At 44.5% G+C, this 57,671-nt stretch carries 44 protein-coding genes and 6 pseudogenes (2 of these 50 cut by a window edge); 16 read left to right on the top strand and 34 right to left on the bottom strand.

Going from position 1 to position 57,671, the window contains the following annotated elements:
* Positions 1-264: the 5' end (the start) of a fatty acid metabolism transcriptional regulator FadR gene (fadR, locus tag P7F88_RS16530; RefSeq protein WP_277826442.1), read on the bottom strand. 576 nt of this gene lie to the left of the window's left edge; 264 of the gene's 840 nt are visible here — the first part of the coding sequence; it begins with the start codon at positions 262-264; its stop codon lies beyond the left edge, outside the window.
* A 471-nt stretch (positions 265-735) separates the two neighbouring features.
* On the opposite strand from fadR, the pseudogene nhaB reads away from it, so the two are divergent.
* Positions 736-2,329 (top strand): annotated as a pseudogene (gene nhaB / locus P7F88_RS16525) (Na(+)/H(+) antiporter NhaB).
* Between the two features lie 101 nt (positions 2,330-2,430).
* A complete protein-coding gene (dsbB, locus tag P7F88_RS16520; protein WP_277826440.1) occupies positions 2,431-2,940 on the top strand; it encodes a disulfide bond formation protein DsbB in 510 nt (169 codons plus the stop codon).
* Between the two features lie 251 nt (positions 2,941-3,191).
* Here dsbB and P7F88_RS16515 read toward each other — a convergent pair whose 3' ends face one another.
* Positions 3,192-3,785, bottom strand: a complete 594-nt coding sequence (locus P7F88_RS16515) for an SEC-C metal-binding domain-containing protein (protein WP_277826437.1) — start codon at positions 3,783-3,785, stop codon at positions 3,192-3,194.
* Between the two features lie 142 nt (positions 3,786-3,927).
* On the opposite strand from P7F88_RS16515, the gene dusC reads away from it, so the two are divergent.
* Positions 3,928-4,878, top strand: a complete 951-nt coding sequence (dusC, locus tag P7F88_RS16510) for a tRNA dihydrouridine(16) synthase DusC (protein WP_277829206.1) — start codon at positions 3,928-3,930, stop codon at positions 4,876-4,878.
* Here the strand turns inward: dusC and P7F88_RS16505 are convergent, their stop codons facing one another.
* The 6 genes and pseudogenes from P7F88_RS16505 to yfbV all read right to left on the bottom strand — a co-directional run bounded on the left by P7F88_RS16505 (position 4,879) and on the right by yfbV (position 11,917).
* A complete protein-coding gene (locus P7F88_RS16505) occupies positions 4,879-6,393 on the bottom strand; it encodes a GGDEF domain-containing protein (RefSeq protein WP_277826435.1) in 1,515 nt (504 codons plus the stop codon). It lies immediately after the preceding gene.
* A 22-nt stretch (positions 6,394-6,415) separates the two neighbouring features.
* Positions 6,416-8,250, bottom strand: a pseudogene (gene malZ / locus P7F88_RS16500) (maltodextrin glucosidase).
* A 141-nt stretch (positions 8,251-8,391) separates the two neighbouring features.
* Complete coding sequence (locus P7F88_RS16495) at positions 8,392-9,186, bottom strand: ABC transporter ATP-binding protein (RefSeq protein ID WP_277826433.1); 795 nt, start codon at positions 9,184-9,186, stop codon at positions 8,392-8,394.
* Positions 9,183-10,099: pseudogene (locus P7F88_RS16490) on the bottom strand (ABC transporter permease). The gene P7F88_RS16495 and the pseudogene P7F88_RS16490 overlap by 4 nt, the downstream one beginning before the upstream one ends.
* A gap of 84 nt (positions 10,100-10,183) precedes the next feature.
* On the bottom strand, positions 10,184-11,149 hold the full coding sequence (locus P7F88_RS16485) for an ABC transporter substrate-binding protein (protein ID WP_277826431.1): 966 nt from the start codon (positions 11,147-11,149) through the stop codon (positions 10,184-10,186).
* A 315-nt stretch (positions 11,150-11,464) separates the two neighbouring features.
* Complete coding sequence (gene yfbV, locus P7F88_RS16480) at positions 11,465-11,917, bottom strand: terminus macrodomain insulation protein YfbV (protein WP_277826429.1); 453 nt, start codon at positions 11,915-11,917, stop codon at positions 11,465-11,467.
* Positions 11,918-12,249: 332 nt separating this feature from the next.
* On the opposite strand from yfbV, the gene P7F88_RS16475 reads away from it, so the two are divergent.
* The 3 genes from P7F88_RS16475 to P7F88_RS16465 all read left to right on the top strand — a co-directional run bounded on the left by P7F88_RS16475 (position 12,250) and on the right by P7F88_RS16465 (position 16,164).
* Positions 12,250-13,446: an acetate kinase gene (locus tag P7F88_RS16475; RefSeq protein ID WP_277826427.1), complete on the top strand. Its 1,197-nt coding sequence runs from the start codon at positions 12,250-12,252 to the stop codon at positions 13,444-13,446.
* A 106-nt stretch (positions 13,447-13,552) separates the two neighbouring features.
* On the top strand, positions 13,553-15,688 hold the full coding sequence (gene pta, locus P7F88_RS16470; protein WP_277826425.1) for a phosphate acetyltransferase: 2,136 nt from the start codon (positions 13,553-13,555) through the stop codon (positions 15,686-15,688).
* 125 nt (positions 15,689-15,813) lie between these two features.
* A complete protein-coding gene (locus tag P7F88_RS16465) occupies positions 15,814-16,164 on the top strand; it encodes a YfiM family lipoprotein (RefSeq protein WP_277826423.1) in 351 nt (116 codons plus the stop codon).
* Between the two features lie 56 nt (positions 16,165-16,220).
* Here P7F88_RS16465 and P7F88_RS16460 read toward each other — a convergent pair whose 3' ends face one another.
* Positions 16,221-17,099, bottom strand: a complete 879-nt coding sequence (locus P7F88_RS16460) for a Tim44 domain-containing protein (protein ID WP_277826421.1) — start codon at positions 17,097-17,099, stop codon at positions 16,221-16,223.
* A gap of 250 nt (positions 17,100-17,349) precedes the next feature.
* On the opposite strand from P7F88_RS16460, the gene P7F88_RS16455 reads away from it, so the two are divergent.
* From P7F88_RS16455 to P7F88_RS16445, 3 genes and pseudogenes are all read left to right on the top strand, one after another.
* Positions 17,350-17,952 carry a TetR/AcrR family transcriptional regulator gene (locus P7F88_RS16455; RefSeq protein WP_277826420.1) on the top strand — a complete coding sequence of 201 codons (603 nt, stop codon included), beginning with the start codon at positions 17,350-17,352 and terminating at the stop codon, positions 17,950-17,952.
* Positions 17,949-19,816, top strand: a pseudogene (locus P7F88_RS16450) (MFS transporter). Before P7F88_RS16455 ends, P7F88_RS16450 begins: the two are co-directional and overlap by 4 nt.
* A 30-nt stretch (positions 19,817-19,846) precedes the next feature.
* Positions 19,847-20,764, top strand: coding sequence for a YeiH family protein (locus P7F88_RS16445; RefSeq protein ID WP_277826419.1), 918 nt, complete (start codon positions 19,847-19,849; stop codon positions 20,762-20,764).
* A gap of 247 nt (positions 20,765-21,011) precedes the next feature.
* Here the strand turns inward: P7F88_RS16445 and P7F88_RS16440 are convergent, their stop codons facing one another.
* Positions 21,012-21,893, bottom strand: a complete 882-nt coding sequence (locus P7F88_RS16440; RefSeq protein WP_277826418.1) for a LysR substrate-binding domain-containing protein — start codon at positions 21,891-21,893, stop codon at positions 21,012-21,014.
* 166 nt (positions 21,894-22,059) lie between these two features.
* Here P7F88_RS16440 and nagE point away from each other — a divergent pair, with 166 nt between their 5' ends.
* Positions 22,060-23,514, top strand: a complete 1,455-nt coding sequence (gene nagE, locus P7F88_RS16435; protein ID WP_277826417.1) for an N-acetylglucosamine-specific PTS transporter subunit IIBC — start codon at positions 22,060-22,062, stop codon at positions 23,512-23,514.
* A 63-nt stretch (positions 23,515-23,577) separates the two neighbouring features.
* Here nagE and menE read toward each other — a convergent pair whose 3' ends face one another.
* The 6 genes and pseudogenes from menE to P7F88_RS16405 all read right to left on the bottom strand — a co-directional run bounded on the left by menE (position 23,578) and on the right by P7F88_RS16405 (position 30,770).
* Positions 23,578-24,972 (bottom strand): o-succinylbenzoate--CoA ligase, encoded by a 1,395-nt coding sequence (menE, locus tag P7F88_RS16430; RefSeq protein WP_277826416.1) that lies wholly within the window; start codon positions 24,970-24,972, stop codon positions 23,578-23,580.
* A 3-nt stretch (positions 24,973-24,975) separates the two neighbouring features.
* Positions 24,976-25,965: an o-succinylbenzoate synthase gene (gene menC / locus P7F88_RS16425; protein WP_277826415.1), complete on the bottom strand. Its 990-nt coding sequence runs from the start codon at positions 25,963-25,965 to the stop codon at positions 24,976-24,978.
* 93 nt (positions 25,966-26,058) lie between these two features.
* A pseudogene (gene menB, locus P7F88_RS16420) lies at positions 26,059-26,924 on the bottom strand (1,4-dihydroxy-2-naphthoyl-CoA synthase).
* 3 nt (positions 26,925-26,927) lie between these two features.
* Positions 26,928-27,758, bottom strand: coding sequence for a 2-succinyl-6-hydroxy-2,4-cyclohexadiene-1-carboxylate synthase (menH, locus tag P7F88_RS16415; RefSeq protein WP_277826414.1), 831 nt, complete (start codon positions 27,756-27,758; stop codon positions 26,928-26,930).
* Entirely contained in the window at positions 27,745-29,478 is a 1,734-nt protein-coding gene (gene menD, locus P7F88_RS16410; RefSeq protein WP_277826413.1) for a 2-succinyl-5-enolpyruvyl-6-hydroxy-3-cyclohexene-1-carboxylic-acid synthase, read from the bottom strand. Before menD ends, menH begins: the two co-directional genes overlap by 14 nt.
* Positions 29,475-30,770 (bottom strand): isochorismate synthase, encoded by a 1,296-nt coding sequence (locus tag P7F88_RS16405; protein ID WP_277826412.1) that lies wholly within the window; start codon positions 30,768-30,770, stop codon positions 29,475-29,477. The genes menD and P7F88_RS16405 overlap by 4 nt, the downstream gene beginning before the upstream one ends.
* Before the next feature lie 288 nt (positions 30,771-31,058).
* Between P7F88_RS16405 and P7F88_RS16400 the strand changes: the two genes are divergently transcribed.
* Together P7F88_RS16400 and yfbR are read left to right on the top strand one after the other, a co-directional pair.
* The gene (locus tag P7F88_RS16400) at positions 31,059-32,273 is read left to right on the top strand and encodes a pyridoxal phosphate-dependent aminotransferase (protein WP_277826411.1); all 1,215 of its coding nucleotides are present in this window, start codon (positions 31,059-31,061) and stop codon (positions 32,271-32,273) included.
* Between the two features lie 166 nt (positions 32,274-32,439).
* The gene (yfbR, locus tag P7F88_RS16395) at positions 32,440-33,036 is read left to right on the top strand and encodes a 5'-deoxynucleotidase (RefSeq protein ID WP_277826410.1); all 597 of its coding nucleotides are present in this window, start codon (positions 32,440-32,442) and stop codon (positions 33,034-33,036) included.
* Between the two features lie 81 nt (positions 33,037-33,117).
* On the opposite strand, the gene P7F88_RS16390 is transcribed toward yfbR, so the two are convergent.
* A complete protein-coding gene (locus tag P7F88_RS16390; RefSeq protein ID WP_277826409.1) occupies positions 33,118-34,584 on the bottom strand; it encodes an SLC5 family protein in 1,467 nt (488 codons plus the stop codon).
* 476 nt (positions 34,585-35,060) lie between these two features.
* Between P7F88_RS16390 and P7F88_RS16385 the strand changes: the two genes are divergently transcribed.
* Positions 35,061-36,395 (top strand): anti-phage deoxyguanosine triphosphatase, encoded by a 1,335-nt coding sequence (locus tag P7F88_RS16385; RefSeq protein ID WP_422128105.1) that lies wholly within the window; start codon positions 35,061-35,063, stop codon positions 36,393-36,395.
* A gap of 3 nt (positions 36,396-36,398) precedes the next feature.
* Here the strand turns inward: P7F88_RS16385 and P7F88_RS16380 are convergent, their stop codons facing one another.
* Complete coding sequence (locus tag P7F88_RS16380; protein ID WP_277826408.1) at positions 36,399-37,013, bottom strand: tRNA-uridine aminocarboxypropyltransferase; 615 nt, start codon at positions 37,011-37,013, stop codon at positions 36,399-36,401.
* A 3-nt stretch (positions 37,014-37,016) separates the two neighbouring features.
* Here P7F88_RS16380 and rrtA point away from each other — a divergent pair, with 3 nt between their 5' ends.
* Positions 37,017-37,577: a rhombosortase gene (gene rrtA, locus P7F88_RS16375; protein ID WP_277826407.1), complete on the top strand. Its 561-nt coding sequence runs from the start codon at positions 37,017-37,019 to the stop codon at positions 37,575-37,577.
* 90 nt (positions 37,578-37,667) lie between these two features.
* Here rrtA and P7F88_RS16370 read toward each other — a convergent pair whose 3' ends face one another.
* The 8 genes from P7F88_RS16370 to tig all read right to left on the bottom strand — a co-directional run bounded on the left by P7F88_RS16370 (position 37,668) and on the right by tig (position 46,595).
* Positions 37,668-37,991: a ComEA family DNA-binding protein gene (locus tag P7F88_RS16370; protein WP_422128102.1), complete on the bottom strand. Its 324-nt coding sequence runs from the start codon at positions 37,989-37,991 to the stop codon at positions 37,668-37,670.
* Between the two features lie 129 nt (positions 37,992-38,120).
* Entirely contained in the window at positions 38,121-39,986 is a 1,866-nt protein-coding gene (gene ppiD / locus P7F88_RS16365; RefSeq protein ID WP_277826406.1) for a peptidylprolyl isomerase, read from the bottom strand.
* Between the two features lie 6 nt (positions 39,987-39,992).
* Positions 39,993-40,115, bottom strand: coding sequence for a hypothetical protein (locus P7F88_RS16360; protein WP_277826405.1), 123 nt, complete (start codon positions 40,113-40,115; stop codon positions 39,993-39,995).
* A gap of 55 nt (positions 40,116-40,170) precedes the next feature.
* Positions 40,171-40,443 carry an HU family DNA-binding protein gene (locus P7F88_RS16355; RefSeq protein ID WP_277826404.1) on the bottom strand — a complete coding sequence of 91 codons (273 nt, stop codon included), beginning with the start codon at positions 40,441-40,443 and terminating at the stop codon, positions 40,171-40,173.
* A gap of 198 nt (positions 40,444-40,641) precedes the next feature.
* On the bottom strand, positions 40,642-42,987 hold the full coding sequence (lon, locus tag P7F88_RS16350) for an endopeptidase La (protein WP_277826403.1): 2,346 nt from the start codon (positions 42,985-42,987) through the stop codon (positions 40,642-40,644).
* 142 nt (positions 42,988-43,129) lie between these two features.
* Positions 43,130-44,410 carry an ATP-dependent protease ATP-binding subunit ClpX gene (gene clpX, locus P7F88_RS16345; RefSeq protein WP_277826402.1) on the bottom strand — a complete coding sequence of 427 codons (1,281 nt, stop codon included), beginning with the start codon at positions 44,408-44,410 and terminating at the stop codon, positions 43,130-43,132.
* 63 nt (positions 44,411-44,473) lie between these two features.
* Entirely contained in the window at positions 44,474-45,100 is a 627-nt protein-coding gene (clpP, locus tag P7F88_RS16340) for an ATP-dependent Clp endopeptidase proteolytic subunit ClpP (protein ID WP_277826401.1), read from the bottom strand.
* A gap of 190 nt (positions 45,101-45,290) precedes the next feature.
* Positions 45,291-46,595, bottom strand: a complete 1,305-nt coding sequence (tig, locus tag P7F88_RS16335) for a trigger factor (RefSeq protein WP_277826400.1) — start codon at positions 46,593-46,595, stop codon at positions 45,291-45,293.
* A 472-nt stretch (positions 46,596-47,067) separates the two neighbouring features.
* Here tig and P7F88_RS26470 point away from each other — a divergent pair.
* Together P7F88_RS26470 and P7F88_RS16325 are read left to right on the top strand one after the other, a co-directional pair.
* Positions 47,068-48,850 (top strand): annotated as a pseudogene (locus tag P7F88_RS26470) (ATP-binding protein).
* Positions 48,851-48,853: 3 nt separating this feature from the next.
* Positions 48,854-50,200 carry a sigma-54-dependent transcriptional regulator gene (locus P7F88_RS16325; RefSeq protein WP_277826399.1) on the top strand — a complete coding sequence of 449 codons (1,347 nt, stop codon included), beginning with the start codon at positions 48,854-48,856 and terminating at the stop codon, positions 50,198-50,200.
* A 253-nt stretch (positions 50,201-50,453) separates the two neighbouring features.
* Here the strand turns inward: P7F88_RS16325 and P7F88_RS16320 are convergent, their stop codons facing one another.
* The 8 genes in view from P7F88_RS16320 to P7F88_RS16285 are tightly spaced (at most 21 nt apart) and all read right to left on the bottom strand, a layout consistent with a single transcriptional unit that may run on beyond the window.
* Positions 50,454-51,683, bottom strand: a complete 1,230-nt coding sequence (locus tag P7F88_RS16320) for a beta-ketoacyl-ACP synthase (protein WP_277826398.1) — start codon at positions 51,681-51,683, stop codon at positions 50,454-50,456.
* On the bottom strand, positions 51,680-52,405 hold the full coding sequence (locus tag P7F88_RS16315; protein ID WP_277826397.1) for a 3-ketoacyl-ACP reductase FabG2: 726 nt from the start codon (positions 52,403-52,405) through the stop codon (positions 51,680-51,682). Before P7F88_RS16315 ends, P7F88_RS16320 begins: the two co-directional genes overlap by 4 nt.
* Positions 52,402-52,863 (bottom strand): hotdog family protein, encoded by a 462-nt coding sequence (locus P7F88_RS16310; protein ID WP_277826396.1) that lies wholly within the window; start codon positions 52,861-52,863, stop codon positions 52,402-52,404. Before P7F88_RS16310 ends, P7F88_RS16315 begins: the two co-directional genes overlap by 4 nt.
* Positions 52,856-54,052, bottom strand: a complete 1,197-nt coding sequence (locus P7F88_RS16305) for a beta-ketoacyl-[acyl-carrier-protein] synthase family protein (protein WP_277826395.1) — start codon at positions 54,050-54,052, stop codon at positions 52,856-52,858. The genes P7F88_RS16310 and P7F88_RS16305 overlap by 8 nt, the downstream gene beginning before the upstream one ends.
* A gap of 21 nt (positions 54,053-54,073) precedes the next feature.
* The gene (locus P7F88_RS16300; RefSeq protein ID WP_277826394.1) at positions 54,074-54,658 is read right to left on the bottom strand and encodes a DUF3261 domain-containing protein; all 585 of its coding nucleotides are present in this window, start codon (positions 54,656-54,658) and stop codon (positions 54,074-54,076) included.
* Positions 54,659-54,675: 17 nt separating this feature from the next.
* A complete protein-coding gene (locus P7F88_RS16295) occupies positions 54,676-56,997 on the bottom strand; it encodes an MMPL family transporter (protein WP_277826393.1) in 2,322 nt (773 codons plus the stop codon).
* A complete protein-coding gene (locus tag P7F88_RS16290) occupies positions 56,972-57,598 on the bottom strand; it encodes an outer membrane lipoprotein carrier protein LolA (RefSeq protein ID WP_277826392.1) in 627 nt (208 codons plus the stop codon). Before P7F88_RS16290 ends, P7F88_RS16295 begins: the two co-directional genes overlap by 26 nt.
* A protein-coding gene (locus P7F88_RS16285) for an acyl-CoA thioesterase (RefSeq protein WP_277826391.1) crosses the window boundary here: on the bottom strand, positions 57,579-57,671 show its 3' end. It continues 354 nt past the right edge of the window; only the last 93 of its 447 coding nucleotides appear in the window; its start codon lies off the right edge, out of view; the stop codon is at positions 57,579-57,581. The genes P7F88_RS16290 and P7F88_RS16285 overlap by 20 nt, the downstream gene beginning before the upstream one ends.

Here is a 57,671-nt window from a genome sequence, read left to right as displayed (position 1 = left end):
CGTCATCAAGGTATCGAGAATATGAAGACTGGAGGTCTCCATAAACTTATTTACCTTGGTTGGCTTACCATGCTGGATAGTTAGCCAACCATCCCTTGCAAGACGTTGTAGCACTTCACGTAGAGTTGTTCGGGTAACACCAATAAGTTCTGATAGTTCCCTTTCTGCAGGGAGGATTGAGCCAGGTGCGAAACGACCGTTCCAAATACTTTCAATAATATATTTTTCAGCGAAACCTGCTGGGCTCTTTGCCTTGATCACCATGTAGTGAGATATCCAGTTATGTTTTTAAGAGGTCTAATTAACTCATCATACCACTAGTTCCCATGAACGAAAACCAACCAAACACCATCCATCGCCGTTCAACTCTGATAAAAACGTTTACAATCGGTACAACATCTCTGAGCTGACAGCGATGTAAAAGCAATTCAAGGTCAGTTATCGATGAAATAAAAATGTAAACTAACGTTCCACCATCCTATCTCTTCCAATAAACCTATAAAACGCCTGATACACAACAAACCGATAGCGTGATGTAACAGGTAAAAACAAAGATTGAAGGGCATTTTTGTAAGCAATTATTTCAATACGTGCTATCCTAGCTCGGTTTTTGTGTGAGCTTTATACAAAATCTATAACCAATAGGATCTATGTTTCTTAAAAGCAACAAAATCAGTTATTTAGGATTTATAGAGCAACGGACTGTAAGTTTCATTAATACTAAGAGTAATAACAATGCCGATGACACTCGGAAACGCTTTTGTTAAGAACTTTCTTGGCAAAGCGCCAGACTGGTACAAAGTTGCCATTATCGCCTTTTTGATTATTAACCCAATCGTATTCTTTTTTGTAAACCCCTTCGTAGCTGGCTGGATGCTTGTTATCGAATTCATTTTCACCCTAGCTATGGCACTTAAGTGCTACCCTCTTCAGCCTGGTGGTTTACTAACAATACAAGCGGTCGCCATGGGAATGACATCGCCACATATGGTGATGCACGAATTGGAAAACAACCTAGAAGTATTACTACTGTTAGTATTCATGGTTGCTGGCATCTACTTTATGAAGCAGTTGCTTCTGTTTATCTTCACTAAGATACTGCTTGGCATCCGTTCTAAAATTATTCTGTCTGTCGCATTCTGCTTTACTGCTGCATTTTTATCAGCGTTCCTGGATGCGTTAACTGTAATCGCGGTTGTTATCAGCGTTGCTGTAGGTTTCTATTCCATCTATCACAAAGTGGCATCAGGGAAAGGTCATAACTCTTCCCATGACCACACAACCGATTCACACCTGTCGGAACTTACTCGTGAAGACCTTGAAAACTACCGTGCATTCCTACGTTCTCTGTTAATGCACGCTGGTGTAGGTACAGCACTTGGTGGGGTAACCACTGATGGTAGGTGAGCCTCAAAACCTGATTATTGCAGATCAGGCAGGGTGGCTATTCGGTGAGTTTATTATTCGTATGCTGCCTGTTACCTTACCAGTATTTATCTGTGGCCTTATCACTTGTGCGCTTGTAGAAAAGTTCAAGGTATTTGGTTATGGCGCAGAGCTGCCTGAGCATGTTCGAAACATTCTTGTAGATTACGATAACGAGCAGAAGAAACAGCGCACGAATCAAGACGTTGCTAAGCTTTACGTACAGGGAGCTATTGCTATCTGGCTTATCGTTGGTCTTGCTTTCCACCTTGCAGCCGTTGGTTTGATTGGTCTTTCAGTTATTATTCTGGCAACTGCATTTACTGGTGTAATCGAAGAGCACGCTCTGGGTAAAGCGTTTGAAGAAGCCTTACCATTTACAGCACTTCTTGCCGTTTTCTTTGGTGTTGTAGCAGTAATCATCGACCAGCATCTGTTTGCACCGATTATCAATGCAGTACTGGCCATGGAAGGTGGCCAACAGCTAAGCATGTTCTATGTTGCGAATGGCTTATTATCCATGGTATCCGATAACGTATTCGTTGGTACGGTATACATCCATGAAGTTAAAGCTGCACTACTTGATGGAGTTATCACTCGCGACCAATTCGACTTACTTGCTGTAGCTATTAATACAGGTACTAACCTGCCATCCGTTGCGACGCCAAACGGTCAGGCTGCATTCCTGTTCTTGTTGACCTCGGCACTTGCTCCACTTATCCGCCTTTCATACGGCACAATGGTTTATATGGCACTTCCGTACACCATCGTCCTTGCGGTAGTTGGTCTATTCGGTATTTCTTACCTTCTGGATCCTATGACTATGTGGATGTATGACATCGGTATGATCAGCCACCACGTAGCTGATGCCGCGGCTGGAGCAGTAAGCGCAGGACAACACTAAAGCTGATATCTATTTTTCAGATAAATAGTGTTGATTATTGAACGATATATGTATAAAAAGCTCTGAGTATTCAGAGCTTTTTTTATTCAGGACGAATTGCAGTGAACATTTTCTCTTCTATCAAAGCCTTTTCCCAATCACGTCTCTCTTGGGCACTTTTACTACTATTTGTAGTATTTTTTACTGGTTGTGCCGTAGTTTTCCAGCATGTGATGAATCTGGCACCCTGTGTAATGTGTGTTTATGAGCGCATTGCTATGCTGGGCATTGGCGCTTTTGCTATCGTTGGAGCCATTAACCCTAACTCAACAATTTTAAGATGGATTGGTTTAGTTGGATGGGCAGGATGTTCATATAAGGGGCTGATGCTGTCTCTGGAGCATGTTCATTATCAGACATCTATCTTTGCAACTTGTGAAGCTCTAACCCTGCCTTCCTGGGCTCCACTGAACGTCTGGTTCCCTCAATTCTTCGAAGCGCCGGGTGACTGTAGTGAAATCGCCTGGGAATTCCTGACACTTTCTATGCCTCAGTGGCTGGTTGTAATCTTTGCTGGTAACTTACTAGCAATTGGTGTGATTGCCCTATCTCAGTTTGCTAAAGGTAAATAAGGCAATTTGTCAGTGGATAGCAATATCAAATATACTTGCTTCCCTACATGAGCATGCTGTCAATCTCGTTCCCACGCTCTGCGTGGGAATACCTATCAGATTCAACTTTGTCAATTGGAGTATAAACTTTTACTGAACTTATTTACTTTGTTTTTAGTAGCTTATTTAGATTCCTTCAACTACTGTATACATTACCACGCAGAGCGTGGGAACGAGGGACATTAGAATCAGGTATTTGATTATCGGCAATGTTACTTCCCACAACACTGCTTAAACTTCTTCCCGCTCCCACATGGACAGGCATCATTTCTACCAACGTCTTTGAACGGATTAAGAGCCTGGGCTTTTGCACCAACCATTAACTCGTCGGCAGCATGAGCCACTTCGTTGATCATCACATCAAGCTGCGGTTTCAAATCTTCAAGATACGGCGGATTATCGATTCCGGCCAGAGACATCTGTTCTCGCGTTTGCTCCTCATCAACAGCCAGCATCAGAGCCGTTAAAAGCCCCTGCAGCATCCTTAACGCACCATCTCCTAACTCAGCATCCTGATATTGCTGCTCCACGACAGGCCACACTGTCATAAAGCCCTCTGCGAAATCTGCCAAATCTTCAGCGGGGAGTTCGGTCACTGAAGCGTATTCAGCTCTCTGGAGCAGGTTGTGCTGCTTATTAATATGCGGAACCAGCATCGCTTGAGCTTCCTGCGAATCCAACCCGATCAGCTCAACCCATGATTCAGGTTCCAACGGCTTTACAGCAAAATTTGACGCTAATACAGCACCCTCAAGAAACAGCGCAGACTCACCCTGCCACTCTTCCGGTAATACAATCAGTTCCATCAGGAATCTCTCTTAAACAATTTATCGGCATTATACCGACATGACCCTGCTATTTTACAGTGACTTTTAAGCAATCACACAATACAATCTCGCCTCCCAATCTCGGATGCTCCGAGTAAGATAAAACGGTGTGAGTAAGTCAATGCGAGTAATATTAGGCCCAATGGAGGGCGTTCTGGATCATTTAATGCGTGAACTCTTAACAGAGATAAACGACTACGATCAGTGCGTCACCGAGTTTGTCCGCGTAGTTGACCAACTTCTGCCCGAGAAATCCTTCTTCAAGCTGTGCCCTGAACTAAAGCAGGGTTCAAAAACTCGCTCTGGGACTCCAGTATATCTACAGCTTTTAGGTCAGGATCCCGATTGGATGGCTGAAAATGCCGTAAGAGCCGAGTCACTGGGCGCTGCAGGTATTGACCTTAACTTCGGCTGTCCAGCCAAAACCGTTAACCGCAACAAAGGCGGAGCCGCTCTGCTTCAGCACCCTGAACTTATCCATCAGGTTGTTGCATCTTGCCGAAAAGCGGTTGATAACTCTGTACCTGTTTCAGCAAAAATCAGACTTGGCTGGGAAAGCCCAGACGAATGCTTTGAGATTGTCGATGCTATAGAAAAAGCCGGTGCCGATGAAATTACTATTCATGCCAGAACCAAATTCGGAGGCTATAAAGCTGAAGAAATAAAATGGGAATATATCGGCAAGATTAAAGAAAGAACCTCGATACCAATTATCGCTAACGGAGAGATCTGGGGTTATCAGGATGGTCAGAACTGCATTGAAACTACAGGTATCGACTCGCTAATGGTATGCCGTGGTGCCTTTAACATTCCAAACCTGGGTAATATGGTGAAATACAACCACCAACGTATGCCCTGGAATGATGTTGTCGATCTACTTTTACGTTACTCAGAGCTTGAAATGGAAGGTGATAAAGGCCTTTATTACCCCAATCGAGTAAAACAGTGGTTAGTTTACTTACGAAAAGAGTATACCGGCGCAGACGAACTGTTTAGAGCCATACGTAAATTCAAAAAAGCTGCCCCAATCGTCGAACATATCGAAGAATATAAGGCAGCCTGCGCTAAATAGCTATACAACTACCTGGTTTTTGCCGGACGTTTTGGCAATATAGAGCCTCTCATCGGCTTCTTTAAACTGCTTTGAAAACGAGACCCTGTCTTTGGCTAGTGATACTGAGATACCACCCGAAATAGTAAAGCCATTCGACAGGGCTTGCGAGGCATTCTCAGTGACAATTAACCTGACGCGCTTTAGTACATCCGTCATCGCTGCACTGTCGTCGCCTCTTAAATAAACGACAAACTCTTCGCCACCAAACCGGGCAACAATATCCGACTCGCGAACACTTTCCTTAATCCGGTCAGCCACATAACAAAGCACTTCATCACCTTTATCATGCCCATAGGTATCATTTATTTTTTTGAAATCATCAATATCATATACCCCGACAGCAATGTATTTATGTCTTGTTGGCAGCTCACAATGCACCTCTAACCCCCGACGGTTCCATAAACCAGTCATAGGGTCTTTTTCTGCTAGCTCTTTAAAGTAGCGGTTTTCGATGCGTGATTGAAAATAAAACATCGCAATAATGGCGATAACTAACAGTGTTAAGACCGTTAGTAAGCTTTCCTGGAGATCAATAAATCCGCGGTATACCTCCCGCTTTAAATCAAAATCATAATAAAATGCGTGAGAAAAATTCACCCCACTGGCATTGATCTTATGAACATGCTGAGCATTCTTAGGCAGCGGTGTAGTGCTTAAGTTTATGATTCGATACTGATGGCTTCGCCAGGAACTAGTACGTAGTAGTTTCTCTATACTGACTTCGACAACGACAGCCCCATAATAGGTATCATCTGAGGCGATAGGGCTGGATAGCGAAATATAGCTCCCGGGCATAAAGTCCCAATGGTATGGCCCTAACACCGTAATCTTATCGGCATTGTTCGCCGTCTTACTCCAAAAAGGTAAATCCGTAACGCTTAAGATGGTCAGCTTATCAATTTTCTTAGCCAACGCTTCTGGCGATGTGATGGTGTATTTGCTAGCAGACACATAATGAACAGCATCGATATGAGTATCTAGGTCATGCAAAAAAGAGATGACAGGAGCTATAGACACTCTCTGCTTTGCTATACGAAAAAGTGGTGACCCTGTCTGACAAAGGCTCTGAGAGCCCAAAACCATATAATCTAAATCCACAGATAGAACAAAGGAAGAACTATCCCCTCGCTTTTTCTCCTCCATAACAGGCCAGGCTCTGCATACTCCGTCATCCATCTCTACTTGATGATGTAATACACCGGTTTCTTCTGGCTCCGCCTGATGAAATAACTGGCTGGATATATTGTAATCGAGGGATGAAACTATTTTTACAGAACGTGCTAAAGACGACTCGAGCTGCTCGAACTCACTTTGAATCTCTAACTGAGTCCGTTCTATGTAGTTATGGACCAGTAGCAACACAAAGGCCAATGCAAAAACCACCGGCACTGTTACAAACCATCTTTTATTGATTGTACGTTTTTCAAATAAGCCAAGCCTTGTACCTAAGTGTGATGCGCGAATACGATACAAAGCTGGCCTGCGATTTTGGTTATTAAGATGTAACCTTCAAGATGCGAGCTTGCAGAGGATCGAGTTGCAGTATTAGTTCACCATTATTGAAAGAATAGCGTTCATCGTCAATCAGTGAGCCTATTTGCCCTTGCTCCATACCAAGTTTCCAGAGAGGAATCTCAACTTCACGACTTTTTAACCCAAACACCACTATCGTTTTTTCATCGCCCAACACCCTAGCGAAAGCCATATACTCTTCTGTGGCGTCTAACAACATAAAAGCACCACGTTGAAGCTCAGGGCAAGTTGTCCTTATGCTTATTAACTGTTTAAAGAACGAAAGCCAATCACTGCTTTCGACTCGTTCCCATGGAAAACAACGACGACAGTCTGGATCGCCTCCGCCTTCTAGTCCTACTTCGGTACCATAGTAGAGACATGGTGTGCCAACATAAGTAAATAGAAGACTGGCAGCTAGCTTCATTTTCTTTTCATCGCCATCTAACAATGTAAGGAAACGAGAAGTATCATGGCTGTCGAGTTGGTTAAGCTGTGACAATTGGTTCTTCCAGGGCAGTTTTGCCTTGCTTTCAAGCAACCAGTTACTAAGTTCCGGAATCGACAATGAGATCGGGTCATAGGCAATATCACACTCAGCAAGAAACGCCCTTACCGGATGAGCAAAGCCATAATAGTTCATTGCGCCATCTTCCTGATCACCCTGAAGCCATTGCGTCGCCTCAAAAAAGTGCTCGCCAAGAACATAAGCAATGGGGTTTTCCTGCTTCACGGCTTTCCTGAACTCCGAGACATAGTGGGCATTGTTGACAGCACCCTCTCCTTCGCCAAGCATATGTATCACATCAAAACGCCAACCATCAATGTGATACGGGGCTTTAAGCCAATGACGGATAACAGAATCATCATCCTGATAGATTTTGTTTTTTAGCTGTGAATTGTTGAAGTTCAGCACTGGTAACGAGTCGATCCCCTTCCAACCGGAATAGTTACTTGATTCGCCATCGAACAGGTAGTAATCACGATATTCCGAGTCGGGGTGATGATAAGCTCCCTTACCGTTAGTATCGTTGATATCAAACCACTCGTTGCTTACCGAGGTATGGTTGACAACAGCGTCCAGAATAACGCGCATATCGCGTTGATGAATCTCTTTACTTAACTCAGCGAACTCCTCATTAGTACCAAAACCCGAATCAACCTTGTAGTAATCATTTGTGTCGTATTTGTGATTGGTGTGAGAAGCAAATATTGGGTTTAGGTAAAGTGCCGTTACCCCTAGCTCCTGAAGGTAATCCAGCTTGCTACGGATACCTGCCAAATCACCACCGAAAAACTCACGGCTGGCGGAACCGTCGTAGCTTCCCGGTAACTCTCCCCATTGCTTTGATACCTTCTCATACTCACGTTCACCAACTTTAATGGTCTCTGTTTTAGGAGAAATGGCCGGATTTCCATTACAGAAACGCTCAGGGAAGATCTGATAGAAGACTTGCTCAGAGACCCATTCTGGCGGCTCATTCACCGTATTCACCTTAAAATGGAATTCTCTACCAGGCATCCGTTTCTGAACACCTCGCGCATCCAGCCAGTACTGTTCTGACTCCTCTACCAGCTTAAACAGGTAATGGGTAACATCTCTGTCTTGATTTTTCTGAATCGGGCTTTCCAGACCTTAAGACGCCCCTCCATACCAACATAGTTCATGTCAGTCATGTACTCTTCGTTATCTGGTTCCGAGCGAAGTTGGACTTTAGAGTAAGAATTAGCTTCGGTCTTCAACACCACTTCAAAAAATTCACCATCGAATTTCAAACCATCATTGGTCTGAGAATGAAAAGCAAATGGTAGGGACATTGGCCGCTCCTGTTGGCATAAAAAAGAATCAGCTTAATTTTAGGCCACATTGCACAAATAAAAATCCCCCTGAAATTCAGGAGGGATCACAGTTGGTAGTATGAGCTTTGGGGCGTAGATTTTGATTTAAATGTCAGTTAATTAACCTAAAAGCAAACTATCATCTGCCAGCTCTTCACCACGCACTTTAGAGAACATCTCAAGCAGATCAGGAACTCCCATATTTGCACGCTGCTCGCCCTCTACATCCAGTACAATTTCGCCCTGATGAAGCATCACGGTACGGTCACCCACCGCAAGCGCATCTTTCATCGAGTGAGTTACCATCATTACCGTTAGATTAAATTCTTTGACGATGGTTTTGGTTAGGTCAATAACAAACGCAGCCATACGTGGGTCAAGTGCCGCTGTATGCTCATCCAATAATAAAAGCTTACTATCTGAAAGTGTTGCCATTACTAGGCTAACTGCCTGACGCTGACCACCTGAAAGCAGGCCAATATTATCTCCAAGGCGGTCTTCAAGGCCTAGGCCAAGAATGCTAATGCGCTCCTGGAAGATCTTTCGGCGCTTGGACGAAAGAGAATGATGCCAGCCACGTTTATGACCACGGCGATATGCCAGAGCCATATTCTCTTCAATCGTAAGATCGCCACATGTACCAGCCAAAGGATCCTGGAATACTCGTGCACACTGTGCAGCGCGTTGATGTACAGGCATTTTTGTTACGTCCATATCATCGATACGAACGTGACCACCTACCATTGGTGTTTCGCCGGTAACCGCACCGAGCAACGTCGACTTACCAGCACCGTTTGAACCAATTACCGTTAGAAACTGATGCTCAGGAACTTCAAGGTTGACACCTCTAAGTGCTCGGTTTTCTAGAATAGTGCCAGGGTTGAAAGTAACCTGAATGTCTTCTAAATAAATCATGCTACTTCTCCTGACTTCTGAGCCGCTTTACCGCCTTTTTTGGCCTGCATATTTCCTTTTAATTTTGGCGCAATAAGAGCCACCGCAACCAGTACTGCCGTTACAAGGTTTAGATCCGAAGCCTGAAGGCCGAACATACCTGTGCTTAGTGCAAACGCGACGGCAAGACGATACAGAACCGAGCCCACAATAACCGCAGTTACTGCAACCCAAATCTTTCTTCCCGGGATAAGCGTCTGACCAAGAATTACCGCAGCCAGGCCGACAACAATGGTACCTGTACCAGAAGTTACATCTGCGAAACTGTTCGTCTGTGCAAATAGAGCACCTGCGAAACCGACAAAACCGTTAGAAAGTGCCAGCGCGAAATACGTGTAAAAGCCCGTGTTTGCACCTTGTGCTTTTACCATACGGGCATTAACACCTGTAGCACGTAAGCCAAGACCAAAATCACTATTAAGGAGACGGACAACAAACCACGCAGAAACAAGAACCAATATGCCTACCACCAGCGGGCGAACATACATAGAGTCACCCATTGCTTCAAATGGCGTTAGGATGGTATCTGAACCCAACAACGCAATGTTTGGTCGTCCCATGATTCGGATATTGATAGAGAAAGCCGCGATCATGGTTAAGATAGAGGCCAATAGATGCAGGATACCGCACTTCACAGCAAGAAATGCTGTTACCCAACCGGTAGCTGCAGCAGCAATAATCGCCATAACTGTAGCAACCCAGGGTCGATTCCAGCGACAATCGCTGTTGCGGCAACGGCGGCTCCCATTGGGAAACTGCCATCTACCGTCAGATCCGGAAAGTCCAACACTCGGAAAGTCAGGTATACACCAAGTGCAACCAGACCATAAATTAACCCTATCTCAAGAGCACCAAAAAATGCGAAAGCAGACATATTTACTCCTCTTCTGCTTAAAAACCGACCTTAAAATAAGGTCGGCTTATTCCGGCGAACTAAATAGTTAGCCGAAGATGTTTCTTATTTTACTTCTGTTGCGCGGTCCATAACGGACTTAGGAATTGCAATACCTAACTTGTCTGCAGCAGTTTTGTTGATAATAAGGTCAGAACCTTTTGCAACTTTTACTGGGATATCACCAGGTGCCTGGCCTTCCAGAATAGCAGCTACGTAATCCGCAGTTTGAACACCAATCTGGTAGTAATCAAAGCCAAGAGCCGCAATTGAACCTGCATCGATATATGTAGTTGTCGCAGCAAATACTGGCGTCTTCGCTTGATTTGCAGCGATAGTCATACCTTCGATTGCACTCGCAACTGTGTTATCGATCATCGCATAGATGATGTCAGACTTAGCAGAGATAGCCTGAGTCGCGCTCTGTACGTCTGCACTTTTCAGTGCTGTAGATTCTACAAGCTCAATGCCTTTTGCCTGAGTTGCTTCTTTCAGTAGAGACAGCAGGCTCATTGAGTTTGCTTCACCCGGGTTGTAAACCACACCAATAGTTTTTAGTTCTGGCATGATCTCTTTCATTAGGTCAACGTGCTGGACGATAGGAGAAAGGTCAGAAAGACCAGTTACGTTCTTACCTGGCTTTTCAGCGTTAGAAACAAGTTTTGCACCTACAGGATCAGTAACGGCGGTAAATACAATTGGGATGTCCTTAGTAGCAGAAACCAGCGCCTGTGCTGTTGGCGTTGCGATACCAACCAATACGTCCGGACGCTCACCTACATACTGGCGAGCGATTTGTACTGCAATAGCAGGGTTACCCTGAGCAGTTTTAAAATCGAAGTCCAGGTTCTTACCTTCTTCATACCCTTTTGCTTTCAAACCATCTAACAGGCCCTGGCGAGTTGCGTCCAGTGCAGGGTGTTCAACGATTTGAGATACAGCCACTTTAGCTGTTTTTGCAATAACCCCAGTAGATGCCATAAGCGCTACGCCTGCTAATGCAGCAGTAGCAATAATTCTGCTTGCCTTCATCTTGACTCCTTGATTAGCAATTTATTCTAGTTTCAATATTGTGTTGCAAAATAATTATCTTTTAGTTTGTACGTATTTCTTTACGCATGCGTCAACATTATTACCATTATCTTTCAAGAATGGAAGATAGTTTTAAATATTATTCTGTAATTTGATGGGTAGGATAGATGGATATAGGGTGACGGGTGACGGGTGACGGGTGACGGGTGACGGGTGACGGGTGACGGGTGACGGCAGGTTCTTAAAACAAAAAAGCGCAAAGGTCAAACCTTCACGCCCTTATAACCCGTAACCTGTAACCTGTAACGACTCTAACTAAAACCACCTCTCTAATGCGTTCCTGTCTAACTGACGGAATGCCCTATTAAGAATGACCGCAAGCTCTTTATATCTTGGTCGGGGTTTCGCAGGTTCGAGGGCGTAGCCGCTTTCCAGTATTTTTTGGTGCAGTTCGTGATACCAGCCTGCCAAAGCCGGTGGTAATTTTGTGTTAGAACGGTTACCCAGCCACCACATCCCCTGCAAAGGAAGACTTATAGCAAACAGAGCAACAACAATTGCCTGTGGCATAGCATGATAGTTCTGGAATGACATCTGGATAAGAATGCTAATAGCTGCGACCGCTGGCATCACTTTCACACCAAAGCGGGTGGCTTTTATTATCCGGTTTTCAGGAAAGATAGGTGAGAGTTCCTTTCTTTGGGGCCAGATATCCATATATTTTTGCCCATCTCTAAAATAATGGACCAAACCAGTCTTGTTATTCATTCCGACCTCACATTCAAAAAAAGTTTAATCATTCAAAAAACTCAGCAAAAATTTGATGAATGTTATTATTTCTCAAATTTTTTTTGTTATAATGGCTCATTATCGTTATTCTTTGCGAGCCCACAATATCATTGTTGCTGTAACTTACAATATTGGCAAATTTATGATGGTTGATGCAAGGATTGCAAACATGAATGCGAGTGGCATTCACAGTTCTCAACATTAAGGATAATGAAGTATTATTGACATAGAGTAGCCTGGGGCTCCCCCGTTTGGGCTATTCTACTGACTAATTTTCACCCTTATACAGACGATCAAACAGGTATTTAACCATGTCTAAGCTAGTTTTAGTTTTAAACTGCGGTAGTTCTTCGCTTAAGTTCGCTATCGTTGACGCAACAAATGGCGACGAGCATCTAACAGGTCTTGCAGAGTGTCTGCACCTTCCTGAAGCACGCATCAAGTGGAAACTTGACGGTAAGCACGAAGCACAGCTTGGTGAAGGCGCTGCACACGATGAAGCTCTTTCTTTTATCGTAGAAACTATTCTTGCTTCTAAGCCTGAGCTTTCTGAGCAGCTTAAAGCTATCGGCCACCGTGTAGTTCACGGCGGTGAAAAATTCACACAATCTGTACTGATTGACGATGCAGTACTAAAAGGTATTGAAGACTGTGCAACTCTAGCTCCTCTTCACAACCCAGCTGCTATTGTTGGTATCAAGGCTGCACAAAAAGCATTCCCTGGTCTACCAATGTCTGCTGTATTTGACACAGCATTCCACCAGACTATGCCTGAAGAAGCGTTCCTATATGCACTTCCATACGATCTGTACAAAGAGCACGGTATCCGTCGTTACGGCATGCACGGTACTTCTCATCTATTTATCGCTCGTGAAGCAGCTGAGCGTCTAGGTAAGCCAGCAGAAGAATTAAACATCATCAACTGTCACCTTGGTAACGGCGCATCAGTTTGTGCAATCAAGAACGGTAAATCAGTAGATACTTCTATGGGTCTGACTCCACTAGAAGGCCTGGTAATGGGTACTCGTTGTGGTGACATCGATCCTGCGATCATCTTCCACCTACACGACGCGCTTGGTTACTCTGTTGAAAAAATCAACACAATGCTAACTAAAGAGTCTGGCCTTCAGGGTCTAACTCAGGTGACTTCTGATTGTCGTTTCGTTGAAGACAACTACGGTGAAAAAGAAGAAGCAACTCGTGCAATGGACGTGTTCTGTCACCGTCTTGCTAAGTACGTTGCTGGTTACAGTGCAACTCTTGAAGGTCGCCTTGACGCTATCGTATTTACTGGTGGTATCGGTGAGAACTCTGGCCCAATCCGTGAGATGGTTCTTAACCGTCTTGGCGTATTCGGTATCGAAGTAGATGGTGAAGCTAACCTTAAAGCTCGCTTCGGCGGCGAAGGTGTGATCACTACTGAAGAAAGCCGCATCCCTGCAATGGTTATCTCAACTAACGAAGAGTTGGTCATCGCTGAAGACACTGCAAAACTAGCAGGTCTGTAAGAATAAAAATTAACTGGCTAACGAAAGTTAGCCAGTTTTGTATTGGGGCTCGTCACTCGCCCTCACGTGATTAGAGCTGAATCTAATATCCAAAGGTACTCAACAAATGTCCCGTACTATTATGCTTGTGCCTATCAGCGCTGGTGTTGGTCTAACCAGTGTTAGTTTAGGTGTTATCCGTGCTATGGAACGTAAAGGTGTTAGCGTTTCATTCTTTAAACCAATTGCACAACCACGTCACGGTGGTAATACACCGGATCTGACTTCTACAATCATCGAAGCTAGCAGCGACATGAAAACAGCGGCTCCAACGCCGATGCATGATGCTGAATCTCTTATCGGTAACGAGAAGATGGATGTGCTGCTTGAGTCAATCGTTGAACGTTACAACCAGGTAAATGATGCTGACGTAACGCTAATCGAAGGTCTTGTACCAACTCGTAAGCACCCGTTTGCAAACCAGGTAAACCAGGAAGTTGCTAAAACTCTTGGTGCTGAAATTGTATTCGTCGCAACTCCAGGCACATACAACGCGTCTCAGCTTCGTGAGCGTATTGAACTGGCTGTATCAAACTTCGGTGGCGCTAAGAACAAGAACATCTCTGGCGTAATCATCAACAAGCTAAACGCACCTGTAGATGAAGCTGGCCGTACTCGTCCTGATCTTTCTGAGATCTTCGATGATGCAGACGCAGCAACACAAGCTGACGTTAAAGCGATGGAAATCATCAATACAAGTCCAATCCGCGTACTAGGTTGCGTGCCATGGCGTATTGATCTAATCGCTACTCGTGCTATCGATATGGCGAAGCACCTTGGTGCAAACATCATCAGCGAAGGTGAAATGTACAAGCGTCGTATTAAGAGCATCACTTTCTGTGCACGCTCTGTACCACACATGGTTGAACATTTCCGTCCTGGTTCTCTGCTGGTAACTTCTGCAGACCGTCCTGACGTAATCGTTGCTGCTGCACTTGCTGCAATGAATGGTGTTGAGATTGGTGCACTACTTCTTACAGGTGGTTACGACCTTCCTGAAGAGATCCAGAAACTATGTCAGCGCGCATTTGACACTGGTCTTCCAATCTTCCAGGTTGAAGGTAACACTTGGCAGACTTCTCTAAACCTACAGAGCTTCAGCCTTGAAGTACCAGCAGACGATAAAGAGCGTATCGAATTCGTTAACGATCACGTTGCTGGCCATATCGATGGTCCTTGGATTGACTCTCTGACTGAAGGCACTCAAGGCGTTCGTCGTCTAAGCCCACCAGCATTCCGTTACCAGCTAACTGAGTTTGCTCGTAAAGCAGGCAAGCGTATCGTACTTCCTGAAGGTGACGAACCACGTACAGTTAAAGCTGCGGCTATCTGTGCTGAACGCGGCATCGCGACTTGTGTGCTTCTGGGCAACCCAGATGAAATCAAACGCGTAGCAGAACAGCAAGGCGTAACTCTGGGTTCTGGTGTTGAAATCATCGACTCTGATGCAGTACGTGAAAACTACGTTGCTCGCCTGGTAGAACTTCGTGCTAAGAAAGGCATGACTGAAGTTGTTGCTCGCGAGAAACTAGAAGACTCAGTATTCCTTGGCACAATGATGCTAGAGAATGATGAAGTTGACGGCCTGGTATCAGGTGCGGTTCACACAACAGCGAACACTATCGTTCCTCCATTCCAGATCATCAAGACTGCACCAGATGCATCTATCGTATCTTCTGTATTCTTTATGCTTCTACCTGATCAGGTACTGGTATACGGTGACTGTGCGATCAACCCAGATCCAACAGCAGAACAACTTGCAGAGATCGCAATCCAGTCTGCTGAATCTGCAGCTGCATTCGGTATCGACCCTCGCGTTGCTATGATCTCATACTCTACTGGTGAATCTGGTAAGGGTGCAGACGTAGATAAAGTACGTGAAGCAACGAAACTTGCTAAAGAGAAGCGTCCTGATCTTGTAATCGACGGTCCTCTACAGTACGACGCTGCAATCATGGAAAACGTTGCTGCTTCTAAGGCACCAAACTCTCCTGTAGCTGGTAAAGCAACGGTATTCGTATTCCCAGATCTGAACACTGGTAACACAACTTACAAAGCGGTACAGCGTTCTGCTGACCTTGTGTCTATCGGCCCAATGCTTCAGGGTATGCGTAAGCCAGTTAACGACCTGTCTCGTGGTGCGCTAGTAGACGACATCGTATATACAATCGCGCTAACAGCTATTCAGGCTGATAACGCTTAATCTTTGAAAGATTAACAATCTATATTATGCCAGGCACATCGCCTGGCATTTTTTTTGCTTGAGTATAAGGAGTAACACTCTCATTGCCGCCGGCAACACAATTACTTTCCCCAATGGGCCATTAAATGAAGAAACTTATTACAGCAATACTATTGTCCGCTATACCTTGCTTTTCTATGGCAGAAATCGAGGAAGATAAAATTAAACATTTTGGGTATAGCACTGCAATTGGGTTTGCAACAAACACGGTAACTCAGCGATGGACTACAGCATTTGGAATTTGTGCTGCTGTAGGAGCATTTAAGGAAGTGTATGACGAAAAAGATTACGGTGGGGCTAGTGCTGAAGATTTCGCTTATGATCTGGCTGGGTGTGCGTTAGGGGTGGGGTTAAGTGAAGTAACAGGGCTAAAAATTGCCATCATACCCAATAGAGGTTTAGATGGTGCATCAATGGCAATTAACTTTGATTTCTAACTATGCTAACTAGCCTTTGGTTCAACACCAAAGGCTATATTGCTTTTATTCTGTACTTAGCCTTGAATACCAACAATCAACCATGGCGCGTTTGGTACCGTTAGATCTCGTTCAAGGTGCCAGATATCTTCGATATCTTCTTCAATGCCCTCAACCGCATCACGGTAACGACCACTAAACTGAAGGCTTAGCTGCGCTTTTTGTGAATCGTAGTCAGCTCTCACAATTTCAGCGTCGACATACATAACATCGGTATGCTGCTCACCTTGTAGCTTTGCTCGTTCACTTTTTAGCTCTTCAAACAGTGCTGGTGCCACGTACTCTTCAATGGTGTGAAGTTCGTTATGGTTCCAGGCGCCCTGCAAAATACGATAATGCTCACGAGAACCATTAATAAATGCAGCCTGATCAAATCCTGGCGGATAGTTATGTGGCACATCACTATGGCCATGGCTACCAAAACCGCCTGCCGCTCCCTGAGGTTGTTCAAAACTCTGGAAGTTCGATTGCTGCTGTTGCTTTTGCTCAAACGGGTTCTGGTTCATGCCTGAGTACGAATGCTGAGACTGATTCATACTTCCCTGCTTAGCCCCTAACATGCCACGCATAAACTTAAACGCGAAGTATGCGATCAAACCAATAATCAGGATATCCAGGAACTGAACACCATCAAAAGCGCCACCAAAGAATGCCGCAAGCAGGCCACCAGCTAATAAACCACCAAGCAAGCCGCCCATCAGGCCTCTTTTAGCACCTGCATTTTGGGTTTGATCCTTTTTGATTGAGTTGGTGTTCTGAGTCGTCTGTTTTGGTGCAGGCGCTGTCTTAAAGCTCTTGCCAAAAGATTTACCTCCGCCAAACTTTTTCGCCTCAACAATAGGTGATGTTGTAATGGTAAACATGAGTAATGCCACCATCGCAAAAATACGTTTCATAACCTTCCTTCACACTAGACTAGTAATTATCTTATTAGATTTATCTGACTATATAGTCATACGTTCCATAAATAAATTCGGCCTCTTATTTACATTGTTTCAGAATGTTAATAAGTGCTTTATCAATGACGGAACACATCCACTACCCTACCATAGATACTCTCTTATGTATAAGAGGTGATAGCGGTCTCTTGACGGTTAATATTGAGCCACATAGAATATTGAACACTGTTCTTAATAAATAAATATCATGGCAAGAAGAAACGATCATACCAGGGAAGAGCTGGTCGATTTGACCCTATCTAAAGTAAAAGAGTTCCTAATCAATAGCTCACACCATGAGCTTAGTTTACGTAAAGTCGCAACGATGATCGGATACGCTCCCAGCACTCTTGTAAACATCTTTGGAAACTACAACCTGCTTCTTTTACACGTAGTCGCTCAAACCGTAGATGAACTAAAAGAAGTCACAGCCCAATCGGTAAAGGATGCAGTATCTCCAGACGAAGCACTCTACTTACTGGCTTACTGCTATCACGATTTTGCTAAAGAGCATCCATATAGGTGGCAATTGATCTTTCAACATACAATGCAGGGAGAGCAATTACCCGAATGGCAGTCGGAAAAAATAGATAATATGACTGGTATGCTAGAACACCTAATTGAACAGGTATCTTCTAATAAATCACATGCGGAAATAGTCGAAGCCAGTCGGGTATTATGGGCTGGTGTTCATGGTATTACTTTACTTAGCGTCGACGACAAGTTTTTTGCCTCCGAACCAATCGATGGTAAAAAACTGATTGCCAACCTGTTAGATAATTACCTAGGACGCGAGAAGGATACCCAATGACCTCCAAAGGTTCACTACTTACGCAAAGGCGCTTCCTTCCCTATTTTCTTACTCAGTTTTTGGGAGCGTTTAATGACAATATCTTTAAGAACGTCTTTCTAATATTTGTCGCCTTCGCAGGAAGCAGCGCACTGCCGATATCTTCAAATCTGTTTATTAATCTGGCTGCCGGACTATTTATATTGCCCTTCTTCCTATTCTCGGCAACAGCCGGTGAGTTAGCGGATAAGTACGATAAAGACTGGTTTATCAGGAAGGTAAAGCTGGCTGAGATCGGTATCATGGCATTGGGAGCAATATGCTTTATAACCCATAGCTATGCCATTTTGTTGTTATTGCTGTTTCTTATGGGAACACAATCAGCATTTTTCGGCCCGGTAAAGTATGCTCTTCTTCCAAACCATTTGAAATGCAATGAGCTGATAACTGGCAACGCATTGGTTGAAACCGGGACTTTTTTGGCAATTCTGATAGGCACACTCGGAGCCGGCGTGATTGCCTCTCAAGAGGGTGCAGAGTTCGTAGCTGCAATCTCGGTCGTGGCATTTGCTGTTGCCGGATATGTCACCAGTACTTACATTCCTAAAACGCCAGCCGCAGCCCCCGAATCCAAAGTTCGCTGGCAGCCCCTTACTCAAACCCGAAAAACGATTGCTATCGGAAAATGCGACCCTGTTGTCTTCCAGGCTATTATTTCGATTAGCTGGTTCTGGTTTCTCGGTGCGGCTTACCTTACTCAGTTTCCCAACTTTACCAAGATACACCTAAACGGAAATGAAGCTGCCGTTTCCTTTTTGTTGGCTCTGTTCTCAGTCGGCATTGCTGCAGGCTCATTGCTCTGTGACAAGTTATCTAGTGGCCGAATTGAAATCGGTATCGTTCCTTTAGGTAGCCTGGGTATATCGATATTTGGCGCTTTGTTTGCTTTCTCTATCCCAAAGGACTTACCTAACTTTCAGGTTTTTTCTGAGTTTGTGAGTTATCAGGGCCTTTGGCCACTGTTCGCTTATCTAACACTTTTAGGTGCATCCGGTGGATTGTTTATTGTCCCCCTATACACCATCATGCAACACCGCGCTAAGCAAAAGCAGTGCTCTCAGGTTATTGCGGCTAACAATATTTTCAACTCACTGTTTATGGTTGGCAGTGCTGTTTTAGGCATCGTGTTTCTCGGTATTCTGGAACTGGAAATACCACACCTATTCCTGTTTCTTGCCATTTTAAATCTTTGTATGGCGTTATATCTGTTTGTACAAGCACCAATCTATGTCGTACGATTTTTGGTTTGGACTCTTACCCACTCCCTATATCGGGTAAAGCATGTTAATTTGCAGCATATTCCGGAGAAAGGCGGAGCGTTGATTGTCTGCAATCATGTCAGTTATGTAGATGCCCTACTTTTAAGCGCTGTTTGTCCTCGTTTGATTCGATTCGTGATGGAAGAAGATTACGCCAACTTTCCTCCCCTGAAAGGTTTCCTCAATCGGGCGGGAGTGATCCTATTGATGGCACTAAACGACGTTCGATTCGCAGAGCCTTTACAGAGGTAGAAGAAGCGTTATCTGAAGGACACATTGTCTGCATATTCCCTGAAGGAAGACTTACCAGCAATGGTGATATCCACGAATTTATGCGTGGCGTTGATATCATTCTTAAACGATCTCCTGTTCCGGTTATCCCAATGGCTCTTAAGGGCTTATGGGGAAGTTACTTTAGCCGCCATAAAGGCAGAGCGTGTAAGGGCCTTCCAACTCGATTCCGAGCCAAGCTCGAGGTTGAAGCCGGAGAGCCTATTCCGGCAAGCAGTGCTAACTGCGATCATTTAAAGGCTGTTGTATCCGAATTGCGAGGCGATTATCGCTAGCTAGTACTTGTATTGATTCTGAATTGTCTTATGAACAAAAAATCCGTTATTTTTTATTGTGCCGTTCTTTTCTGCCTTTTGCCGTGGGTTACTTCCCCCACGGCATTGGTTATTGGTTTTTTGCTATCGAGCTTGGGGTTAGTCCCTGAATCAATTTCTACAGCAAAACTAACCAAAAAGCTGCTGGCATGGTCAATCGTAGGGCTAGGTTTTGGCATTCATTTTCAGGAAGCGTTAACCGTGACTGGTCAGGGAATCGGGCTGATTGTCGCGACTATTTTCGGTACCCTATTAATTGGCACTCTGGTAGCAAAGCAAATCGGCTTAGAACGTAAAACCGGCTATTTAATATCAGCAGGTACATCGATATGTGGCGGAAGCGCTATCGCCGCAGTTTCACCATCCATTCAGGCGAATGAAGAACAAACAGGGTTAGCGCTGGCGACGGTGTTTGTTCTTAACTCTATAGCGCTGTTTGTGTTTCCGGTTATTGGCCATGCCCTGAGCCTGGATCAACACACTCTTGGCACCTGGGCTGCTATTGCCATTCATGATACCTCTTCGGTAGTTGGTGCTGCATCAGCATACGGGGAAGAAGCGTTAAAAACGGCTACAACACTGAAACTAGCTCGCGCACTCTGGATTATTCCAGTCGCCTTTTTCAGCGCATTCCTGTTCCGAAATAAGAACAGCAAACTCACAATCCCGTACTTTATCCTGTTTTATTGTATCGCAATTTTAGTAAGTGATTACTTACCTCAGTTTGAAGCTGTCTATCAAGGCATCTTTCGCATATCCAAGCAAACCCTGGTACTTTGCCTATTCTTTATTGGCTGCGGTATTTCCGTTGAGAAACTAAAATCGGCGGGAGCAAAGCCATTGCTGTTTGGCGTGGGTTTGTGGGTAAGTATTTCAACACTTTCTCTGCTGTGGTTACTGCACGTATAGGCGGCTATGCTGAACGCCTGCTTTGCTTTATCCCTAAAGCCAGCATAACAATGGTAAGAAAAGCAGATAATTCAGATAAAGCTCGGATCAGGCCTTCAGACTGTAGCGCTATAAAAAGTTGAATAGCTATCACTAAGATGAGTATAACCCTGACCATCCGATATTCCTGCATGAACTAAATGAGGTTTTATTATGATACAGGGTTATATGGTTTTTAAATTCTGTTTTGCACTAAATTATATTAATCCTAACTAAGCTGACTGTTTACCCAGCTTAAAAAGGTTTTGATCTTAGGACGACTTTCTGAGCCCAGAGAACATAACACACAGTATTTCTGATTCGTTTTCATGCCTGCGTAAGGTGTTACTAACTCTCCACTCTCAATCATTGGTTTAACCGCCAGGTATCGCCCCATAGCAATCCCGGATGAGTATCTTGCTGCTGTAATTTCCATCCCCGGGGAACTGACCGTGTAGGTCTGTTGGTGAGAGTTAATATCGATGCCCATATGGTTTAACCAGTTTTCCCACGCTCTGGAACCATTTACTCTCAGAAAGTTGACCTTTCTGAGCGCTTCATTGCCGTCTTCATACATACGCATATTCTTGGCGTACTCTGGTGTACAGACTGGCACATAGCTCTCTTCCAGCAATGGTTGGCAATAGACATCGTTCAGATGCCCGGTTCCATAATAAAAAGCAACATCAGTATTATTAGCGACCAGGTCACGCTGTTGATCATGAATCTGAAGACACAAATTAAATCCTGGATAACGCTGCTTGAAATCTGAAAGTCGAGGAAAAAGCCAGCCATTAGCAAAGTTTGGCGAGACAGCAATTGAGAGCTCTCCCGTCATTTCTGTCGAGTTTATATCATTGATATCTGAGTAGATGGCATTCAGCGATTTTATAAGAGTCTTGTTAAAACGTTCTCCCTCAGGTGTCAGTTCCAGCTTTCTGGTTCCCCGTACAAATAGGCTAAAACCCAACTCCTTTTCGAGCACCTTAATCCTGTGGCTTACTGCTCCCTGAGTAATATGTAACTGATGCCCTGCCTGAGTAAAACTCAGGCTATTTGCAACAATCGTAAACGTGTGCAAATTCCTTAGGAGCAAAGGATTATCCATCATTTGACTACCCTTTAATACGCATTAAAAACTTTAATTCATACTAACAACATTTTAGTTTGTTCGCGATGAGAAATAAGTTTTAAATACCGACTTTAGGGGGCTAATTCAATCTCCCTAACTATTTAGATTAATTATATTAATAAACAAATTGATAGGAATAGTACAAATGAATGTACTCGGTTATATGCAAAAAGTGGGTAAAGCCCTTATGGTTCCGGTTGCAACACTTCCTGCAGCGGCAATCCTTATGGGGATTGGTTATTGGATGGATCCGGTAAGCTGGGGAGCAAACAATCTGTTTGCAGCCTTTCTTATAAAGTCTGGTAGTGCCATTATCGATAATATGGCCTTATTATTTGCCGTTGGTGTTTCTTTCGGGTTAAGTAACGATAAAAATGGCTCTGCCGCTCTGTCCGGCTTTGTTTGTTTTATGGTAGTCACCACTCTGTTAACCCCGGAATCTGCAGCTCAGTTACTACAAATCCCTGCATCGGATGTCTCTCCAGCGTTTGCTAAAGTTGGTAATCAGTTTGTTGGCATCATTATTGGTATCATTTCAGCAGAAATCTATAACCGCTTTTGCGATGTAACCTTACCTAAAGCTCTGGCATTTTTTAGCGGCAAGCGTCTAGTTCCGATTCTGACTTCTATTGCAGGTATGGGGTTATCTTTTATCCTCCTGTACGTATGGCCTGTTGTCTACGACTCGCTAACAATATTCGGCACTCAACTACAATCTATGGGAGCGGTTGGTGCAGGACTCTTCGGTTTCTTCAACCGTTTAATGCTAACTATCGGTATGCATCATGCTCTGTATCCGGTTTTCTGGTTTGATGTTGTAGGCATTAATGACATTCCGAACTTCCTTGGTGGCGCACAGTCTATTGCTGAAGGCAGAGCAGTTATCGGCCAAACAGGCATGTATCAAGCCGGTTTCTTTCCTATTATGATGTTTGGTCTACCTGGTGCGGCTCTGGCTATTTACCACACCTCAAACAGCAAGGCACGTACTGCGACTTTCTCTATCATGCTGGCGGGAGCTTTCGCCTCTTTCTTTACCGGTATCACAGAACCTCTAGAGTTCAGCTTTATGTTTGTTGCTCCGGTACTTTACTTTATTCATGCTGTACTGACAGGTATATCTCTTTATATTGCCGCTCACATGGAGTGGATTGCTGGATTCGGCTTCTCTGCGGGCTTGATTGACTTTGTACTTTCCACACAGAACCCACTTGCGGTTCACTGGTACATGCTGATCCCACAAGGCATTATTTTCTTTATTCTTTACTACAGTGTGTTCCGTTTCGCGATTACTAAGTTCAACCTGAAAACTCCAGGTCGTGATGAGAACACAGAAGCGTCTGAAATAGCGGATAACATTCCGGCTCTGACTAAGGAATATATCGCTGCTATTGGTGGGGCAGAAAACATCCTGGAAGTAGACAACTGCATTACCCGCCTTCGTTTGACAGTAAAAGATTCCGCGCTAGCAGATTCTGACAAACTAAAATCATTGGGTGCAGCAGGTGTTGTTCCTATTGGTAAAGGTGGCTTGCAGGTTATTGTTGGTCTGGGTAAGGTCGACAAGGTTGCAGCAGAAATGAAGAGAGCACTGGCTTAAATAGGTCCAGAAACAAGAAAGCGGTGACTCATTATCACCGCTTCCACTTAAAGTACAACTCGTCTAGTCGGTGAGTTGCAATTCACCCTCATACCAGCGTTTAAGCTCGCTACGGGAAACTTTGATACTGCCATTGCTAAGCTCAGGCATGCCATAAAAAGCATCTGGTATTTTAAACTTAACCAGTTTATCCGCTAACCATTCAGCTAGTTTCAACTCTTCTACTGCAATATCTGACTGAATTAAAGCTACCGGCCGGTGACCAAACTCTTTGTTCTCTACTGGCAATATAATAGCCTGAACCACTGATGGATGCTGATTGAGAACGGCCTCAATCTCTTCGCAATGGATATTCTCACCGCCAGAAATAAACAGATTATCAGCCCTGCCTATCACTTTAAGCTCTTCACCACACCAGACTCCCAGGTCTTTACTGTCAAACCAGCCATCTGCCGACAGAGCAGTAAGTTTACCTCGGCGATAATAGCCTTCAGCCAGCGTTTTGCCTCCGATAAAAATTCGCTCCCCTTGAAGCTTTATCTCTCTGCCAGACAGAAGATACCCAACACCACCCGAACTATTTGCTCTTTTTGCCATTACAGTAGAGGCGGCTTCGGTCATTCCATAGCCGACCCAGGTTTCAATTCCCCTTTGATTGGCCCTTTGAGTCAATTCTGTAGGGATGTGACTTCCGCCAAGCAACACTCTTTTCAGACTTAAATTAGAGCCGCTATCCAATAAACGCTTGAGCTGAGTCGCCACCAGCGATGCGTGTGTAACGCCTTCAAGATCGGTACTCAAATGCTCTCCGAGGCCAATTTTCATCTGAGCTCCCGAGTATAGCCAACGCCAGACAATCGCGAGCCCTGAGACATGGTAGACAGGCAAGCTTAATAACCAACAATCCGACTGCTCGAACTTCAACTGTTCTAACAGCCCGTTTGCTGATGCTTCATGTTGTTCAGCGGTATGAGCCACCGCTTTGGGTTCTCCCGTTGTGCCGGATGTAAACACTATGCTTGCCAGTGGTTCACTCTGGCTGACATTATGCTCAGATACCCGTCCTTTGGGAGCATTGGTTTTAATTACCACTTCATGATGCAAAGCAGCTCTCTCTAACTCTGAATCAGAGAAGTTTTTACGAGAATCTTTTCCCCACCAGACATGGGAGCACTCTATAACCCTGAATTTGCGCTCGAGCTGTACTAAGGGTTGAGGGAGAACAAAGGCCGGTACTGCACCAATCTCCAACAGAGCGAGATAGATAAACACCAAATCCGGGCAGTTCCTGGATACCAACGCAATAACATCATTTTTTTCTATCCCTTGCCTTAGCAGGTTCCAGCGAATGTTTCTGACATAAGCCTCTAATTCCGACCAGGTAAAACTCTTATCCGGCGTGAAGAGCGCCGGATGATTTGGTGTTTTCTCAGCCCAGTCTGGTAAGAGATTGAACATCTATTAACTCTGCCACACGACTGGTTGATCATGCAGTCGGGCTACAGGCAAGTCACAATCCGGCCACGGTACCTCTAACTGCTGCCCGAATAGCTTGATGGTATCAAGACCCGGAACCTCATCTGGAGTCAGCCATTTTGCCAACCGGGCTAATTGATTCAGCCCCAAACTAGATTCAATACTTGAGCTAATTACCACATTGATAGCCAGACGTTTAGCATCTTCCACCAGCGCTTTGCAACGCTCAATCGAACCTATGAGTGTAGGCTTGATAACAATCACCTTAGCACCTGTTAGGTTGCTTAAAGAAAAGTCCGCTTCTTTAACCGCGTTCTGTAGCGTTTCATCCCAGGCGATGGCGATTCCTGAGTCCATTGCGAAGGCGAAGCTCTGCTCCGGTTTTTCGCATGGTTCTTCGAGAAACTCGATACGCTGGCGATAAGAAGGATTGATATATTTAGCAAATTTCTGTGCTTTCTCTGGTGTCCAGGCACGATTAGCATCCAGACGAAGTGAAAGCGTTGGAATGCTCTCTAAAAACAGGTTTACCAGCATTCCGTCACGAATTGGTTCATACAACCCAACTTTGATTTTAGCGACTTTCTTTTCAGTAGGCAGCGCATCAAGTGCTGGAATTAAGGCATCTGGATCACCAGAGCAAAGCGGCGCGCTAAAGTAGTTACCTTCTTTAGGAAGTTCACCTTTCAACTCACATTCCGCTACCGACAGACCAAAAGCGACAGAGGGGAGTAAGGCGTCAAAATCTATCGGCCTTTTAGCAACCCAAAGTTCTAGCTGCTCCTGAGCCTGAACACCGGCTTGCTCGACGGTTTCACGGCTAAAGCCTGGCAGGGGTGCGACTTCACCATAAGCCGTTTTATTATCTTCAGATAACTCAATTATCCAGCCATCTCTCTGGCTCAGTTTTTTATCGCGAAGCACGACACCACTATCCATTGGAAGCTGGTAACGGTATAACTTGGCATTACGCATGGGGGATTTCTCTTCTTTTGATAAGCAAGCGAGGTTTTAACCTCTAATTCCCCGCCCATATATATCTGAGCGGGGTGAACATCTGAATTTTTATTATGGGTTACGAGGGAACTTAGAGAAGTCCGGTCTTCTCTTCTCATTGAATGAGTTACGACCTTCTTGTCCCTCTTCTGTCATGTAGAACATCATGGTTGCATTACCTGCAAGCTCCTGAAGACCAGCTTGTCCATCACAGTCCGCATTCAGAGCCGCTTTCAGACAACGCAGCGCCATCGGGCTGTGCTGAAGTACTTCACGACACCAGCGAACGGTTTCTTTTTCAAGTTCTTCCAGTGGCACAACTGTGTTTACAAGCCCCATATCCAGTGCTTCCTGAGCATCGTAGAAACGGCACAGGAACCAAATTTCACGAGCTTTCTTCTGGCCTACGATACGAGCCATGTAAGAAGCCCCCAGCCGCCATCAAACGAACCAACTTTAGGGCCAGTCTGACCAAACTGCGCATTCTCTGCAGCAATAGTCAGGTCACACATCATATGCAGAACATGACCACCACCAACAGCCCAGCCAGCGACAGAAGCAATGACTGGTTTCGGACATGTGCGGATCTGACGCTGGAAGTCCAGAACGTTTAAGTGGTGAGTACCTTCTTCATCTCTATAGCCGCCGTAGTCGCCACGAATCTTCTGGTCACCACCTGAACAGAATGCATCTTCTCCAAGACCGGTCAGAATGATCACACCAACATTTTCATCATAGCGAGCATCTGCCAGTGCTTTGATCATCTCTTTTACGGTTTGAGGACGGAATGCATTTCGAACCTGTGGACGCGCAATCGTAATTTTTGCGATACCGTCTTCAGATTTGTGAAAATGAATATCTTCATATTCAGAGCTACAATCTTCCCAGGCTACCGGTGCATAGAGTTCTTCTTCAGTGATTCCAACTGTTTTTGCCATGTTCTATTCCAAATTTGTTCTTTCTAAAATAGTGGGTGTTGCCTCACCCAATTGATCACGAACCAGCTTTGCAAAGGGCTCTGGAGCCTCTTTATGGACGTTATGTCCGGCTCCCTTAACTGCAGAATAAGATAGCCTGCTTTGCTCAGCAAGTTCGAAAAATTTTTTATCTTTCTCGCCACAGATATAGTGTAGCGGAACATTGATACTTTTGAGTTTATCTAATAAGTACGGCTGTTTAGCCAGAGAAGTAGACAGCATGATTTCTGCAATTCTACTCCCGGTATTTTTAGCTCGCACTTTAACCAGGTTTTGTCTCTGGTCTGAAGTGAGCGAAGAAAACACCGGTTGCAAGTACCAGTCATTCAGCACCTGCTCCATTTTTTCTTCCGCAAAACGCTTTGCCCACCGTTGATCATTCGCCAGCCTTTGCTGCTTCTCTGTATCGGATTTTAAACCAAAGTTACCACCTTCCAGTAGTACATTATCTACATTCAAATCATCAAAACTGTGATGTACTAATCCATATATCAATAAACGCGCACCCAGCGAGTATCCAATCAGTACCACTGGTACACTTTTATCTAGGCCAGCGTTTAATAGTTGCTTTTCGACCGCTTCGGACACCTGGCCTAAAACAGAATCAAACCCCACGCTGCCGATATCTTTGCTCTTACCATGTCCAGGGAGATCGATAGTTACCCTATTATACTCTTCCAGTAGGTCTAGTACTTCCTTCCAGTCATCACCGCTTCCCAGCAAACCATGCAGAAAAACCAATACTGGCTTTTCTGACTCAGGCTTCTTTGATGGATAGAAATCAGTGGCTAACATCTTTTGTTTTCAACACCAGCTCTTTCACGGCTTGCGTCGCTTGTTCAGGTGGTGTTTGAACTTCCACCAACAAGCACCCTTCTCCAGCTGACAAATGCGCTTCAACGGAATCAATTAAGGCTGGCATTGATGTTGGTTGCACATACTGTATTCCGAATTGAGCCGCAGCATGCTCAAACTGATAACCGTGAGGCATTTGATACAACGACTGCTTTTGCTCTTCCGGAACTGGCAGTAAGTCGAAAATCGCACCACCGTCGTTATTGGTTACAACTATCACCATTGGCTGGCTGCTTTTCCCAGCTAACGCCAGAGAGTTCAGATCATACAACAGGGAGGTATCACCCATAAGCATCATTAAAGGTTGCTCACTCGCTATCTGAGTACCAACTGCCGTTGCTACAAGGCCATCTATTCCAGAAGCTCCCCGATTAGTGAACACTTGCTTATCTGCAATTTTTCCAACCATATCCAACAGACGAACTATCAGGCTGTTACCGATAAACAGGTTTAAGTCTTGCTGAATGAGGTTCAACTTGTGAGCCAGTTCCAGCTCACTAATTTGCGCTGGAAAAATCAGAGACTGAGCAACACTTCTAGAATACTCGCGCAGCGTATCACCCCAACCTTTATACGGTGAAGCGTGTGACTCCATTGACTGAATCTGCTTATCCAGCCAGGTTTCAACGTTTCCGGCAATATGAACAACTGGAAGATGGTTAGGATTTAGCCTTTGAGTTGAATCCGTAACGAGTACATACTTCGCTTGCCTCTCTGCCACTGAAGCTTTAATAAAAGCATCCAGACGCTTAGATACCAACCTGGCTCCAATCTGAATAATGAGGTCACTGCTTGCTAATAGCTCAGAAGCTTTTTGATTCTGTAGCCAGATATCATAACCAGCCCAATCACTGGTTACTCCAGACTGAGGATCGGTTAACAATGGCCAACCTAACTCTTCCGCTAACCGTTTCGCTTTTAGACTCTCTTGAAGTGGTACGTTTCCCACAACAATAATGCCTTTGTGTGTAGTCAGCTCAGTTAGAGCTACAGGGGAATCGGTAGTCTGTATATGCTGCTCAATATATGGAGCCTTACCTTGTAACCATTGCTCGATGCTTTGAGAATATTCATTCAGAAGCGATTTGCTGCCATCTGAGTACAGTGGCTCTGGAAAAGGGCAATTGATATGTACTGCCCCACCCGCCTTTTGCTGCAGATACATCTTCTGGTCGATGCTACTAAGCAGCCAGTTAAGGGAGATCTGTAATGTAGGACTCGGCAGGTTGAGTGAATCGGTAACATGTGTACTGAATATACCTAATTGATTGATAGCCTGATTAGCTCCGCAGTCAATTAACTCAGCAGGCCTGTCCGCCGTTAATACAACCAACTTTTCTTTTGTAAGCCCTGATTCAGCAATCGCTGGAAGCAGATTAGCCACTGCGGTACCCGAGGTAACAACAATCGCAACAGGGTCATTACTCGCTTTCGCAATACCAAAAGCCAGAAAGCCAAGCCCTCTCTCATCGAAATGCGTATGTATTTTCAGGTTCGAATTTTCCTGCGCCTCAAGTGTTAATGGCGTTGATCTTGAACCAGGGGCAATACAGATGTGCTTCACTCCAAACCGGGTAAGCTCTTCAAGGATTGTCTGGCTCCAAACTCGATTTAATACAGCCTGAAGCGTGCCAGCGTCAATCATTGATGGTTGGCTCATGAAGCCACCTCAATAGAAGGGTTTTCAGTTAACAGGGATAAAAGAGTCGACATTTTTCTGTCCAACTCTTGCCATTCATAATCGGCGTTCGAACCTGGAACAATACCCGCTCCGGCATAAAGTTCTACTTTATTACCAGTAAAAAGCGCACTTCTGATGGCAACACAAAATTCCGCTTTCTGATGGCTGATAAAGCCAAGTGAACCGCTGTACCACCCTCGGGCGAATGGCTCTATATTACGGATAAACTCAATCGCGTCTTCACGGGGCAAACCAGCAACCGCAGCGGTAGGCTGAAGTGCAGATAGTAGCTGAACACCATTGGTACCCATTTTGAGCGCGGCATGAATAGCCTTCTTCAGATGCTGAACCTTGCGTAGCCGAATTAAATTAGCCTCTTTCTGAGCATCAATTTCCATCGAGTGAGGAGTCAAACGCTCGACAATATCATCAACTACGTACTGGTTCTCCTGCAGGTTTTTCTTATCCTGTGCCAGCCAATTAGCTAGTTCTAGATCTTTCTGCGCATTTGAGCCTCGGCCAATTGTTCCGGCAACCGCTTCAGTTTCCAGTTCATTTCCATTGCGTCTGTATAGTCGTTCAGGGGTCGAACCAACAAACGCGGACTCTTTATCGATAGCAAACAGGAAATGGAAGCTATGGCTGTTCTGCTCCCTACTCACTTTAATAAGTTGCGCAGGTGATACCGCACCGTTTAACAGTAACTCTGTTTTCCTTGCCAACACTACCTTTTTGAACTCGCCCTGCTCGATGCTGGTTAAAGCACGATTCACCATATCAGTCCATCCCGGCAGTTCTGGCAAATGGTTCACCGAATCGATATCTGCGTTGATTAATGGCAGTTTAGTAACGTCTGAGGCAAGTTGGTTAAGCGCCTTTATTACCGGAGCGGTGTCATCGCCAATGTTGACGATAATCGACCATCGTTGATCAAATCGGCTTAGTTCTATCTGTGGAAGGAAAAAATAAGAAGGCATTCTGTCATCTTGACTATCGTATGCCCTGCCACCCCATACACGCTGGTCATCAGCCAAAATAGCGTATGCAGGAGCAGGTTCGGTAAAGGTATGAACTTTACCTAACGCCACAACTTCTTCTCGGGTATCTCGTGACTGCCAGTAAAACCTTGGGTAATGCGGTTGTGCCTCCAACCAGTCTATCGCTGAAAAATCAGCGCCAACCTCTATATCCTGTGAAAGGCGACAATTCCGTGCTTCGCAATCTTCTACTTTCTTTGCTAATGCAACAATCGCTTTATGAAACTGGGACAAATCGACCTCTTATTGGAGCAAATCTACAGATTATTCTTTTTTAAGCACATAAGAGAGATACTCTATTTGCTGGCTATCCGCAAATCAAGTTCAGTGCTTGGTTTTGTGCGCCCTAAGTATACTCTCGTTTACTGGTTCAGCCAGTTCAAATCCCATTTATCGCAACCCTAGAGTGGACAATGGGTTAAAACGTAAACTACATGTTAATTTTCAACAGATTTTTATTCTATCAAATAGGTTTTTAGTGTACTTTAATAAATTAAAACAAGAATTATAAGGATTGTTGCAATGCAAAATATCGGGATGTCATCAAAACTTGATAATGTCTGCTATGACATTAGAGGACCAGTGCTTAAACATGCTAAGCGCATGGAAGAAGAAGGACATAAAATTCTAAAGCTAAACATTGGTAATCCCGCCCCATTTGGTTTTGACGCCCCTGATGAAATCCTTGTTGATGTAATCCGTAACCTGCCAACATCGCAGGGATACGCAGACTCTAAAGGTCTCTATTCTGCGAGAAAAGCTGTCGTTCAGCACTACCAAAAAAGAGGTATTCGCACTCTTGATGTCGAAGATGTATACATTGGTAACGGTGTATCTGAGTTAATTGTGATGTCAATGCAGGCGTTGCTTAACAATGGTGATGAACTTTTGGTTCCGGCACCAGATTATCCCCTGTGGACAGCTTCGGTTTCTCTATCTGGCGGTAATCCTGTTCACTATATCTGTGATGAGGAATCTGACTGGTATCCGGATCTGGATGATATCAAGAGTAAAATCACCAAGAAAACGCGCGGTATTGTCCTTATTAACCCAAATAACCCAACAGGGGCAGTTTACAGCAGGGACTTTTTACTCGAAGTCCTTGAGATAGCACGTCAGCACAACCTGATCATTTTTGCCGATGAAATCTACGACAAAGTGCTCTACGACGGCGCTACTCACACCTCTATTGCGACGCTTGCTGACGACGTACTTATCGTGACATTTAATGGCCTTTCAAAAGCCTACCGCGTATGTGGCTTTAGAAGTGGCTGGATGTTTTTGACTGGCCCTAAACATCTGGCTCAGGGGTATATCGACGGGATAGAGATGCTGGCATCCATGCGACTGTGCGCTAATGTTCCGATGCAACACGCCGTTCAGACAGCCCTCGGCGGATATCAGAGCATAAACGAACTTATTCTTCCTGGTGGCCGATTGTTAGAGCAGAGAGATAAGGCTTATGAGTTAATCACTCAGGTTCCGGGAATTACTTGCGTGAAACCTAAAGGTGCCATGTACCTGTTCCCTAAAATCGACACTAAGATGTACAACATTAAAGATGACCAGAAAATGGTTCTCGATTTCTTAGTACAAGAAAAAGTGCTGTTGGTTCAGGGCTCCGGGTTTAACTGGCCTAAGCCAGACCATTTCAGGATAGTTACTCTGCCGCACGTAGAAGATCTGGAAGCGGCTATTGGTAGATTCGAACGTTTTTTATCTACCTATCAACAATAAATTTGCTTATGATGAAAACTTCATAAGTAAAGCCCGTCATTCCGTATAGCGAGGAACGAGCGCATTACGGAATCTAAAGGCATTACAGCAAAGTTAGTCGCTTAGGTTCCGGACACTCGCTCAGGCTCGTCCGGAATGACTAACCGACTCTAATATGGAAGTTGTAATGTCTGACTCAAATAATAAAAGCCACTTCTTTGCACACCTTGCCAGGATGAAACTTATTCATCGCTGGCCACTTATGCGCCTGGTCTCCAAGGAAAACATATCTGAGCACAGCCTGCAGGTCGCTTTTGTTGCACACGCTTTAGCGGTGATTAAAAACAAAAAGTTTGGTGGTAACGTCAATCCAGAAAGAATCGCTATTTACGGTATGTATCACGATACCAGTGAAGTTCTTACGGGGGATTTGCCCACTCCAGTCAAGTATTTCAACCCAGATATCGCAAAAGAGTATAAGAAGATTGAATCTGCAGCAGAACAACGCCTGTTGTCTATGTTGCCAGAGGAGTTCAGAGAGGATTTTGAACCATTTCTTGTTTCAGAAAGTGTAGACCCAGTAGATAAAGCGATCGTAAAACAAGCAGATACCATATGTGCTTATTTAAAGTGCCTAGAAGAGTTATCAGCAGGAAACCATGAATTTGTTCAGGCTCAGAAACGCCTGAAAGATATGTTGAAAGAACGCGAGACCCCCGAGATGATCTATTTTCTCGAGACTTTTGCTCCTAGCTTTGAGCTCTCTTTGGATGAAATTAGTTAACATTTCAACAGCTAGAAAATAAAAAAGGCCTCGCTATAAAAGAGAGGCCAATGGGGCTTTAGTAGTTACTACTACTTACTCTTAATTTGTTTCCGTAGCCGTTTCTAGCTCATCATCCTGACCACGTTTGAAGCCTACAAACTTCGCATTCTGCTTAAATACCACTTTGTTAGTCACAAGAGCGAATACCACACACGCAATCAGAGTTACTGCCATCAAGTGGATGTAGTGAAGGCCAAATGGCGCACTGCCAAATGTGAAGTAACCGTATAGCGAAGTACCAAATACCACCGACAGGATTACCGACTCAGCACGAACATTCTTAAATAGCAGACCTGTGATAAATGCTGACAGGATAGGCATACTTAACAGACCATTCAGCTGTTGAAGCAGGTTAATCAAGCTGTCCGCTGTTGCAAATGCAGGTACAAGTAGCAGTGCGATTACAACAAAGCTTAGTGACACAATGTTGTTCAGGCGCTTAACGTTTGGCTCTTCGTTAAAGTACTTCTGGTGGATGTCACACACGTACAGAGCAGCTGAAGAGTTAAGTACCGAGTTAAAGCTTGTTAGTACCGCTGCTGCCATTACCGCTGCAAACGCACCTGATAGCCAACTTGGAAGCAACTCACCAACGATACGACCATATGCTGCATCGCCAATATCACCGTACAGTTTGTAAGAAACGATACCCGGAATGATTACGATTGCAGGTACAATCAGGATACGGATACACGCTGCTGCAAGTACACCCTTCTGAGCTTCTTTAACTGTTTCTGCAGCCATTGCACGCTGAGTGATTGTCTGGTTAGTACTCCAGTAGTAAATCTGGATAAATAGCATACCAGTCAGTAGTGTTGGCCATGGAATCGGTGAATCAGGGCCACCAATCAGAGTCAGACGCTCTTGAGGGATACCAGAGAAATCAAAATCGATAGCATTCAGAGCAAGGAATACGATTAACAGTGCCATCGCAAGCAGACCAACACCTGAGAAGGTATCAGATACCGCTACCGCACGCAGACCACCAAAGATCGCATAAGCAGAACCAACAACGGCGAACATAATAGCAAGTGGCATCAGACCAATTTCTACGTTAAACATAGACTGCATAAACAGCGCACCACCGTATAGCATCGCAGGCAGGTAGATGAAAATGTTACCTAGTAAAAAGAGGGTACCTACCGTTGCACGAATATGCTTATTGTTGTAGCGGCGTTCTAGTAACTCTGTCGTCGTTGTACAGTTGTATTTGTAGTAAATAGGTACAAAAACTTTCGCCAGAATCAACAGGCCAATAAAGCCACACAATTCCCATAGAGCCAGTAGCGCCATCTGGTTACCGTTCATACCAACCAACTGGTCAGTACTTAAGTTAGTCAGAGTAATAGAACCTGCAATAAATACCCAGGATAGACCACCGCCCGCAAGGAAGTAATCTTTTGCACCCTCACCACGCGGACCGGCTTCCGCACATTTTTTGTAGGTAAGATAACCTACCAACGCTGTTAGCCCGAAAAAAACAGCTAACTGGATTATTGTTTCCATAAAACTTTCCTCGTAACGATTGTTTACACGTTAAAATATAAGATTATTTTTTAAACTGATAACGTTTACACATTAACCAGAGAAATTAGTGGTATTTATATAACCACCAATCCCTGTCATATAAGCGTTATTGATTTTCCATGTTGGTAAGAGTAGATGTTTGCATGAACATATTCTGTGATCAAAACTACATTAGTGAAAACGTTTACCCTAAATTTTAGACTGAATATTAATCATCAGATCTATCTCACACTTTTCATGTTATCTCACAAATTTTGTTCCTGTTTTTACGCTAAAGAACATAAAAGTTAGCCTTAACAGGCTGAACTTGACGCTTGTAAACGTTTCCAAACTAAATTATTTTCAAACCAGATTTGTTCACCTCATAAACTGCATCTGGTGCCCTATCATATTTTGTCTGGACGCACCTTCTGTTTCGGCGCATTATAAATATGTGAAAAATGATGGAGTTAGGTATGGATAGCGAACAGATGAACCTGTGGCAGCAGCGTATTAACAATGAACACAAGTTAAGACGAAAAGATCACCGGGATCCCTATCAAAGAGATCGGGCACGGATTCTCCACTCTGCTGCCTTCAGACGTTTGCAAGCCAAAACACAAGTTCATGGCACAGGTGTTAATGATTTTCACAGGACACGCCTAACCCACTCACTGGAAGCAGCTCAAATAGGCTCAGGTATATTGGCACAGATCCAACAGAGGCAGACTGAATTCGAATCGATTCTTCCTTCCGCCAGTTTAATCGAAGCCCTTTGTCTGGCACACGATATTGGTCACCCACCTTTCGGTCACGGTGGCGAAGTAGCATTAAACTATGCGATGCGGGAACACGGCGGTTTTGAGGGTAACGCTCAGACATTCCGCATCGTTACACAGCTTGAGCCTTATACCCAGAATAATGGAATGAATCTTTCCCGGCGTACTCTCCTTGGATTGATGAAATATCCTGCTCTTCTAAGTAAGACCCATAGCGTTAAAAACCCAAACCCGGTGGTACACCAGCGTCAACTCAAGGCCAAAGAATGGGCTCCTGCAAAAGGTATTTATGACGTTGATAAAAGTGAGCTGAGCTGGGTATTTGAACCTCTTGTCGAGTCCGACAGAAAAGCATTCAGTGCTATACAGAAAAGCACCAGCGGCAATCCATTAGCACACAAAAAAACCCGCTTTAAATCTTTAGACTGCTCAATTATGGAGCTGGCTGACGATATTGCTTATGGTGTCCACGATCTTGAAGATGCGATTGTACTGGGCCTTATCAACCGGAATCAGTGGCAGGAAGCTGCAGCAAGTTATCTGGCTGACTGTGGCGCAATCTGGTTTGAAGAGAATATTCAGGCCATCAGCGACATGTTGTTTGGTGGGGAGCATTACCTGAGAAAAGACGCCATCGGCGGGATTGTGAACACTCTGTTGACAGGTATTACCGTTGAGAAAGTTAAAGATCACTCATTTGATAGCGACCTGCTTAATTACAATGCCTATCTCGAACCGGGACTGAACAACGCATTGTCGATTTTCAAACGCTTTGTAAGCGACTACGTTATTCAGGTACCGGACGTCCAGCGTTTAGAGTACCGAGGCCAACAGATAGTCATAGATCTGTTTGAAGCGCTCAGTGCAGACCCGGAACGCCTTCTGCCCGAGGCAACACGTAGCAAATGGCAGCAGGCAAATGAAAGCCACGATGGCGGTATGCGAGTGATCTGCGACTATATTGCCAATATGACTGATGGCTATGCGCAAAAGCTACATCAGCAGTTATTTTCAGCTCACTCTCCGTACTGAGGATTATTTTGAGCGATAGTTTTTCTCATACGTTCCATCAGGCATTTGAGAGATCTGAAAATCTATCATTTTCTCGAATGTGGTGATTAAGGAAGAAAAGTCGGTCTTAGTATCCAGAGTCGTTAGTGCGTGATAACCAGCTTCAACAGTAGAGAGGCTGGTTTCGGAAGGCGCTTTTCTAATCCGGTAGTTACCATCCATCCCTTCTGAGATATCTACCGCATCCAACGAGTGAAGATTCGATGAAAGCTGATACATTTTAAAGGCTTTACGCCAGGTTCCGTCAATCAGCAGCAATCGTAACTTTTTTCCACCCGATAAGTTACCTGATGCCTCCTGCCTGATTGGTGTCGCATCTTCTCGAGGATAGATCAACAGATTATGGTAGCAAGGATCGCTGAGCAGATGATTCAACTCACAGTGTGATGTAAAATCTTCCCCGACAAACAGACGGCTGTTGCTTAACGACAGTGTCAGTATTTTAGCCGTACCTTTCGCGTGCTTTACTTCTGATGGGTGCTGAAGAATGATAAGCTCAATGTCTGTCTCTACTGGTTTAATCCAGCGGCAGATACAGGCCTTTTTTGCTTTACCACACTTTGGACAATATCGGGACATTGCGTGAATCTTTATCTCTTACTTTTTCTCACTACCATCTTGTCAGCGCTGTTTCAAACACCTTTTATTCAGTCTCTGACCATCTGGAACAGCCAGCTTATCGTATCTGGCGAATGGTGGCGAATCGTATCAGGAAACTTCACTCATACCAACATCTACCATCTGATACTCAATACTTCTGCACTTTGGATTATCGCTTATCTGTTCAAACCAAAGGCGAAAAGCCTTAACATACTGTTGCTAGCCATTTCAGCATTTGTCGGTATGTGTTTACTTATGAGTGACACTCTCATATATGCAGGTCTGTCTGGTGTGCTTCATGGAATTTTTGCCTATTACGCTATGAAAGAAACGGTTGGAGGTCGAAAGACAAGCGCACTTTTAGTGTTAGGCGTCATTGCGAAAGTCGGTTATGAGCAAGTGTTCGGTGCCTCAGAAAGTACAGCCCAGCTGATTGGTGCAAGAGTGGCTATTGAGGCTCATCTGGCGGGTTGTATCTCAGGTATTGTTATATTCTGCTTAGTTTGGTTATGGAGATACGTTCATACCTCAGAACATGATTGACGACAGCGCTAATAAAAAGATGCACCTTCCGGCTTGTCAGTAGGAGTTGAACATCACCGAAAAGTGCATAACCTAGTCGAACTTACCTGTTTAGAGCTTTATTCGTGTGCGGTTTTTATCGATAATCGAAGGGCCGATACCTTTAACATTCTTTAGTTCATCCGCTGACTTGAACGCACCATGTTCTGCCCGGTAGTCAACAATATCTTGAGCTTTCTTCTTACCCACTCCAACCAGCAAAGTATCTAACTCATCTGCTGACGCGGTATTGATATTAACTGTAATTTCTATCCCTTCATACTTGTCTGAAGCCTCGACGACTTGTTGCTGTTCTTTCGACTCCGCATCGGCATAAACCGGGACTGCCACCAATAGTGACAGCAATGCAGACCATAGCGCACCTATTTTCACCATATCTATTCCTCTAAGTTTTTTGGAACACATTTATGATAAAAAACTGGCCCTAATTGTCTTGTAGCAGTTTCAGAAAACAGAACGGGCCACATAAAGTAGCCCGTTAGATATTAATTAAGTTTCAGCAAGTTACGGCTGAGAGTCGATAACGTAATACTCAATATCAGCATTCTCACGAAGAACCTTCAGAATAGCATCCAGATCCTGCTGCACGTTAGAACGTGCCATCTGCGCTCCAATCTGAGTAGCAAATGATGCATCCGCGTTAGTGTTAACTTTAGACAGCTCCACTAGCACGACATTACCCTGGAAGTCCTTAGTCTGGTCAAAGCTAACTGTACCTTCTGTTGGCTTAGGCATTGCAAATACAACATTCGCCAAAGGTGAACTTCTGTCTATTGTCTCTTGATCACCGAACTCCAGACCATTTTCAGCCAGAGTAGCTTCATTGCCGGATTTAAGTGCATCCAACACAGTGTTTGCCAGTTCCAGTGCCTTCTGCTCACCTTTCACTTTTGAAAGCGCTTCAACTACCTGATCTTTTACTTCATCGAAAGGCAGTAAGGTCTCGTCACGGGTCTCTTCCACACGAACAACAATTACATGTTCCGGAGCGACTTCCATAACCTCAGAGTTCAGACCTTCATCTTTCACTTCAGGGCTAAGGATAGCCTGCATTACAGTAGGTGTACTAAGAATCGCAGGAGCCTCTACCTGAGAAATAAAGTCTGTATGTACGACTTTCTGACCTGTTGCTTCTGCTGCGTCGTCAAGAGAATCCGGGAACTCAAACGCAACCTTCTCAAGTTCGGTCTGAAGCTCGTAGAAACGTTCTACCGCTTTTTGATCGGCCAGATCAGCTTTAATCTGAGCTTCAACTTCAGCAAAAGGCTTAGTCTGTGATTCTTTCAGGCCATCCAGCTTGATGATGTGGTAACCAAAGCTGGACTTAACCAATCCGCTTACATCACCCACATTTTTCAGTGCAAATGCCGCTGTTTCAAAATCAGCATCCATTACACCTTTCTCAACCCAGCCCAGAGAACCACCCTGCTCAGCACTACCGATATCTTCAGAATCTGTAGTCGCTGTTTCTGCAAAATCAGCACCTGCATTTAGCTTGTCCAGGATAGCCTGAGCTTTTGCTTCATCATCACCGATAACAAGGATATGACTTAGCTCGCGCTGTTCTTCTGATGAGTACTTGTCAGTATTCTCGTTGTAATACTGAGTCGCTTCTTCTTCAGTCACTTCCATCTGATCTTTCAGCGCTTGTGCAGAAAGCTCGATGTAGGAAACCTTAGCTTGTTCCGGACGGGTATATGCCGGAGCATTTTGCTTGTAGTAATCCTGAAGTTCTTCATCGGTCAGCTCGACATTTTTCGCGAACTCTTCTGGGTTAAGGGAAATAGTACGAATATCGCGGGTCTGAGTAAGTAGCTTACTTTGACCTTCAACTTCATTATCCAGGATAAACTCACTCGCTTGCAGTGCGGTAGTCACCTGAGCGCGTGTCATTTCACGGCGCATGTACTCAGCAAAGCTGTCTGCAGTGAATCCTGCGCGACGTAAAGACGCTGCGTAGATTTCCTGGTCGAACTTACCGTCATTCTGGAACGGCTCCATACGGAGAATCTCAGTGCGAATCTGGTCGTCACTGATACGCAGGCCAAGAGAGTCTGCATACTGCTCAATCAACACATCGTTGATCATTCGGTCAAGCACTGACTTTCTGAATGACTGTACGTATGTTGGGTCTGCAAGAAGGTTAGCGAAGTAGTCACCCATCTGTGACTGCATGCGGTTACGTTCGTTCTGATAAGCCTGCTCGAATGCATTACGACCAATTTCAGTATTCCCTACTTTAGCAGCCGCGTTGTTGCTTCCACCAATGATGTAGTTACCTACACCGGCAAATACGAAAGAAAGGATAATGAGCCCTAGAATAATTTTAACTGCGATGCTGTTTACGCCCTCGCGTAATCGATCCATCATAATTTTTTAGTTCTCCGATGGTTGAGTCAGATAAAGCCCGATAGTAACTGTTCCGGCGACTTTGACTCGATTGAGGTTGAATGAACAGATGATATCAGAAAAAGAAATGCGCACCAGTACGATGCGCATAAATACGATTCCTAATTTCAGGAAAAGTTCCTGAACAGAAGAAATTCAACTCAAATTAGTTGCAAGCTTCTTTTAGAGCCTTACCAGCTTTGAATGCAGGTACTTTAGCTTCAGCGATTTGGATCTCTTCACCAGTTTTTGGGTTACGACCAGTGCGAGCTGCACGAGTACGAACGCTGAAAGTACCGAAACCAACTAGTGCTACTTGATCGTCGTCTTTTAGAGTCTCAGTCACTGCTTCGATGAATGCGTCAAGTGCACGGCCAGCTGATGCTTTAGAGATGTCTGCGCTATCTGCGATTTTTTCTACTAATTGTGTCTTATTCACGTTTATTCCCCTTTTTGTTACCGTTGTATTTTTTTATAGGTAACATTCGTTCCATTTGAGATTTAAATTTTACCTCAGGCCTTGAGTAGCAAGCCCTACGGCATAGTTTGATAACTTAACTTCCAAAAAAAACGCTGACAAGCCTTTTTCGGCATTGACAGCGTAATTCTTTACTTATTTTTGCTGCGCGTCACTATTTTAGGGCTCTACAGAGAATCCCTTTGGATCGTTTTCAAGCGCAACGGTTAAAACTTCATCAATCCACTGTACTGGCTTAACTTCCAGGTCAGCAATAACATTATCAGGAATCTCTTCCAGATCACGTTCATTATCCTTAGGAATCAATACTGTTTTAATACCACCACGGTGAGCTGCAAGTAGTTTTTCTTTCAGACCACCAATAGGAAGTACTTCACCACGCAGAGTGATTTCGCCGGTCATAGCAACATCGGCACGAACAGGGTTACCTGTCAGGCTGGAAACCAGTGCTGTGCACATCGCGATACCTGCACTTGGACCATCTTTTGGCGTAGCACCTTCAGGAACGTGAACGTGGATATCACGCTTCTCGTAGAAGTCTTCGTTAATACCAAGTTTATCAGTACGAGTACGAACAACCGTCATCGCCGCCTGAATCGACTCCTGCATGACATCGCCAAGAGAACCAGTCTGCGTTAGCTTACCTTTGCCTGGCATCGCTTCGGTTTCGATAGTCAGTAGATCACCACCAACTTCGGTCCACGCAAGACCTGTCACCTGACCGATGCGGTTGCTTTCGTCAGCTTTACCGTAATCGTGACGCTGAACTCCCAAATAGTCTTTCAGGTTGTCCATATTCACGGTTACCTGCTTAAGATCCTTATCCAGTAGGATGTTCTTCACTGCTTTACGGCAGATCTTAGAAATCTCACGCTCAAGACCACGCACGCCAGCTTCACGAGTGTAGTAACGAATAATACCGATAATCGCAGAGTCTTCGATATTCACTTCGCCATCTTTCAGACCGTTGCGCTTCATCTGCTTCTCAACAAGGTGGCGCTTCGCGATGTTCAGTTTTTCATCTTCTGTATAGCCAGAAAGACGAATCACTTCCATACGGTCTAATAGCGGGCCCGGAATGTTCATTGAGTTAGACGTCGCAACAAACATTACATCGGAAAGGTCGTAGTCGACTTCCAGGTAGTGGTCGTTAAATGCGTTGTTCTGCTCAGGGTCAAGGACTTCCAGCAGTGCTGAAGATGGGTCGCCACGCATATCTGAAGACATCTTATCGATCTCATCTAGCAGGAACAGCGGGTTCTTAACGCCAACTTTTGACATCTTCTGAATCAGCTTACCCGGTAGGGAGCCAATGTATGTACGGCGGTGACCACGGATCTCCGCTTCATCACGCACGCCACCTAATGCCATACGAACATACTTACGGCCTGTTGCAGACGCGATAGACTGCCCTAAAGAGGTTTTGCCTACACCTGGAGGACCAACAAGACAAAGAATCGGACCTTTTAGCTTGTTGATTCTGTTCTGTACTGCAAGATACTCAAGTATGCGCTCCTTCACTCGTTCCAGACCATAGTGGTCTGCGTTAAGAACTTCTTCTGCTTTCGACAGATTCTTCTTAACTTTTGAACGCTTGGCCCATGGCACACCAACCATCCAGTCGATGTAGCTGCGAACAACTGTTGCTTCCGCTGACATCGGTGACATCATCTTCAGCTTTTGCAATTCCTGCTCAGTTTTTTCGCGCGCTTCCTGAGGCATTTTCGACTCTTCTATTTTATTCTTCAGAGTTTCAAATTCATCAGGCGCGTCGTCCATCTCGCCCAGTTCTTTCTGAATCGCTTTCATTTGCTCATTCAGATAGTACTCACGCTGAGATTTTTCCATCTGCTTCTTAACACGACCACGGATTCGTTTCTCAACCTGAAGCAGGTCGATTTCCGATTCCATCTGTCCCATCAAGAACTCAAGACGCTCGTTCACATCAGTAATTTCAAGCACCTGCTGCTTCTCAGCAAGTTTTAACGGCATGTGAGCAGCAATGGTATCGGCTAAGCGAGCAGCCTCATCGATTCCATTCAGAGAAGTGAGCACCTCTGGTGGAATCTTTTTGTTAAGCTTGATAAAGCCTTCGAACTGATTGATTGCACTTCGTACAACTACTTCCTGTTCTTTTTCTTCAATTTCAGGCGTTATCAGGAATTCCGCATCAGCCAGGAAGAACTCTTCTTCCTTGAACTGTTCGATTTTAGCTCTCTGCTGTCCTTCTACAAGTACCTTAACAGTGCCATCCGGTAGCTTCAGAAGCTGCAGAATAGTCGCTACAGTACCAATACTAAATAAGTCATCAATTGAAGGCTCATCAGTATCTGCTTCTTTCTGGGCAACGAGAAGTACTTGCTTGTTGTTTTCCATCGCTGACTCAAGGCAACGAATAGACTTTTCACGACCAACAAACAAAGGAATAACCATATGAGGATAAACTACTACGTCGCGCAGAGGCAGTACGGGAATTTCGATACGCTCGGAACGTTCCAAGTTCATATTTTTCTCTCTTCCGCTTTGTCTTATCAAAAGTATATGGGGCTTTTTTAAAAGGTTTCAACAAGTGAATACAAAAAAGAGAAGGTATTTTCATACCTTCTCTTCTAATAGTAGTTCGTAAATGAAATCAAGTAGCTAAAACTTATTCAGCACCAGCTGCCTGATTTTCTTTACCGTTGTAAATCAGAAGCGGCTCTGATTCACCGTTGATTACTGATTCGTCGATAACCACTTTGCTTACATCATCGGTGGATGGAAGCTCATACATGGTTTCCAGAAGTACGCCTTCCAGAATCGAACGAAGACCACGAGCACCCGTTTTACGCTCCATCGCTTTCTTAGCGATAGCTTTAAGCGCATCTTCACGGAACTCAAGTTCAGCATCTTCCAACTCAAATAGTGCAGCATACTGCTTAGTAAGTGCGTTCTTTGGCTCACAAAGAATCTGAATCAGCGCATCTTCATCTAGCTCTGTCAGCGTTGTTGTTACTGGCAGACGACCGATGAATTCAGGAATCAGGCCGTACTTAACTAAGTCTTCTGGTTCAACCTGAGTAAACAGTTCACCAATGGTCTTAGTTTCATCTTTTGAGCGTACATCCGCACCGAAACCGATACCAGTGCCCGTTGCAACACGCTGGTCAATCACTTTATCAAGGCCGGCAAACGCACCGCCACAGATAAACAGGATCTTAGATGTATCTACTTGCAGGAACTCTTGTTGAGGGTGCTTACGGCCACCTTGTGGTGGAACAGAAGCAACAGTACCTTCAACCAGTTTTAGCAGCGCCTGCTGAACACCTTCACCCGATACATCACGTGTAATCGATGGGTTTTCAGCTTTACGGGAGATCTTGTCGATCTCATCGATGTAAACAATACCGCGTTCCGCTTTTGCTACATCGTAATCACATTTCTGCAGAAGCTTCTGGATGATGTTTTCAACATCTTCACCAACGTAACCCGCTTCTGTTAGCGTGGTAGCGTCAGCCATCGTGAAAGGAACATCCAGGAAGCGTGCCAGCGTTTCAGCCAGCAACGTCTTACCACTACCGGTAGGACCGATAAGAAGAATGTTACTTTTACCTAGCTCTACACCTTCTGCTGTCGTATCACCATTGCGTAAACGCTTGTAGTGGTTATATACCGCAACAGCAAGCACCTTCTTAGCGTAGTCCTGACCGATTACATAGTCGTCAAGGTGATCGCGAATCTCACGCGGTGTCGGTAGTGCTTCAGATTCTTTCTTCGGCAATACGTCCTTGATCTCTTCACGAATGATGTCGTTACATAAATCGACACATTCATCACATATGTAAACAGAAGGACCAGCTATCAGCTTGCGAACCTCGTGCTGGCTCTTGCCGCAGAAAGAGCAATATAGCAACTTACCGCTACCGCCCTCTTTGCTTTTATCTGTCATTCGCTAACCTCTTAGCCTTTACTTATCTGATTTCAGTTTATATCAGATTTACACAAAACGCAGTTATTCACCGCGATGATTCAGTACTGAATCAACTAGACCGTACTCTACTGCCTGATCTGCAGACATAAAGTTGTCACGATCTGTATCTCGTTCAATGATTTCTAGTGGCTGGCCTGTGTGCTCTGCCAATAGACGGTTTAGTTTTTCTTTGATCGTCAGGATTTCCTGAGCGTGAATCTGGATATCTGAAGCCTGGCCCTGGAAACCACCCAGTGGCTGGTGAATCATCACACGCGAGTTTGGAAGTACATGACGTTTACCTGGCGCACCACCAGCAAGCAGGAATGCCCCCATAGAACATGCCTGTCCCATACATACCGTGCTTACGTCTGGCTTGATAAACTGCATGGTGTCATAAATAGACATACCTGCAGTTACACTACCGCCCGGAGAGTTGATGTAAAGAAAAATATCTTTATCTGGGTTTTCCGACTCAAGGAATAAAAGCTGAGCCGCAACTAGATTAGCCATCTGGTCTTCTACCTGACCCGTGAGGAAGATGATGCGCTCTTTAAGCAGTCGCGAGTAGATATCGTAAGAGCGTTCACCGCGAGAAGTTTGCTCAACAACCATTGGCACTAATGCGTTCATGATTGGAGACATTGGATTATTATCTTGATAGCTCATATATCTTTTCCCTAAAAATACCAACCTATGTAGATGTCTGGTCTTATCTTTTTGATTTGTTAGTGTATTCAAACAGATTTAACGGAACATTTATATAGAATGGTACAAAATGGTCCGAATGAGAAACTCAAACGGACCATTGATAGCAGAGAAGTTGATATTAGGTCAACTTTCTGCCTGAAAAGTGAAGTTACGCAGGCTGCTGCTGGTTCATGATGTCATTGAAGCCAACTTCTTTTTCGCTAACCTGAGCTTTTGCGATGATAGCGTCGATTGCTTGCTCTTCTAGAGCAACGTTGCGCATGTTGTTCATCATCTCTTCGTTCTGCTCGTAGTATGCAACTACTTCAGATGGGTCTTCGTAAGCTGTCGCCATTTCTTCGATAAGTGCTTTCACTTTCTCGTCATCAGCTTTTAGCTCTTCAGACTTGATTACTTCACCAAGTAGAAGGCCAACAACTACACGACGCTTAGCTTGCTCTTCGAACAGTTCACGTGGAAGCTGTTCTGCTGCTTCTGGGTTGCCACCGAAACGCTGAGCTGCTTGCTGACGTAGAACACCGATTTCCTGATCGATAAGAGCTGAAGGAACATCGATGTCGTTCTCTTTAACAAGACCGTCGATAGCCTGCTCTTTGATGCGGTTCTTAACTGCTTGAGTTAGTTCACGCTCCATGTTTTTACGAACTTCAGCTTTAAGTGCGTCAACGCCGCCTTCAGCAACACCGAACTTAGAAACGAACTCGTCGTTTAGTTCTGGTAGTTCACGAGTTTCTACTTTGTTCACCTTGATTGCGAACTTAGCTTCTTTACCTTTTAGGTTTTCAGCGTGGTAGTCTTCTGGGAAAGTCACGTCGATTTCGAATTCCATACCAGCAGTCTTACCTGCGATACCGTCTTCAAAACCAGGGATCATGCGACCAGCGCCCATTTCTAGAGGGAAGTTCTCAGCTTTACCGCCTTCAAACTCTTCACCATCGATAGAACCAACGAAATCGATAGTAGCGCGAGTGCCTTCACCAGCCGCTTCTTCAGACTCGATCCAGTTAGCTTGCTGCTTACGTAGAGTTTCGATCATCTCTTCAACGTCTGCATCTTTAACTTCTACTGCTGGTTTCTCAACAGTGATGTTTTCAAGACCTTTAAGTTCTACTTCTGGGTAAACTTCAAAAGTTGCGTTGAATACTAGATCTTTACCTGCTTCGTTTTCTACTGGTTCAAAAGTAGGAGCGCCTGCCGGGTTGATTTTTTCTTTAACGATAGCTTCGATGAAGTGACGCTGCATTACTTCGCCCATCACATCTTGACGTACTGCTTTGCCGTACATTTGAGCAACCATCTTCAAAGGCACTTTACCTTTACGGAAACCATCGAAACGACGGTTTTTAGCGATGTTGCGAAGTTCCGCTGTTACTGCGTCTTCGATGTTAGCAGCAGGAACAGTAATATTTAGACGGCGTTCTAGGCCTTCTAGAGTTTCAACAGTAGCTTGCATTATTAATAAACCTCAAAACTAACTCAGTTTATCTGAGTAACTTAACCCAGTATTTCTGTTCGAATACCTGGCTATATCCTTGTTGTATTCTTTCGAATACAAATTCTAAATCGAGCATAGATGCCGGATTTGCCAACCCAAATCATCAGGTTTTTGCATTTCAGACATCGAACTAATCAGCGATATCTTTAACATTTGACTGAAAAAGGTATCTCCTATTAGTCTCAGGACCAAAAAATTAGACGCGACATTCTAGCGATATGATATGGCGCTGTCGAGTCATCACCTAAATTCTCAATTTGTCTGTTTGAAGATGGGGACGATATATGTTTTTTCAACGAATCGTACTGTTTTTTTCTTTAAATAAGCAAAAAGAGATCTTTGTCTTATTTTCGCTCCGGTTAACGCTAACTAATCATTAACTTTTCTGACACAATTTACCTTTAGCTGAAGTCAGAAAAAGGAATTAAGAGTGACAAAACTAAGACGTATCTCTTTCATAATTATCCTTTTTTACTGTCTTACCGCCTTTATTGCCGGTTATTTGTACTGGGAAGTCCGTTATCAACGACAAATTGACACCAACCTTTCGGACCTAAACCGCTTTGCCAATCAGCTAAACAGCCAGTTAGAAAAATATATCTATATCCCTAGGCTGTTATCCAAAGACAGCGAGCTAATTGACGCCTTGGTACATTCAGACAACAGTGCTCAAATTGAAATAACCAATCGCTACCTGGAAAACGTTGCAGGGATAGTAGAAGCATCCGATATTTATTTGCTTGATCCGCAAGGTACAACCATTGCAGCGAGTAACTGGCAAAAACCAGATACCTTTATCGGCAGAAACTTCGCTTTTCGCCCCTATTTTCAACAGGCAATGAACAAGCAAAATGGCCAGTACTTCGCACTGGGCTCTACTTCCGGTAAACGGGGATTTTATTACTCTTATCCAGTGATATATGCCGCAGATACACTAGGGGTAATCGTTGTTAAGACCAATCTATCTAACATAGAAGAGGGGTGGTCGAATACTCAAAGTCAGTTAGTCGTCACCGACTTTGACGATGTGATTTTTATGTCTAGTCAACCTAACTGGTTATTCAAAAGCTTTCTGCCTCTTACCGAAACGAAAAAAGACGCCATTAAAGAGACTCAGCGATATCTCGATAAAACGCTGGATACATTGCACTATGCCTTCGACCATGAAGGGCCTACAGGTGAGTTAGCAAGAGCTAATCCGATTTTATATACAGGCACCTACCTGAGCGCAAAGACAACACTCAACTCGCAAGAACTTATCGTCCGAGTTCTTTCACCAAAGGTTCAGATCTTTTGGTCTACCTTCGGCTTTATCATCATCATCACTCTTATTTATGCCTTGATTTTGGCGTGTTGGTTACTAGTTAGAAGCAGACAAATAAAACGCCGACAAATCGCCCAAATAGAAGCCGAATCAAAACAGAAGTTAGAATTTCAGGTAATGGCCCGAACCGCAGAGCTTCAGGTAGAAATTTCAGAGAGAGAAAACAGAGCAAGCACTGCGTAAAACTCAGAATGAACTGATTCAGGCAGCTAAACTCGCTGTGCTTGGGGAAATGTCAGCCAGTATCAGCCATGAACTTAATAATCCCCTCGCAGCAATCCGTAGTTTTGCCGAAAACGGCAAGAAGTTTTTAGATAAAGGGCAGCCTGAACGAACGTCCGATAACCTGATACGCATTTCAGCTCTTACCGATCGAATGGCGAAGATCAGCCAACAGCTCAAAACTTTCGCCAGAAAAAGTTCGTCAGAAGAGTTAGTTGAGGCTCACGTTCAGCCCGTAGTCATATCAGCACTAGAGTTGATGAAAACTCGGCTACGCGCCAATCAAATTCAATTAGATACTATTTTCCCTGATGAGCAAACCAGAGCGAAAATCAATCCGATTCAACTAGAACAAGTTGTTATTAATCTGATATCGAACGCTATTGAAGCGCTTGGCCAAAGTAAAAGAAAGCAGGTACGTGTCACGCTAAGCGAGAGCACTGAACAGATACAATTATTGATAGAAGATAGTGGTTCGGGAATTTCAAATGAAAACGGTACACGCCTGTTTGAGCCGTTCTATACAACAAAACAAAATGGCCTCGGACTGGGGCTATCCATATCCCGCCAGATAATGAAAAGCATGAACGGGTCACTGGATATTGGGAGCTCCGAACTGGGTGGAGCCTGCCTCACTATTTCGATTGCCACACCAAAACAAGGATAATGTATGTGCCAGCTGTATTTTATAGACGATGAACTCGACATGAGAATTGCCTACGAACAGGCATTTGAACTGGCAGACATATCCGCTAGGTTTTTTCCGGACGCAGAAACCGCATTGCTGGACATTAAACAAAACGGTCTGCCTTTGGTTGTAGTTACCGACATATGCCTTCCCGGGATTTCAGGCCAGGACTTACTAAATTCCGTAAAAAGGCTAGACGATGAACTCCCTGTGATTCTTATCACTGGTCATGGTGATATCTCGATGGCTGTGCAATCGATGCATGATGGGGCTTATGACTTTATTGAGAAGCCTTTTTCTACCGACAGGCTCATTGAAACCGTTAATCGTGCGATTGAAAAACGCCAACTGACAGAAGAAAACAAACAGCTGAAACAGGCACTAAAAGCCAAAACCCCTCTTGGCCCAAGAATCATTGGCGAAACAGCGGCGGTAAACGCTTTACGTGACACCATCACCCATATCGCAGACACCCATGCCGATATTCTTCTATTTGGTGAAACAGGGACAGGTAAGGAGCTTATCGCCCGTTCCTTACATGAACAAAGCAGCCGCAGAGAACAAAATTTTGTTGCCGTTAACTGTGGCGCAGTTCCGGAAAACCTGATCGAAAGTGAGTTATACGGTCACGAAAAAGGGGCATTTACCGGAGCAGAAGCCAAACGTATCGGTAAGTTTGAATATGCTCAGGGAGGAACACTTTTTCTTGATGAAATAGAGTCGATGCCAATGCAGGCACAGATAAAATTGCTGCGAGTGTTACAAGAGCGAACCATTGAGCGTGTCGGCTCAAACCAGGCGATTCCACTTGATATAAGGGTTATCGCGGCAACTAAAGTCGATTTAAAACAAGCGGCTGCAGAAGGCACCTTCCGCGAAGATCTTTACTACAGACTTAATATCGTGACTCTCGACTTACCTCCGCTTAGAGAGCGAAAAGAAGATATCCCTGCCCTGTTCCATCATTTTTTGTTGGTCGCGGCAGCCAGATACGGAAAAGCAGCAACCTCACTCTCACAGGCAGATCTACAATTACTGTTAACTCATAGTTGGCCCGGGAATGTACGAGAACTAAGAAATGCTGCCGAACGCTATGTTTTGCTAGGTAAATTGGTTCAGCTTGATGGTAGTGAACAAAGCTCTAATTCTGAAGCAACCACATTGGCTGAACAGGTTGCTGAGTTCGAGCGTTCGGTAATCGAGCAAGCCCTGATCGAGTGTGGCGGAAGTATAAAAGAGACAATGGACAAGCTTAGCCTTGCCCGTAAAACACTCTACGACAAAATGCAGCGATATGAGCTGGATAAAGATAATTACAAGCTAAGCTGAGCCTAAGGACCTCAGGTGAACCATATTAAACAGTTTTTAGATTGGATTTCATGCATATACCCTCATTCCTCACGCTCTGCGTGGGAATGCATTATATATTGAAGTGATGACTGATAAATTCGAGTCTGATATGCATCCCCACGGAGGATCGTGTGGACGAGCGCTCGAACCTATTCGAGCGCGAACAGTGTTTGTGGTTCAGGAACTAGCAGGTTGAGCTGCAACGGTTCAAATTAAACAGGCATCCTTAGAGTTACTGAGCTACTTTCTTAAATATTAGAGAAGTATTTATGCCACCGAAGGCAAAGTTGTTGCTCATGATGTATTCGCAGTTGATCTCTCTGCCTGAATTGGTGATGTAATCCAGGTTTCCGCATCTCTCATCAAGGTTAGTCAAATTTAGCGTAGGGCTAAACCATCCCTGATTCATCATTTCAATACTCAACCAGGCTTCAATCGCGCCACATGCACCTAAGGTGTGTCCGAAATAACTCTTTAATGAACTGATAGGAACACTACCGAAAACACTTTCTGTTGCATTACTCTCAGCGATATCGCCTCTTTCTGTCGCTGTTCCGTGAGCCGATACATAGCCAATTTTATCTGGGCTAAGATTGGCATCTTTTAGAGCAAGCTCCATACAGATCTGCATGGTTTCCTTTTGCGGCTGAGTAACATGGGCAGCATCACAGTTACTCGCAAAGCCAATAAGTTCGGCATAGATATGTGCTCCTCGAGCCACTGCGTGTTCAAACTCTTCCAGCACTAACGTCCCGGCGCCTTCACCGATAACCAATCCGTCGCGGTCTTTATCGTACGGGCTTGGTGTCGATTTAGGGTCGTCGTTCTTAAGGCTCGTTGCAAACAGGGTATCAAAAACGGCTGACTCGGTAGGACACAGCTCTTCTGCACCACCAGCAACCATAACGGTCTGATAGCCGTGCTTTATCGCTTCATAAGCGTATCCAATAGCCTGACTACCCGAAGTACATGCACTACTTGTTGGAATCACTCTCCCTTTTAATCCAAAGAAAAGCCCAACATTGACAGCCGTTGTATGAGGCATCATTTGCACATAGGTAGTTGCTGTAATTGCAGAAGTCGACTTGTCATTCAGCATCACGCCAAACGCGCCGACTGCATCTGTGCTTCCTGTAGATGAACCATAAGCAATGCCCGTTTGCCCGTTGGTCAAAACTTCATTGCCAATTAACCCGCTCTGAACCAGAGCATTTTCTGATGCCAGAGTCGCCAGCTTCGAAACCCTTCCCATAGAACGAATCTTTTTGCGGGTATAATGCTTTGGCAGAGAAAAGTCATCTACCGGAGCCGCCAGCTTAGTGTTTAAGCCATCATACTGCTCATAGTCTGGCATATACTGTGTCGCATTCTCGCAGGCTTGTAGCTTTGGCATAACACTTTCCCAGCTATTACCAAAAGCAGTCACGCCAGACATACCTGTAACAACAACCCTACGATTCATATTAAACCTCCATTAACTGAAATAACCTGCCTTGTGACGTAAGCTGCAATATCTGACATTAGATAACTTGCCAGTCCGGCAACCTCCTCTGGTTTACCCATTCTTCTCAGAGGAACCTGAGGAAGAGCATGCTCTTTCACGTGCTCTTCTATCATGCCCGTATCGATAAGACCCGGAGCAATACAGTTAACGGTTATTTTTCTTTTTGCCAGCTCTAGTGCGAGTGATTTTGTTGCGCCAATAACGCCTGCTTTTGCCGCGCTATAGTTCGTTTGGCCGCGGTTTCCCATTAAACCCGAAACTGAAGCAAGCGTGATGATACGACCACCTTTTCTGGCTTGAACCATAGGCATAACACATGGATGAAGAACGTTATAAAAGCTGTCCAGGTTGGTATGAATCACGCCATCCCACTCTTCTTCGGTCATTGCAGGAAATGCTGTGTCGCGTGTTATTCCAGCGTTATTTACAACGCCGTAATAGGCCCCATGAGTATCAATATCTGATTCAAGAACTTCGCGACATTGTTCCCGGTCAGCGATATCAAACTGAATGATTCGTCCTGATTGTCCAAGAGCTTCTATTTCAGCCAGAGTCTGCTGAGCGCCTTGTTTGTCACCCATATAGTGAACAATTACCTCAAATCCATCTGTTGCCAGCTGAATGGCAATAGCTCTTCCGATGCCTTTACTCGCACCTGTTACCAACACCTGCCTTTTCACTTACCAACCTTCTTCATTTCTTCTAATTTCTCTTCACTCGGCACGTAGACATTAAGCTGACATTGAGCAACTGATTTTCCATCATGCTCAATTCTGCCTGTAAACACTGCCATTCCATTGTCTTCCATCACTTGCTCTGCATAGACATCTAGCAAGCTGCCGCTCTCAAACGCACTGACATCCGTATTATACCGACGGCTTCCTAACAAGAAACCGACCGGGGGCGGATTTTGAACGCGCCATGCATGGTATCCCGACCACGCCGCAATTGTCTGGGCCATAAATTCAATGCCGACATAAGCTGGTATACCATTTGTTTCTTTATCAAAAAACAGATTCGATTCACTCACATCAACCTGACAATGCACCGATGTTTCATCCACGTCGATCAGTCTATCGATAAAAGCCATCGACGCTTCGTGAGGTAATAGGTCTTTTACATCTGGTAAATCAGTCATCTGCATACCCAAAAATCAAACTAATATTGTTTCCACCAAATGCAAAGGAGTTGCTCAGAACCGCCTTTCCATTCAATGGAATACCCTGCTTTACAAATTGCAGAGAAAAATCCTCAAAATGTCCATCATTCAATTGTACTGGCAACGACAAATTGTATTTCAACACATACCAGCAAATGGCTGCTTCAACAGCGCTGGCAGCACCCAGTGTATGCCCGGTTAAAGGCTTAGTTGAACTAACCGGAACCTCATCGGAAAACACACGGTTTATTGCCTTACTCTCCATAGCATCATTTAATGGTGTCGCTGTCCCATGTGCATTGACATAGCCGATGTCACTAGGGGAAAGAGCAGCATCATCAAGAGCTTTCAACATCGCTTCCTCTGCACCTTTTCCTTCAGGGTGAGGAGCAGAAATATGATGTGCATCAGAACTATCCCCTGCCCCGAGAAGCGCAATACTTCCTTCAGACCGAGATAAAGAGAGCAACATTACTGCAGCAGCTTCTCCGATATTGATACCATCCCGATTAATGCTGAACGGATTACAATGCTTATTGGATAGAGCCTCAAGGCCGTTAAAACCGTTTAGTGTCAAGCTGCAAAGACTATCAACACCACCTACGATCACAGCATCCGCCAGCCCTGCTTTCAATAAGCGTTTGGCTGACAAAAAGGCTCTGCCACTTGAAGAACAGGCCGTGGATACACAATAACAGGAGCCAGCCAGACAAAAATACTCTCTGATAAACTCTGCCGGGTTCCCCAACTCTTGTTTGAAGTAGTGATAGTCATGTGGAAACTCCCCTGTATCGAGTTTTTCTTTTAATGCCGCTTCACCATCCGATATGCCTGACGTGCTGGTGCCAATAATGACAGCCACTCTGTCTGAGCCATATTGCTTTATGGCGGCATTGACACTCTCTTCAATCTGAATCACAGCTGAAAGTGCAATTTGGTTGTTGCGGCTATCAAATCTGCTCAAGCTAGCAGGCAGCTGAGGAAGCTCCGATTTTACTCGCCCTACAACTGTTGCTTTGCCGTTATTCAGAACATCTTCAGCCAACTCCATATCAGCACTCTGCTCACCCTTCAGGCGCGCTATCACAGTCTCTTTCTCGCTACCTAAAGCAGAGTTAAAACCACAAGCATTAATGTATACGGGAAATCTTTTTTTAATATTGTCCATCGTGCGCTGCACTCACTACTTCTAATCTAGTGTCGATATCAGAATCGAATAACCATCATGCTGGCTTTCCAGGCGTATGTCTCCCGCCAACATGTCATTAATATCGGAGTAATAGATGGATACCACTTCTTTTTTAGCGGAATCCATTAAAATCCTTTTATCTGACTGTTCGGTTAACTGCCAGTTAGCCTCTGCCAGCCTTGACTCCCATACCTCTTGCGGCCATAAACTGATCATGATATAGAAAAGCACTTGCTTTGGATCGGGTAACTGACCTTCTAGCCCGGGTAATACCTCTGTTACCACTTCACCGGATTGATATTCGAGGCTAAATATTCGGGTTCCCCAGGAAGAAAATCCCGCCAGAACAACTTTTTTGTTCTCTACCTCTAGTTTAACGGGTAACTGCTGAACCTTGCCCTGCCAGTCAACCGTAATCAGCTGATTGACGGAGACCTCTTTTGCCAAATCCTCTGGATCAGGCAACTCAATATAACGACCCCGAGTAACCTGAACCGTGTTATCCGGCGTTTCTGTTACTGACGCACAAGCACATAGCACCGAAAGCAGTGTCATAAGTGTGATACAACGAATAGAGCGAATCATTTTTACGCCAGTTCCTTTTATTTATCTGTTCTGGTCAGTGCCAGTGGTGAAAGAAGCCATGAGACAAAAATACCTGTCAGTATTGTGATACCAAAGCTGTGAATAGCATTGGTGTTACTTAAAGCAAGCAGTCCAAACGATAGAATTGTTGTTATAGCGGATAACGTAATGGCCAGCAGAGTTGTTTTACTCTGGATTTGCTCGGTAAAAAACAGCGTATAGTCGATACCAATACCGAGAATTAAAACCAGTGCCAGAAGATTAAATAGATTAACTGGCACCCCGGTAATACTGCTTACCGCTATTGCGGCGAAACCAGCAATAACAGGAGGCAAAACCATCAATAGACTCTGGGTAAAGCCATAGCGCCAGCCTAATATCAGGCAGATAGAAACAACAGCAACTACCAATAACAAAGTGACGTTGGAACGGTATTCACCAAATAGCTGAGAAATCTCATCGGCTTTGTTCAGATACGTCACCTGATCTATTGTTTCAGCCCAGTCCTTTATCTTCTGGCTGTTTGACACCTTATTAAGTGAAATTAACGCATATTGCTGCTTCTGAACTTCTCCAAGCCACAGAAAGCTTATCGCATCAGATACAGGCGATGATAAGAAATCATTAAGATTAACAGGTGAGAAAGGCTTAACCTGAAAATCAGTCTTTGATAGACCCAAAGCTACTTCTAGATTTGCACCTTCAGCCTGATACAGTGACTCAATATAGGAATGGTTTTCTTGCTGTCGCTTTATGCTTGGGAGATATTGATGAATACTCTGATAGCTTTCCAGTAACCCATCACCCTTAAAGCGATCCAATTGCTGAGATAAAGTCTCCAACTCCTGTAAAAGCGCCTGTTCATCCGATCCGGCAACTAACAACATTTGCTGACTACTCGACAGCCCGGTTAACTGTTGTATCTTTGCTTCCTGTTGTTTTAACGCATCAGGCATCGCCTGTAGCTGCCGGATATCGTCGTTGTAAGTCGTCTTTCCAAGCAAAATCAGCGAAACAACCGCTATTGTTAGCGGAAAACCGAATCTGAATTTTTTAGATGCCCATAAAGCAAGCCATTTTGTCCATAATCCTTCCCCTGGCAGCTTACCAGTACCAGAAGGCTTTCTGGCGAGAACCGGATACCAGCAGACCACAGTCAAGTAGGAAGAAATCAAACCAACACTTGAAAATACCGACAATTGCTGCAATCCGGGGAACGGAGCAACAAGCAACCCAAGGTATCCAATCAGGCTAGTAATCAGCCCTAAGGTAATAGCACCAAAGACATGTTTCAGTGCTTCACCAGCATTCCACTCTCTTCCTGCCACCAGTCGCTCTGTCAGGTAGTGGAAGGAGTAATCAATCGACACCCCTATCAGGCTGGCACCAAAAACCAGGCTAAACAGATGGACCTTATCGAATATCAGCAAAGAGACAGAAAGCGCACAAATAAACCCGGCAGAAATGGAAACCAGAGCCAGAGTTAGAGGCAATGCACTTCGGTAAATGGTCAAAAACAGAACCAAAACACCAACAAGAGAGCCTAAACCAATTGTACTGATTTCCGATTTAGCGCTATCTGTACCAAATGAAGCATAGAACAGGGCTCCGGTATGAATCGCACTCACGCCAAACTTATCCGTCAAATCGTGTTCCAACTGATTCAGGTAAGGCACTTGCTCCTGAGCAGTAAAGTTATAGGGTGACGACTTAAGCTCAGCCACGATTAGAAGGTGCCACTCACCTTGTGCATTCTGCACCAGATAACCATCGTCGGCTTTAAACTTGCCAGCAAGAGACGAGAGATAGGCGATATAATCCCGGTGGAGAAGGAAAGGGTCGACGCTTAGTTCGGCACCTGTCACCCCTAAAAAAGGGTTATAGATTGACTGAACGACATGAGCAGTCTGAACCTTAGGGTCAGACTTAAGTGTCGATCTTTGTTCTTCAGTTAATAACTGAAAACGATTCTCGAAATAGAACTTTGCCCACTCCTTTTGAGTCGCTTCAGGTATTTGGGCTGTTACTTGTTCAAAAATAGCCAGTGCTGAAAGCTGACTGGAAAACCATTCTGCAGAATCATATAAAGAAGCCTTATCCGAATCTGATAGCACAAAGATAACTTTATTACTGACACTGTCAGCAATCTTGTCAAAGGCCTCCTGCGCTACCGGATCCTGTCGGTTTTCTGGTAGCAGCGCTAATACATCGGTCTCAATAAAAGGCTTTTCCTGCCAAAGCGTATTGCGCAGCAATAAAGCTGAGAAGATAAGAAACGCAACAAGCCAAAGGCGTGAAAGCGCCCTGCTGCCATCAGAGCTGGAAAGCCAGTTTTTCATTATCACTTAGCTCATCAGGAACATGGTTCTGGTTGCTGAAGTTAATGGTGGTTACATCACCCCTAACCTCATTTAATTTTATTGAGTTGATATAGTCAGAGCCGGAAATCTCAATTGACGTAAAGACCTTATCGATTGGGGCTTTTAACGGAACAAGTTCCATTTTCCAGGACTCATTTTCCGAATTAAAGATCAATTTAAATTGGCTCTTTAACTGTTCAGTATCTCCCTGAAATAGACCAAGAAAAAGATGGCTGAAATAAAACGCCATTGGATTCTCGTCAGAAGTCATTACCTGAGCATCCTGCTCGCCGAACTTCTGACTTAATTTATCTTCCGTTAGAACAAGAGATATTACAAAAGGCTGTTTCTGCCCCCAGAGCAATCCATACTCTTTGGCAACGGTAAACTCTCCTGTAGAAACCAGAGGCTTCTTAAACATTTCAAGCTCTCGAACCTGTTCAAAATCACCACGGACAACAGGATGGGAAGAGAGATGTTGCTGAACCTCTTCCATGCTTTTAGCAAACAGATTAGGGGAGACAATAAGAGCCAGAAAAAACCAGACTCCAGCGATTACGTTAGTCTTTAAGTTTGCCATGCTCGAACCAGTACTCAACTTTATCTGTAAAAACTTTTGGAGAAGCAAAACACATCTCCTCGGTAGTCATATC

This window comes from Vibrio hannami, assembly GCF_029589055.1.
In the GTDB taxonomy this organism is placed as follows: Bacteria; Pseudomonadota; Gammaproteobacteria; order Enterobacterales; family Vibrionaceae; genus Vibrio; species Vibrio hannami.
Note: the sequence above shows the minus strand (reverse complement) of the source record. Positions and strands in the feature narration are given on the sequence as shown.

Excerpts from the sequence above, each read along its gene's own strand:
- menE (WP_277826416.1), bottom strand. The coding sequence starts at position 24,972 with ATGTTCAATCTCTTACCAGACTGGGCTGAGAAAACACCAAATCATCCG.
- P7F88_RS16495 (WP_277826433.1), bottom strand. The coding sequence starts at position 9,186 with ATGATTTATTTAGAAGACATTCAGGTTACTTTCAACCCTGGCACTATT.
- P7F88_RS16385 (WP_422128105.1), top strand. The coding sequence starts at position 35,061 with ATGGATAGCGAACAGATGAACCTGTGGCAGCAGCGTATTAACAATGAA.
- P7F88_RS16485 (WP_277826431.1), bottom strand. The coding sequence starts at position 11,149 with ATGAAGGCAAGCAGAATTATTGCTACTGCTGCATTAGCAGGCGTAGCG.
- P7F88_RS16295 (WP_277826393.1), bottom strand. The coding sequence starts at position 56,997 with ATGAAAAACTGGCTTTCCAGCTCTGATGGCAGCAGGGCGCTTTCACGC.
- P7F88_RS16310 (WP_277826396.1), bottom strand. The coding sequence starts at position 52,863 with ATGACTGATTTACCAGATGTAAAAGACCTATTACCTCACGAAGCGTCG.
- P7F88_RS16370 (WP_422128102.1), bottom strand. The coding sequence starts at position 37,991 with ATGGTGAAAATAGGTGCGCTATGGTCTGCATTGCTGTCACTATTGGTG.
- menD (WP_277826413.1), bottom strand. The coding sequence starts at position 29,478 with ATGAGCCAACCATCAATGATTGACGCTGGCACGCTTCAGGCTGTATTA.
- dusC (WP_277829206.1), top strand. The coding sequence starts at position 3,928 with ATGCGAGTAATATTAGGCCCAATGGAGGGCGTTCTGGATCATTTAATG.
- clpX (WP_277826402.1), bottom strand. The coding sequence starts at position 44,410 with ATGACAGATAAAAGCAAAGAGGGCGGTAGCGGTAAGTTGCTATATTGC.
- P7F88_RS16515 (WP_277826437.1), bottom strand. The coding sequence starts at position 3,785 with ATGGAACTGATTGTATTACCGGAAGAGTGGCAGGGTGAGTCTGCGCTG.
- yfbR (WP_277826410.1), top strand. The coding sequence starts at position 32,440 with ATGTCTGACTCAAATAATAAAAGCCACTTCTTTGCACACCTTGCCAGG.
- P7F88_RS16445 (WP_277826419.1), top strand. The coding sequence starts at position 19,847 with ATGAACAAAAAATCCGTTATTTTTTATTGTGCCGTTCTTTTCTGCCTT.
- P7F88_RS16360 (WP_277826405.1), bottom strand. The coding sequence starts at position 40,115 with ATGCGCATCGTACTGGTGCGCATTTCTTTTTCTGATATCATCTGTTCA.
- P7F88_RS16380 (WP_277826408.1), bottom strand. The coding sequence starts at position 37,013 with ATGTCCCGATATTGTCCAAAGTGTGGTAAAGCAAAAAAGGCCTGTATC.
- P7F88_RS16320 (WP_277826398.1), bottom strand. The coding sequence starts at position 51,683 with ATGAATCGTAGGGTTGTTGTTACAGGTATGTCTGGCGTGACTGCTTTT.
- P7F88_RS16440 (WP_277826418.1), bottom strand. The coding sequence starts at position 21,893 with ATGATGGATAATCCTTTGCTCCTAAGGAATTTGCACACGTTTACGATT.
- P7F88_RS16460 (WP_277826421.1), bottom strand. The coding sequence starts at position 17,099 with ATGAAACGTATTTTTGCGATGGTGGCATTACTCATGTTTACCATTACA.
- P7F88_RS16300 (WP_277826394.1), bottom strand. The coding sequence starts at position 54,658 with ATGATTCGCTCTATTCGTTGTATCACACTTATGACACTGCTTTCGGTG.
- P7F88_RS16455 (WP_277826420.1), top strand. The coding sequence starts at position 17,350 with ATGGCAAGAAGAAACGATCATACCAGGGAAGAGCTGGTCGATTTGACC.
- P7F88_RS16325 (WP_277826399.1), top strand. The coding sequence starts at position 48,854 with ATGTGCCAGCTGTATTTTATAGACGATGAACTCGACATGAGAATTGCC.
- lon (WP_277826403.1), bottom strand. The coding sequence starts at position 42,987 with ATGAACTTGGAACGTTCCGAGCGTATCGAAATTCCCGTACTGCCTCTG.
- nagE (WP_277826417.1), top strand. The coding sequence starts at position 22,060 with ATGAATGTACTCGGTTATATGCAAAAAGTGGGTAAAGCCCTTATGGTT.
- P7F88_RS16465 (WP_277826423.1), top strand. The coding sequence starts at position 15,814 with ATGAAGAAACTTATTACAGCAATACTATTGTCCGCTATACCTTGCTTT.
- ppiD (WP_277826406.1), bottom strand. The coding sequence starts at position 39,986 with ATGATGGATCGATTACGCGAGGGCGTAAACAGCATCGCAGTTAAAATT.
- clpP (WP_277826401.1), bottom strand. The coding sequence starts at position 45,100 with ATGAGCTATCAAGATAATAATCCAATGTCTCCAATCATGAACGCATTA.
- pta (WP_277826425.1), top strand. The coding sequence starts at position 13,553 with ATGTCCCGTACTATTATGCTTGTGCCTATCAGCGCTGGTGTTGGTCTA.
- P7F88_RS16475 (WP_277826427.1), top strand. The coding sequence starts at position 12,250 with ATGTCTAAGCTAGTTTTAGTTTTAAACTGCGGTAGTTCTTCGCTTAAG.
- P7F88_RS16400 (WP_277826411.1), top strand. The coding sequence starts at position 31,059 with ATGCAAAATATCGGGATGTCATCAAAACTTGATAATGTCTGCTATGAC.
- yfbV (WP_277826429.1), bottom strand. The coding sequence starts at position 11,917 with ATGAATAACAAGACTGGTTTGGTCCATTATTTTAGAGATGGGCAAAAA.
- P7F88_RS16305 (WP_277826395.1), bottom strand. The coding sequence starts at position 54,052 with ATGGACAATATTAAAAAAAGATTTCCCGTATACATTAATGCTTGTGGT.
- menC (WP_277826415.1), bottom strand. The coding sequence starts at position 25,965 with ATGCGTAATGCCAAGTTATACCGTTACCAGCTTCCAATGGATAGTGGT.
- menH (WP_277826414.1), bottom strand. The coding sequence starts at position 27,758 with ATGTTAGCCACTGATTTCTATCCATCAAAGAAGCCTGAGTCAGAAAAG.
- tig (WP_277826400.1), bottom strand. The coding sequence starts at position 46,595 with ATGCAAGCTACTGTTGAAACTCTAGAAGGCCTAGAACGCCGTCTAAAT.
- P7F88_RS16390 (WP_277826409.1), bottom strand. The coding sequence starts at position 34,584 with ATGGAAACAATAATCCAGTTAGCTGTTTTTTTCGGGCTAACAGCGTTG.
- P7F88_RS16290 (WP_277826392.1), bottom strand. The coding sequence starts at position 57,598 with ATGGCAAACTTAAAGACTAACGTAATCGCTGGAGTCTGGTTTTTTCTG.